Genomic DNA, 54923 nt, shown 5'->3' on the forward strand with positions numbered 1-54923 from the left:
GGGCGCGGCCATCGAGGCGGGCGTCGCGCCGGGCGAGCGGCGCGTCGCGGTGCGCGGGAACGGCGGGCAGGGACATCGGCGGGCTCGGCGGCGTGGCCGGCCTTTGTCGCCGATCGGCGTCTCAGCGGGTGAGACGGCCGTGGCGACCTCCGCGGTCATCGGATCTTGACGCCGCGCGCCCGCCGTTCCACGCGGCAGCGCGACCCGCCTCCACGGTCGTTCATGAGCCGTTCCCGCGTGCGGAGCGCGCGGTTGCGAGGTCGAGCACCCGGCCGGCGGGCGCGCTCACATGCCGGCAACCGCGCACGCACGACGGGTTCACCGCGCCGGGGCAAGCGTGCCGGCCTGTCCGCGCATCCGCGCCCCACCCGGAGCACTGCCATGAACGCATCCAAGCACGATCCCTCCCGCGATTCCGCCGACACCTCCACCCAGGGCCGCGACCTCAACCGCGACCCGATTACCAAGGCGCCAGGCGCACACCCGGTCGGCGTCGGCGTCGGCACCGCGGTCGGCGGCGCGGCGGCGGGCGCCGCGGCCGGCGCCTTCTTCGGCCCGATCGGCTCGCTGATCGGCGTGGTCGCCGGCGGCATCGCCGGCGCGGCCGCCGGCAAGGGCGTCGCCGAACGCATCGACCCGACCGGCGAGATCGACTACTGGCGCGAGGCCCATGCCGAGCGCCCCTACGTCGCCGAGAACCGTGAGGCCGGCTACGACTACGACCGCGACTACGCCGCCGCCTACGGCTTCGGCCTGCAGGCGCGCGAGGCCAACCAGGACCGCCACTGGGACGAGGGCCTGGAAGGCGACCTCGGCCGCGACTGGGACAAGCATCGCGGCGACTCGCGCCTGGACTGGGAGCTCGCGCGTCCGGCCGCCCGCGACGCCTGGGACCGCGCCGACCGCACCCACCGCACCTACCAGGCCGTCGACCGCCACCACGAGCCGCGCCATACCGAAGCCGACTACTACGACGCCAATGCCGGCTACGGTTACGATGACTACCGCGCCGCCTACCGCTACGGCGCCCAGGCGCGCAGCCGCAACGACGACCGGCTGTGGGACGAAGACCTGGAGCGTGAGCTGGCCCGCGACTGGGAGCAGCGCCGCGGCACCTCGCGCCTGGGCTGGGCCGAGGCCAGGCATGCGGTGCGCGACGCCTACGACGCCTCCAGCAGCTACGACTCCTACGACAATCCCAGCTACCGCGACAACGCCTATGACGAGCACCCGGCCGGAAACGCCAGCCGCGATGCGTTGAAGGTCGGCGGCGGCCCGCGCGTGTAACGCACCGAGAAGCCACGCGGAACGGGCGCCGGCGAACGGCGCCCGTGCGTCCGTCAGGCGCCGGGCCCGGTGTCCAGCGTTTCTTCGGGGTCGAGCGACTTCACCAGCACCGCCGCCTGCGTGCGCGACCGGCAGCCGAGCTTGCCGAGGATGGCGGTCACGTGGATCTTCACCGTGTTCTCGGCGAGCCCGAGTTCGGCCGCGATCTGCTTGTTGAGCAGGCCATCGGCGATCAGCATCAGCACCCGGAACTGCTGCGGCGTGAGCTGGGCCAGGCGCGCGGCGAGGTCGGCATCGCGCTCGCTGCGCTCGGCCTGTTCCGCCTCGAACCAGGTGCCGCCGGCGAGTACGGTGCGCACCGCCTCGCGCAGGCGCTCCGCTGGCGCGGCCTTGGAGACGAAGCCCGCCGCGCCGAACTGCTGCGCGCGCCGCACCGTGCGCGGTTGGTCGTTGGACGACACCACCACCAGCGGCAGCTCCGGGCGTTGCGCGCGCAGGGCGACGACCGAGGAGAAGCCCTTGGCGCCCGGCATCATCAGGTCGAGCAGCACCAGGTCGATGTGCGGCGTACCGGCGATCGCGCGCTCCAGCGCCTCGCGCGTGGCCGCCTCGACCGCCCGCCCGCCGACGAGCAGGTCGCCCAGCGCGTGCAGCATCGCCGCGCGGAACATCGGGTGGTCGTCGGCGACGAGGAGGGTCAGCGGCTGCTGCATCCGTCCAGCATGACGGCGCGCCGCGGCGCCGGCAACGCGTTCAGGACCCGCCGGCGTCCTCGCGGGTGACGATGTCGGCGCCCTCGGTCAGGGTGCGGTGAACCGGGCAGCGCTCGGCGATCTCGACCAGCCGTGCGCGCTGCTCCGCGTCCAGAGCACCGGAGAGGACGATGTCGCGCTCGAAGCGCGAGCGTCCCCCCTCGCCACGGTGGTGCGCCACGGCGACGCGGGTCCGGCCCAGCGGCCAGCCCTTGCGCTCGGCGTACATGCGCAGGGTCATCGCGGTGCAGGCCGCCAGCGCCGAGGACAGCAGGCCGAACGGGTTCGGACCCGAGCCCAGGCCGCCGACGCCGGGCGGCTCGTCGGCGAGGAAATGCGCGCCGGCGGTGTCGACCACGAGCTGGAAGCGACCGGCCCCGGTTTCCGCGACCTCGGCGCGCTCGGAGGCCTGCGCGTCGGCGCCGGCCGCCTCCGCCAGTTCCGGCAGGTAGCGGCCGGCCCACGCGGCGACCACGTCGGCGACGTAGCCCGCATCCTCCTGCACGGTCAACAGGTGGTCGGCGGTGTCGAGCGAGACGAAGCTCTTGGGGTGGCGCGCGGCCTGGAAGATCGCCGCGGCGTTGTCGATCCCGACGGTGGCGTCGCGCGGCGAATGCAGCACCAGCAGGGCGCGGTCGAGCGCGGCGATGCGCGCGCCCTGGTCGTGCGTGCGCAGGTCCTCGATGAACTGCCTGCGCACGGTGAACGGCCGTCCGCCGAGATCCACGCGCGCCTCGCCGCGCTCCAGGATCTCCGGCACCTGGGCGCCGAACTGGCCGGTCACGTGCATCACGTCGAAGGGGGCGCCGATGACCGCCACCGCACGCACCGACGGCAGCGATCCGGCCGCGGCCAGCACCGCCGCGCCGCCCAGGCTGTGGCCGACCAGCAGCGCCGGCGCCATGTCGTGCTCGCGCATGTGCGCGACCGCCGCCTGCAGGTCGGCGACGTCGGCGCTGAAGCCGCCCGCTCCGAACTCGCCCTCGCTGCCGCCGAGGCCGGTGAAGTCGAAGCGCAGCACGCCGATGCCGCGCGCGGTCAGCGCCCGCGCCACGCGCGTCGCCGCCAGCGAGTTCTTGCTGCAGGTGAAGCAGTGCGCGAACACCGCCCAGGCGCGCGCCGGCAGGTCGGGGGTGTCGAGGCGGGCGGCGAGGCGCTGGCCGGCGGCGCCGGTGAAATCGAAGCTGCGGGTGGGCATGCGGGTCAGGACATCGGGGTAGGCTCGGCGGCGGGTGCGCCGGGCAGCGGGATGAACTCGTCGTGGTCGAGCGGCGGCAGGCGGATGCGGCCGGCGCTCCAGTCTGCCTTGGCCTGCTCGATCCGCTCCTGCCGCGACGAGACGAAGTTCCACCAGATCCAGCGCGGGCCCAGCGGCTCGCCGCCGAGCAGCATCAGCCGCGCCGGGCCGACCGCGCGCAGCAGCGGCCGCCCGCCGGATGCGAAGACCAGCATCTGCCCCTGCCGGTAGCGCCGGCCGTCGACCTCCACCTCGCCCTTCGCCACGTAGGCCGCGCGCTCGGCATGCCCGTCGGGCAGCGCCAGGCGCGCGCCATCGGCGAGCTCGGCGTGCAGGTAGAACAGCGGCGAATGCGTTCGCGCCGGGCTGCTCAGGCCGAAGGCGCTGCCGGCGATCAGGCGGCCGTCGACGCCGTCCTCGGAAAAACGCGGCAGCGAGCCGGCGGCGTAGTGGTCGAAGGCCGGCGCGTCCTCCTCGTGCGCCTCCGGCAGGGCGACCCAGGCCTGGATGCCGTCCATGAACCCGCCGCCCTCGCGCAGCCCGTCGAAACGCTCGGAATGGCTGATGCCGGCTCCGGCGGTCATCCAGTTCAGCGCGCCGGGCGTGATCACCTGTTCGACGCCGAGGCTGTCGCGATGGGTCATCTCGCCGTCGAACAGGTAGGTCACCGTCGACAGGCCGATGTGCGGATGCGGACGCACGTCGGTCGCCCGCGGGATCCCGGGCGGCATGTCCACCGGCCCCATGCGGTCGAAGAAGATGAAGGGCCCGACCATGCGCCGGCTGCGGAAGGGCAGCACGCGGCCGACCTCGAAGCCGCCCAGGTCGTGGCAGCGGGTGTCGATCACCATCTCGAGCATGGTTGGACTCCTGGGGACGGGTGCGGCCGCAAAGCATGCCGCCCGCACGTGGCCGCCGTCTTGCACGCGGCTGCGCCGGGCCGGTCGCGCGAGGTCAGGACTCAGTAGCCGCCGAAGCTGCCGGCGGCCCCGGGGAACACCACCGGGCTCTCGCTGCCGTCGCGGGCGACCGCCGAGACGCCGAAGAAATAGTTGTCGATGATGACGTTCTCCAGGGTGTGCCCGGTCACGTCGCCGACGAACACGCTGTGCGTCCACTGCGGCTCGGTGGTGAGGCGCCAGTGGACGCGGTAGCCGGCCAGGTCCGGCGCCTGCGCGGCCGGCGCTCGCGTCCAGCGCAGGGTGGTGTCGGCGGTGACCGCGCCCTCGATCGCGACGTCGGCCGGCGGCGGCGGCGCCGCGGCCATGCCCGCCAGGCTCACCGCGTTGAGCGCGGTCAGCTTCGCCGCGTAGGGAAAGTCCATGCCCGCGACGGTGTCGCCGTAGACGACGCCGTGCTCGGTGCGCAGGTCCTGGTGCTGGCGGTCGTAGTGCTCGTTGGTCTCCATCACCCGCACCGCCGGGAAACCGGCCTCGTTGAACGGGCGGTGGTGGCCGCCGCGGCCGAAGCGGTCGAGGCGGTAGACCATCATCACGTCGAGATTGGGCACGTACGCGTCGGCCATGCGGTCGATGTAGCGCGCTAGGTTGCGCGAGGGCGAATCGACCTCGCCGCCGGTGAAGCGCCGCGCGCGTGCCTCGGCCTCGGTCTCGACCACGCGCGTGCCTTCCGAGAACACGCGCGCGGTGGTGTTGTCGACGATGCCGGTGATGCCGGCGCTGTTGCCGATCATGTCGTTGTTGAGCACCGCCTCGACGCGCCAGCCTCCCGCCTTCGCGTGGTCGGCGAGGATGCGGCCGCCGAACAGGCCCTGCTCCTCGCCGGAGAGCGCGGCGTAGACGATGGTGCCGGCGAAGCGGTGCTTCGACAGCAGGCGCGCGGCTTCGAGCGTGCCGGCCACGCCGGAGGCGTCGTCGTTGGCGCCGGGCGCATCGTCGATGGCGTTCATGACGTCGCTGACGCGCGAATCGATGTCGCCGCTCATCAGCACCACGCGGTCGGGATCGCTGCTGCCACGCTGGATGGCGACCACGTTCACCACCTCGACCGGCCTCGGCACGCGCGTCTCGCCGGAGACGGTGTCGCCGACGTCGACCACCTCGAGGCAGCCGCCGCAGGCGGCGGAGATGCGCTCAAACTCGGCGTGGATCCAGCGCCGCGCGGCGCCGATGCCGCGCGTGTCGGATCCGGTCTCCGACAGCGTGTGCCGGGTGCCGAAGCCGACGAGCGTGCGCACGTCGGCCTCGATTCGTGCGGCCGAGGGCGCGGTGCCGAGTTCGGTCAGCAGCGGCTGCCGCGACGGCGGTTCCGCGGGCGGCGCGGCGAGCGCGGTGCAGGGCAGGACGGCGAGGAACAGGAGGAAGGGACGACGATGCATGGAAGCCTCTGGCTGCGGAACGTGACGCGGTCGTCGAGCCTAGCGCGGCCCGCTGGCCGTCGCAGCGTCCGACAGCACGCGCATGCAAGCGTGGCGTACCGGTGCCGGCGAGCATGCGCCCGACCCGAACTGCGTACGAGGACCGCCGCCATGTCCACGCTTGAGATGCTCGCCCCCGACAACTGCGCCATCGCCCTGATCGACTACCAGCCGGCGATGTACCAGGGCGTGCAGTCGCACGACCGCCTCGGCATCTTCAACAACGTGCAGGTGCTGGCCAAGGCGGCGAAGCTGTTCGGCATCCCGACGGTGATCTCCACGGTCGCCGCGGAGAGCTTCTCCGGTCCTTTCATGCCGGAGGTCACCGAGCTGTTTCCCGGCCACGACATCATCGACCGCACCTCGATGAATGCCTGGCTGGATCCGCACTTCCGCGCCGCCGTGCACGCGACCGGACGCAGGAAGATCCTCGTCGCCGGACTCTGGACCGAGGCCTGCGTCCTGTTCCCCACGCTCGACATGCTGTGCGAGGGCTTCGAGATCTACGTGCCGGCCGATGCCTGCGGCGACATCTCGCCGGAGGCGCACGAGCGCGCGATGGACCGCCTGACCCAGGCCGGCGCGGTGCCGATCACCGCGCTGCAGTGGGTGTTCGAGCTGCAGCAGGACTGGGCGCGCAGCGCGACCTACGACGGGGTGATGGAGATCATCAAGGCGCACTCGCCCTACGGCATCCAGATCCGCTTCTCGAAATGGGCGCTGGGCGAGCACGCGTCCGAGGCGGGCGCGGCCGCGGCCTGAGGTCGCGAACGCGCCTTCGCCACGCGGCCGGGAGGTGCGCATGAAGCCCTACCTCACCGCCCTCGCCGTCGGCGCCCTGGTCGGCGTCATCTACGGCCTGCTCAACGTGCGCTCGCCGGCGCCGCCGACGATCGCCCTGGTCGGCCTGCTCGGCATCCTGCTCGGCGAACAGGTGGTGCCGCTGGCCCGGCGCGCGCTGCACGGCGGGCCGGTCGTCGCCTGGCTGCGCGGCGGCTGCGCCCGCCACGTGCTGGGACGGCTGCCGGGCACCGGCGACGGCCTCGACGCCTGCGCCGGTGCCGACGCCCGGCGAGGTGCCGACGCCACCGCGGAGCCGCCGCGCGACGGGTCCTGAGCCATGGTCGGCGCCTGGCTGTTCGCGGCGCTGGCGGGCGCGTCGCTGGAGCCCTCGGCGCCGCCGACGGTCACCACCACGCGCTACGAGGAGGACTGGTCGGCGCTGCGCGATCCCGCCCACCGCAGCGGCCGTTTCACCGACGCCTTCCGCTTCGTGCCGCTCGACGGGCGCGGCGCCGTCTGGCTCAGCACCGGGCTGGAGCTGCGCCTGCGCGAGGAGGCCTTCGCCGACAACCTGTGGGGCGCGACGCCGGCGCCGGACGACGCCTACCTGTGGCTGCGCGCGCTGCCGCACGCGGGCGTCGAGGCCGGACCGCTGCGCGGTTTCGTGCAGCTCGTCGCGGCGGCCTCGGACGGCGTGGCGCCGGCGCCGGGGCCGGTCGACGAGACCGGGCTGGACCTGATGCAGGGCTTCGTCGAGGCGCGGTTCGGGGCGCCCGGACGTCCCGGCCTCGACCTGCGCGCGGGGCGCGCCCTGGTCGCACTCGGCAGCGAGCGCCTGGTCGGCACGCGCTACGGCACCAACGTGCCGCTGGCCTTCGACGGCCTGCGCGCGATCGCGCGCCGCGGCGACGACCGCATCGATGTCTTCCACCTGCGCCCGGTCGAGGCCGGGCGCGGCGGGTTCGACGACCGCGCCTCCGACGCGCGTGCGCTGTGGGGCATCCATGCGACCCGGGCCGACACCGCCGCGCGCGCCAGCGGCATCGATCTCTACTGGCTCGGCTACCGCAACGACCGCGCACGCTACGCGCAGGGCAGCGGGCGCGAACGTCGCGACACCTTCGGCGCGCGCGTGTTCGGCGGCGCCGGCGACTGGCGCTGGAACGTGGAGGCGATGCTGCAGGGCGGCCGCTTCGACGGCGCGCCGATCCGGGCGTGGTCGCTGGCCACCGAGGTCGCGCGTGGGTTCCCCGAGGTGGCGCTGGCGCCGGTGGCGACGCTGCGGGTCAATGCCGCCAGCGGCGACCGCGACGCCGGCGATCCGCGGCTGCAGACCTTCAACGCGCTGTTCCCCAAGGGCAAGTACTTCGGCGAGCTGTCGCCGCTGGGGCCCTACAACATCGTCAACCTGCATCCCGCGCTGGAGCTCCGCCCGCGGCCGGACCTGGGCGTGGGCATCGCCGCGGTCGTGTACTGGCGGCAGAGCCGTGGCGACGGCATCTACGACCTGCCCGGGCAGCCGCTGCGCGCGCCGGGCGACAGTCGCGCCCGCCACGTCGGCAGCCAGCTCGAGGCGAGTCTGGGCTGGCAGGCGACGCCGGAACTGGAACTCTCGGGCTCGCTCTCCGTCTTCCGCGCCGGCGCCTTCCTGCGCGAGACCGGGCCGGCGCGGACGATCCGCATGCTCGCGCTGGAGGCGAACTTCCGTTTCTGAAGCCGTCGGCGCCGGCTATGCGGCCAGGCTGCGGCAGCCGAGCGCGGCGAGCACGCCATGCACCGCCGGCGCGTGCATCAGCCACGGCCCGGCCAGGGTCAGCACGCCGGCGCCGAGCACCACGCCGCCGGCCGCCGTGCGCCAGCCGCTGCGCTGCAGGCGCTGGCCGAGGCGCGCGCCGCTCCAGGTCAGCGGCAGCATCACCGGCAGCGTGCCGAGGCCGAAGGCCGTCATCGTCAGCGCGCCGTGGCCGGCGTCCGCCTGCAGCCAGGCCGCGGCGAGCAGGGTGCTGCTGAGCCCGCAGGGCATCCAGCCCCACAGCAGGCCGAGCACGAGCCGCCTGGCGGCGGTGTCGGCCGGCAGCAGCGGGCGTTGCAGGGGTCGCAGCCAGCGCCACAGGCGCTGGCCGGGCGTCGCCAGCGCGGCCAGCCGACCGCGCCGGTCGAGCAGGCGCAGTGCCGCGACCACCAGCACCAGACCGACCGCCGTGCGCAGCACGAGTCCCAACTGCGGCGAGGCGAGGTCGACCAGGCCGCGCCCGATGCCGCCGACGAGCGCGCCCGCCGCGGCATAGCCCAGCACGCGGCCGAGGTTGGGCTGCAGCGCCTGCAGCCAGCCGCCGCGCTGGCGGATCGAGATCGCCGTGGCGATGCCGCCGCACATGGCGGCGCAGTGCGCGCTGCCGAGGAGCCCGCTCAGGAACGCCGCGCCGACGACGAGCCAGTCGATCATCGGCCGCGGGACCCGCCGCGCTCCTGCGGGTCGTCGGCGAGGATGTCCAGCGCCGGGGTGTCGAGGTCGTCGAACTGGCCGCGCCGGACCGCCCAGACGAAGGCGCCGATCGCCATGCCGAGCAGGGCCAGGCTCAGTGGGATGAGCAGCAGCAGGCTGTTCATGGACGCACTCCCCGCGCCAGGCGCAGCGCGTTCGCGGTCACGGTGAGCGACGACAGCGCCATGCCCAGCGCGGCGAGCCAGGGCGTGACCAGGCCGGCCGCGGCCAGCGGCAGGGCGAGCAGGTTGTAGGCGATCGCCCAGGCGAGGTTCTGGCGCACCACGCGGCGCAGCCGTCGCGCCAGCGCGACGGCCTGCGGGATCCGGTGCAGCGCGCCGGTCAGCACCAGGTCGGCGCTGCGGTGGGCGAGCGCGGCGCCGTCGCCGATGGCGATGGCCACGTCGGCGCCGGCCAGCACCGGCGCGTCGTTGATGCCGTCGCCGACCATCGCCACCACCCGGCCCTCGGCCTGCAGCGCGCGCAGGTAGGCGAGCTTGTCCTCCGGCGTCTGCCGGCTGCGCACCGCGTCGATGCCCAGGGTGGCGGCGAGTGCCGTGACCCGGTCCGCCGCGTCGCCGCTGGCCACGTGCAGGGCCAGGCCCTGCGCGCGCAGGGCGGCGACGGTGGCCTCTGCATCGCCGCGCGCGGTCTCGCCGATCTCGAAGCGGGCGACGGCGCGACGGCCGTCGCCCAGCCACAGCCCGCCGTCGTCGATGCCACCGCTGGCGAAGGGCGCGTGGCCGAGGCGCCAGCAGGCACCATCGACCCGGCCCTCGATGCCGGCGCCGGGCACGGCCACCGCCGCCTCGGCACGCGGCGCCTCCGCCATGCCGGCGAACGCGGCCGCGAGCGGATGCCGGCTGTCGCGCTCCAGCGCCGCCGCGAGCGCCAGCGCGCGGGCCGGATCGAAGCCGTCGAACACCCGCGTCTCGCGCAGCGCCGGCCGGCGCTCGCCCAGCGTGCCGGTCTTGTCGAGCACCACGTCGGTCACCCGCGCGAGGCGGTCGAGCGCGTCGGCGCCCAGCGCCAGCAGGCCCATCCGCGCCAGGGCGCCGTGGGCGCAGGCCAGCGCCGCCGGCACCGCCAGGGACAGCGCGCAGGGACAGCTCACCACCAGCAGCGCCAGGGTCACCTCGAACGCGCGCGCCGGGTCGTGCACGCGCCAGGCCGCGAACACCAGCACCGCGATCACCAGCAGCACGGCGACGAAGCGCGAGGCGACGCGGTCGGCCAGGCGTGCGATCGCGGGCCGGTGCGCCTGCGCCTGCTCGACCAGGCGCGCGAGCTGGGAGACGCGGGTGGCGGCGCCGACCGCGCCCACGCGCAGCCGCAGCGGCCGCTCGCGGCAGACGCTGCCGGCGTAGAGCCGCATGCCGGCGGCCTTGGCCACCGGACGCGACTCGCCGGTCAGCAGCGCCTCCTCCACCGAGGCCGCGGGATCCAGCAGGATGCCGTCGGCCGGCACCGGCTCGCCGGCCGCGACGCAGGCCACGTCGCCGACCGCCAGTGCCGCGACCGGCACGGTCTCGCGCGTGCCGTCGTCGCGCTCGCGCGCGGCGAAGGCGGGCCGCGCGTGCGCCAGCGCGTCGACCTGCGCGCTCGCCAGCCGCCGCGCGCGCTGCTCGAGCTGGCGCGCGGCCAGCAGCAGGAACACGAACATCACCGCCGCGTCGTACCAGACGTGCGCGCCGCCACGCACCGTCTCCGCCACGCTGGCGGCCCAGGCCAGCAGGGTGGAGCCGGCGACCAGCACGTCCATCCCCAGGCGGCGGTGGCGCAGCTGCCGCCATGCGCCGGCGAGGAAGGGCCAGCCGGCGAAGAACACCACCGGCGTCGAGACCAGGAAGGTGATCCAGCGCAGCGCGTCGCGGGTCGGCAGCGGCATGCTGCCGGTGGTGTCCAGATACAGCGCCTCGGCGAACATCATCGCCTGCATCGCGCCGAGCCCGGCGACGCCCAGCCGCAGCAGCGCATGGTTGCGCTCGCGGCGCAGCGCGCGCTCGCGCGCCGCGCCGGTGGCCAGGAACGGCCGGTAACCGAGCGCCACCAGCCGCGCCAGCGGACGCGACAGCGGCGTGCGTGCCGGGTCCCAGGTGAGGTGGATGCGCCCGGTCACCGCGTTGGCGCCGGCCTCGAGCACGCCCGGTTCGCGGCTCAGCACGCGGTCGACCAGCCAGGCGCAGGCGGCGCAGCGCATGCCGTCGGCGAGCAGGGTGATCTCGCGGCCGCCGGGCACCGCGCGCGCGTGCTCGGCGAGGACATCCTCGCGGTCCCAGGCGCCGAGATCGATGGCGTCCTGCGCCACGCGGCTGCCCCAGTCGCTGCGCAGGCGGTAGTAGTCGGCCAGCCCGGCGTCGCCGATCCATTGCGCCGCGGCCGCGCAGCCTTCGCAGCAGAAGGCGTGGCTGGCGCCGTCGACGTGGCGCTCGAGCGCATGCGCGGGCAGGCGCTCGCCGCAGTGATGGCAGGCATCGGCCGGCGCGGCCGCGACGGCGTCGGCCGGGCGAGCGGCGAGCGTGGAGCTGGCGGCGGCCACGGCCTCAGTCCTGGGCCAGGATGGGGCGCAGGTGCGCCGCGTGCCCGTCGCGGCCCAGGCGGCCGCGCAGGCGCCAGCGCGCGTCGGCGGGAGCCAGGCGGATGTTCCAGTGCTGGCCTGGATCGATCTCCGCCTCGGCGGCCCAGCCGAGCGCCGTCGGCGCGAGCGTCAGGGTGCGGTCCATCTCCTGGTGGGAGGGATGTTCGAACACCACCTCCAGCGGCCGTCCGCGCTCGAACTCGCCGGTCACCGGGTAGACCTCGATCGCGCCGTCGGCGCTGCGCAGCAGGGCGCTGAGCTTCAGCGCCCCGGCAGTCGCGTCGGCACCGAGCTCGGCGGTCTGGATCTGGCCGGTGCGGCGCACCGTATCGCCCACCGCGTCGTCGCTGCCGCTGTTGCGCGAGGCGGTGACCACCAGCGCCACCCCGCCGACGATCGAGGCCAGCGGCAGCAGCACGACCAGCCACAGGACCGGGTTGCGCCAGGGGCTTCCGGAGGCGGCCATCACAGCGGCCCGAAGAAGCTGCTGTCGACGACGACCTCGGTGTCGCCGTCGGTGGTGGTGACGGTGAAGCGCGCCGCGTGCCGGCCACGCGTATCGGCCGGGGCCGCGAGCGTGACCGGCAGCGACACCACCTCCTGCGGGCCCAGCCTCGCGCTGGCCGTGCCGCGGACTCCGAGCGCGAGGTCGGGCGAACTGGCGGCGACGCGCACGGTGGTCGCGGCGTCGGTCCTGTTGACCAGCTTGAGCATGTAGTCGTTCTCCGGTCCGGCGGGCGTCGCCCGGTAGAGGCTGTTGCGATCGCGCAGCACATCCACGGTCAGCGCACTGCGATGGGCGACGCCCCAGGCCCAGGCCCCGCACAGCCCCAGCAGGAGCAGGCCGTAGACCAGCACGCGCGGGCGCAGCAGGCGGGTCGGCGCGCCCTCGAGCGCGTTCTGGGTGGTGTGGCGGATCAGGCCGCGCGGATAGCCCATCTTCGCCATGACGCCGTCGCAGGCATCGACGCAGGCGCCGCAGGCGATGCACTCGTACTGGAGGCCGTTGCGGATGTCGATGCCGGTCGGGCAGACCTGCACGCACATGGTGCAGTCGATGCAGTCGCCGAGCTCGGCAGGGGAGAAGGCCGGCAGCGGCTCGGCCTCGCGCGCGTCGAAGGTGATGGTGCCCAGTGCCTGCGCCCGGTTGCTCGCCGCACTCGGGTGCTGCGCGGCGCGGAACACGTAGTCGTAGGCCAGCGCGTTGGCCAGCAGGCCGCGGCCGCGCTCGAGCACGCTGCCGAGGCCGCGCTTGCGCGGGCCGCGCGGCTCGCCGCGCATGGGGTCGTAGGCGACCAGCAGGGTGTTGCGGTCGAACATCGCGCTCTGGAAGCGCGCGTACGGGCACATGTACTTGCACACCTGCTCGCGCAGGAAGCCGGCGTTGCCCCAGGTCGCCAGCGCGTAGAACAGCACCCAGAAGGTCTCCCAGCCGCTCCACGCGAAGGGCAACGCGCGCGCGGCGAGGTCGGTGATCGGGGTGAAGAAGCCGACGAAGGTGAAGCCGGTCCACAGCGCGAACACCGCCCACAGCAGGTGCTTGGCGCCCTTGCGCGCGAGCTTCTCGCGGCTCCACGGCGCCGCGTCGAGCTTCATGCGCCTGGCGCGGTCGCCCTCGGTCCAGCGCTCCATCGCCAGGAACACCTCGGTCCACACCGTCTGCGGGCAGGCATAGCCGCACCACAGCCGGCCGGCGAGCGCGGTGAAGAAGAACAGCGCCAGCGCGGCGATGATCAGCAGCAGGGCGAGGAACAGGAAGTCCTGCGGCCAGAAGGTCAGCCCGAACACGTGGAACTTGCGCGCCGGCAGGTCGAACAGCACCGCCTGGCGGCCCTCGATGCGCAGCCACGGGAACAGGTAGTACATGCCGAGCAGCCACACCGTCGCCGCCCGGCGCAGCGTGTCGTAGCGGCCACGCACCTCGCGCGGGTACACCTTCGCCTCGCTGACGTACAGCGAGGACGGGGTGTCGAGCAAGGCGAGGTCGATCTTCTTGGCCACAACGGACTCAGTCGGGCGGAAGCGCCCGGTTGAAGCGGGTGGGAGGCCGCAGCAGGAGCCAGGTGAACAGGCTCGAGCCGCCGGTGGCCGCCCAGAACATGAAGAAGCCGATGGTGTAGCCGGCCTCGCGGCTGAAATGGAGCTGGGGGAAGGTCAGGTCGCGCAGCGCCAGCGGGTCGACGATCGCGAAGAACACCGTTGTCGCCGCGCCGGCGGCGAAGAAGCTCGGCCACAGGATCGCGCCGAGCCGCTGCAGCAGGGGCCGCGGCGGCGGATCGGACTGCGGCCGCGCGGCCATGTTCAGGGCGCTCCGGCGCGGGTGTCGGCGGCGTCGGCCGGGGCCGGGTTCGACAGCGACCAGACGTAGGCGGCGACGAGCTTCGCGCGGGTCTCGCCGAGCAGGCCGCGGTGCGGCGGCATGCTGCCGTGGCGGCCTTCGGCGATGCTGGTGCGCAGGCTTTCGGTGTCGCCGCCGTAGAGCCAGTAGTCGTCGGTGAGGTCGGGCGCGCCCATGGCGACGTTGCCGGTGCCGTCGATGCCGTGGCAGCCGGCGCAGATGCCGTCGTAGAGCGGCTTGCCGCGAGAGGCGAAGTAGTCGCTGGCCGGCAGCTTGCCGCCGAGCACGCGGAGGTGGGCGATGACCGAGGTCACCGCATGCTCGCCGCCCATGTTGGTGAGCGCGGTGCCCCAGGCGGGCATCACCCCCTCGCGCCCGTCCAGCACCGTCTCCAGCACGCGCTCGGGGCTGCCGCCCCAGTGCCAGATGTCGTCGGTGAGGTTCGGGTAGCCGATCGCGCCCTGCGCCGACGAGCCGTGGCAGCCCGCGCAGGTGCTGCTGAAGATCGACCGGCCCAGGGCGAGCGCCGTCGGATTCCGCGCGATGCGTCCGACCGGCATCGCCCCGTACGGCGCGAAGGCCTCGGCCAGCTGCGCGTCGCGCGCGGCGGCGTCGACGTCGTGCTCGCGCGCCGAGCTCCAGTCGCCGAAGCCGTCGAAGTCGCCGAAGCCCGGGAACCACGCCAGGTAGCCGATCGCGAACACGATCGTCAGGTAGAAGAGGTTGATCCACCACCGCGGCAGCGGCTTGTTGTACTCGGTGATGTCGCCGTCCCAGACGTGGCTGGTGTCGGTCGGCTTCGGATCGCCCGGGCGCTGCCGCCCCGTCCACCACAGCAGCCACACGCATCCGCCGACGTTGAGCACGATCAGCGCGATGACGTACCACGACCAGCCTGCGCTCATCGCGCGTCCTCCCCCTCGTCGGCCAGCGGCAGGCGTGCCGCCGCGTCGAAATCCGCCCTGCGGCGCGGGCTCCAGGCCCACGTCCAGCCCAGCAGGAACAGCGCCAGCAGCACCGTCGTGACGATTCCCGAGACCATTTCAGCCACCCCGCGGTGCGTGCTTGCCCAGCCCCTGCAGGTAGGCGATGACGGCGTCGAGTTCGCTCCTGCCCTGGACCTCGTAGGGCGCCTGCTCGATCTGTTCGTCGGTGTAGGGGTCGCCCAGGCGCTGCAGCGCGCGCATGCGGTCGGCGAGGTCGCCGCCGTCGACGGCGGTCTCGGCCAGCCACGGGAAGCTGGGCATGTTGGATTCGGGCACGACCGCGCGCGGGTCGATCAGGTGCACGCGGTGCCACTCGTCGTTGTAGCGGCCGCCGACCCGGGCCAGGTCCGGCCCGGTGCGCTTGGAGCCCCACTGGAACGGCCGGTCGTAGACCGACTCGCCGGCCAGCGAATAGTGGCCGTAGCGCTCGGTCTCGAAGCGCAGCGTGCGCACCATCTGCGAGTGGCAGTTGTAGCAGCCCTCGCGGATGTAGACGTCGCGTCCGGCCAGCTCCAGCGCCGGGTAGGGTTCGACGCCCTGCAGCGGTTCGATCGCCTCGGCCTGCCGCATCAGCGGCACGATCTCGGCGAGCCCGCCGAAGGACACGGCCACGGCGATGAGCACCGCCATCAGGCCGACGTTCTTCTCGATCTTCTCGTGTGCGTGGTTGCTCATCGTCGTTCTCAGGTGCGGGCCGCGGCGGCATCCGGCGGCAGCACCGGCTGTTCGACCTCGCCGGCGAGGCGCGCGGCGGCGTAGGTCTTCCACACGTTCGCCGCCATCAGGCCCATGCCGCCGAGCACCAGCAGGCCGCCGAGCAGGCGCACGAGGTAGTAGGGATAGGTGGCGGCGAGCGCCTCGACGAAGCTGTAGGTCAGCGTCCCGTCGGCGTTGGTGGCGCGCCACATCAGCCCCTGCATGACGCCGGCGATCCACATCGCCGCGATGTAGAGCACCACGCCGAGGGTGTGCAGCCAGAAGTGCAGGTCGACCCACTTCACCGAGTGCATCGCACGCAGGCCGAGCAGGCGCGGCAGCATCGAGTACAGCGAACCGATGGTGATCATCGCCACCCAGCCGAGCGCGCCGGCGTGCACGTGGCCGATGGTCCAGTCGGTGTAGTGGCTGAGCGAGTTGACCGTCCTGATCGACATCATCGGTCCCTCGAACGTCGCCATCATGTAGAACGACAGCGAGACGATGAGGAACTTCAGGATCGGGTCGGTGCGCAGCTTGTGCCACACGCCCGAGAGCGTCATGACGCCGTTGATCGCGCCGCCCCAGCTCGGCGCCAGCAGGATCAGCGAGAACACCATGCCCACCGACTGGGCCCAGTCCGGCAGCGCGGTGTAGAGCAGGTGGTGCGGGCCGGCCCACATGTAGACCGCGATCAGCGCCCAGAAGTGGACGATCGACAGCCGGTAGGAATAGATCGGGCGCTCGGCCTGCTTCGGCACGAAGTAGTACATCATCCCGAGGAAGCCGGCGGTCAGGAAGAAGCCGACCGCGTTGTGCCCGTACCACCACTGCACCATCGCGTCGACCGCGCCGCTGTAGGCCGAGTACGACTTCAGCGCGCCGGCCGGCATCGAGACGTTGTTGACGATGTGCAGCAGGGCGACGGCGATGATGAAGGCGCCGTAGAACCAGTTCGCCACGTAGATGTGCCTGACCCGGCGCCGGGCGATCGTGCCGAAGAACAGCACCGCGTAGGCCACCCAGACCACGGCGATCAGGATGTCGATCGGCCATTCGAGCTCGGCGTATTCCTTGCCCTGGGTGTAGCCCAGCGGCAGGGTGACGGCGGCGGCCACGATCACCGCCTGCCAACCCCAGAACACGAAGGCCGCGAGCCGGTCGGACAGCAGTCGCGCGTGGCAGGTGCGCTGCACCACGTGCAGGCTGGTGGCGAACAGCGCGCTGCCGCCGAAGGCGAAGATCACCGCGTTGGTATGCAGCGGCCGCAGGCGCCCGTAGCCGAGCCACGGAATGCCCTCCCCCAGCGTCGGCCAGTACAGCTGCGCGGCGATCAGGACGCCGACCGCCATGCCCACGATGCCCCACACCACCGTCGCCACGGTGAACTGGTGCACCACCCTGTCGTTGTAGGTCTCCCCAGCGCTTCGCATCGTCGTTCCTCTTCGATGGCCGCGAGTGTGGGGAGGCGGGGCGGCGGGCTCATTGATCTGGATCAATGCGGGTGGGTGGGTGGGGGCGGGCGCGGGGAACGGGGCGCGGGGAACGGGGAACGGGGAGCCGGGATCGGGATCGGGGTATCGACACGGTCGGTCGCGGGCCGCTCGCGCCGGCACCGGGGCTGGTTCTTGACCTGCCGTTCGCGGGATCATCACGCGGCCGTCGCGACCCTGCGCGGCCCTTCCCGCCCGCCAGGAACCCGCATGGCCCTCCAGCACGCGACCACGACCGCCATCCGCGACCAGCAGGCGACGATCCTGCGCGACTGGGTCGGGCAGCTCGCGAGCGGAGGCTTCAGCAGCGACCGGCGTGCCGCGGCCGACGAGGTCGACGCCCAGGCGCGGGATTTCCTCGGCCTGTTCTGCGATGCCGCGGGCACCGACGACTTCGGCCCGAGCGTGCCGGCATGGGCGGCGGTGCGCGGCTTCCTGGAGAACCTGTCCAGGCGCCGCGCCACCCAGGGCTTCAGCGCGGAGCAGACCGCCAACTTCATCTTCTCGCTGAAGCGCCCGCTGTTCGGCGTGGTCGAGCGCGCCTGGCAGGACGAGCCCAAGGCCTATGCCGGCGAGCTGTGGGCGGTGTCGGAGCTGCTCGACAGCCTCGGCATGCACACGGTCAACACCTTCCAGCACTCGCGCGAGCAGGTCATCGCCCGCCAGCAGGAGGAGCTGCTGGAGCTGTCGACCCCGGTGGTGAAGCTGTGGGAAGGCGTACTGGCCCTGCCGATGATCGGCACGCTCGACAGCGCGCGCACCCAGGTGGTCATGGAGTCGCTGCTGCAGCGGATCGCCGAGACCGGCGCCGGCATCGCCATCATCGACATCACCGGCGTGCCGACCGTCGACACCCTGGTCGCCCAGCACCTGCTCAAGACCGCCACCGCGATCCGGCTGATGGGCGCGGACTGCATCATCAGCGGCATCCGTCCGCAGATCGCGCAGACCATCGTGCACCTCGGCGTCGACCTGCAGGGCATCACCACCAAGGGCAACATGGCCGATGCGCTGGCGCTGGCGCTGCGGCGCAGCGGCCAGAGCATCGTCCGGGCCTGACCATGGACCGCATCCCGATCCTGCGCATGGGCGACGTGCTCCTGGTGACGATCCAGGTGGAGCTCCACGACCAGCTCGCGATGACCCTGCAGGACGACCTCGCCGCGCGCATCAGCGCGACCTCGGCGCGCGGCGTGCTGCTGGACATCTCCGCGCTGGAGATCGTCGACTCCTTCATCGGACGCATGATCGCGACGATCTCCGGCATCGCCTCGGTGATGGACGCGCGCACCGTGGTCGTCGGCATGCAGCCGGCGGTGGCGATCACCCTGGTCGAGCTGGGCCTGTCGCTGCCGGGCGTGCTTACCGCGCTCGACGTCGAACGAGGCATGCATCTGCTCGGCATCACCCGGAGCGGCGATGCAGACCACGCACAGTGAGGTCGTGCCGCTGCGCGCCGAGCAGGACGTCGTGCATGCGCGCCAGGCGGTGCGCCGCCTCGCCCAGGAGCGCGGCTTCCGGCTGATCGACCAGACCAAGCTGGTGACCGCCACCAGCGAGCTGTCGCGCAACACCATCGTCTACGGCCGCGGCGGCGAGCTGCGGATCGAGGTGGTCGAGGACGGCATCCGCACCGGCCTGCGCCTGACCTTCGCCGACGAGGGTCCCGGCATCGCCGACCTGGGCCTGGCACTGACCGATGGCTGGACCTCGGGCAACGGCCTGGGCATGGGCCTCAGCGGCTCGCGCCGGCTGGTGAACGAGTTCGACATCGACACCGCCCCGGGCGCAGGCACGCGCGTCACGGTGGTGCGGTGGCGCTGACCTCCGAAGGCCTCGAGCAGCTCTGCTGCGCGGTCGGCGACGCCAGCCAGGTCGGCGAGGCCCGGCGGGTCGCCGCGCGGCTGGCGCGCGCGGCCGCGCTCGGCGAGACCGACGCCGGCCGCCTCGCCATCGTCGTCGTGGAGCTGGCCAACAACCAGCTCCGCCACGCCGGTGGCGGTTCCATGCTGATGCGGGTGGTCGAGCGCGAGCGCGATGCCGGCGTCGAGATCCTGGCCATCGACCGTGGCCGCGGCTTCGACATCGCCCGCGGCCTGGTCGACGGCTATTCCACAGCGGGAACCTCGGGCACCGGCCTGGGCGCCGTACGCCGGATGTCGAGCGTGTTCGACGCCTGGTCCGACGCGCGCGGCTCGGTGCTGCTCAGCCGCGTGTTCCCCACGGCTTCCGCCGGCGACCCGGGCTGGGGCGTGGTCAACCGCCCGGTCGCGGGCGAGGTCCAGTGCGGGGACGGCTGGGCGGTGCGGCGCAGCGGCGGGCTGCTGCATGCGCTGGTGGTCGACGGGCTCGGCCACGGGCCCAGCGCGGCCGACGCGGCGCGCGCGGGCATCGCGGCGTTCCGGAGCCAGGCCGCCGCCGACCCCGCGCATGCGCTCGAGAACCTGCACCGCGGCATGGGCGGCACCCGCGGCGGCGCGGCGGCGGTGGCGACGGTCGACCCCGGCGCGCGCCGGCTCGCCATGGCCGGCATCGGCAACATCGGCGTCACCCTCTGGTCCGAGGGCCGCGCGCGCGGCCTGCCGTCGCACAGCGGGATCGTGGGCCAGGGCGCGGTGCGGCCGCGGCGCGTGGTGGACGCCGGATGGACCGCGCCGGCGCTGCTGGTGATGGCCTCCGACGGCCTGCAGTCGCGCCTCGCCTTCGGCGACTACCCCGGCCTCGTCAACGTCCATCCGGCGGTGGTGGCGGGGCTGCTGTTCCGCGACTTCGAGCGCGGCAACGATGACGCCACCGTGCTGGTGCTGCCGCTAGCCTGAGCCCATGAGCGAGTCCGCCGACCCCACCTCCGCCGGTGCAGAACTCCAGACCCTGCGCGCGCAGGTCGCCGCGCTGCAGGAGGAACTGGCCGCGACCAACCAGGGCGTGGTGGCGCTGTACGCGGAGATCGAGGACCAGGCCGAGCAGCTGCGCGAGGCGTCGGAACTCAAGAGCCGCTTCCTGTCGCACATGAGCCATGAGTTCCGGGCGCCGCTGAGCTCGATCCGCAGCATGGCGCGGCTGCTGCTCGACGGCGTCGACGGTCCGCTGACCGAGGAGCAGCGCGTGCAGGTCGACTTCGTCGCCGGCGCCGCCACCGAGATGTCGGAGATGGTCGACGACCTCCTCGACCTCGCCCGCGTCGAGGCCGGGCGGGTGGCGATCGCGCCGGGCTGGTTCCAGCTGGTCGACGTGTTCTCCGCCCTGCGCGGCATGTTCCGCCCGATCGTGGCGACCAGCCGGCTGCAGCTGGTGTTCGAGGAGCCGGTGGATGTGCCGCCGATGTTCTCCGACGACCGCAAGCTCTCGCAGATCCTGCGCAACTTCATCTCCAACGCGCTGAAGTTCACCAGCGAGGGCGAGGTGCGGGTGCGCGCGGTGCCGCTGGCCGACGGCCGCGTCTGCTTCGCGGTCTCGGACACCGGCGTGGGCATCCCGCCGGAGCAGATCCCGACCCTGTTCGAGGAGTTCGTGCAGGTCGACACCCCGCTGCAGCGGCGCTTCCGCGGCAGCGGCCTGGGCCTGGCGGTGTGCCGGCGCTTCGCCGAACTGCTGGGCGGCGAGGTGGCCTGCGAGAGCACGCCCGGCCGCGGCTCGACCTTCAGCGTGACCGTGCCGGCGCGGCTCGAGGCGGTCGCCGAGTGAACGCGGCGCCGACGGTGCGGATCCTGGTCGTCGACGACAACCCGGCCAGCCGCTACGCCACCCGCCGCATCCTCAATGCCGGCGGCTACGCCACCGACGAGGCCGCATCGGGCCGGGACGCGCTGGCGCAGGCCGCGGCGGCGGACCTGGTGATCCTCGACATCAACCTGCCCGACCTGTCGGGCTTCGAGGTCTGCCGGCGGCTGCGCGCCGATCCCGCGACCGGCTCGACGCCGGTCATCCACATCTCCGCGGCCGCGGTCACCACCCGCGACGTGGTCAGCGGCCTCGACGGCGGCGCCGACGCCTACTTCGTGCACCCGGTCGAGCCCGCGGTGCTGCTGGCCACGGTCGGCACCCTGCTGCGCGCGCGCAGCGCCGAGCGCCGGCTGCGGCGCAGCGAGCGCCGCTTCCGCGCGGTGGTCGAGCGCGCCGACACCGGCATCGTCCTGCTCGACGACGACTGGGCGCTGGTGGAGGTCAACCCGCATTTCGCGCGGCTGCTCGGCCAGCCGCAGGCCGTGCTGCAGGGGCAGCCGCTCGGTGCGCTGCTGGCCGATGACGGCGGCGCGCGGCTGGCGGAGATCGACGCGGCGCGCGCGCGCGACGAGCCCTGGGCCGGGGTGCTGTCGCTGCGCGGGTCCGGCGGGCGCGCGATCGAGACCGAATGGCGCTTCAGCTCCGGCTGGGAGAGCGGCACTCGCCTGGCCACCGTCACCGACGTCAGCGAGCGCCACGCCATGGAGCGCGTGCGCGAACTGCTGCTCGAGCGCGAGCGTTCCGCGCTTGCCGACAGCGAGCGCGCGCGCAGCGAGGCCGAGCGCGCCAACGAGGGTCTCGAGCTGCGGGTGTGGGAGCGCACCGCCGACCTGATCGAGGCCAATACCCGGCTGGAGGCCGAGATCCGCGAGCGCGAGCGCGCCGAGGCGCAGCTGCGCCAGTCGCAGAAGATGGAGGCGGTCGGCCGCCTCACCGGCGGTATCGCCCACGACTTCAACAACCTGCTGACCGCGATGACCGGCAACCTGGAGCTGTTGCGCCGGCGCCTGGGCACCGATGCCGATCCGCGCAGCGGACGCTATCTGGAGGCCGCGCTCGACGCCACCGGCCGCGCGGCCTCGCTGACCCACCGCCTGCTGGCCTTCTCGCGGCAGCAGGTGCTGGCGCCGAAGGCGGTCGATCCGCTGGCTCTCGCCATCTCGATGCAGGACATGCTCGAGCGCACGCTCGGCGAGTCGGTCCGCTTGGTGATCGATCCCGCAGTCGTCCCCCACAGCGTGCTGTGCGACGCCAACCAGCTCGAGAACGTCCTGCTCAACCTGGTCATCAACGCGCGCGACGCCATGCCCGAGGGCGGCACCATCCGCATAAGCTGCAGCGACGCGCCCACCCCCGGCGGCGCCGGCGGCCAGGTGCGGCTGGATGTCGCCGACACCGGCACCGGCATCGCGCCCGAGGTCGTCGACAAGATCTTCGAGCCGTTCTTCACCACCAAGCCCAGCGGCCAGGGCACCGGCCTGGGCCTGTCGATGGTCTACGGCTTCGCGGCGCAGTCCGGCGGGCACGTCGCGGTGCAGTCGGAGCTGGGCCGGGGCAGCACCTTCTCGCTGTGGCTGCCGCGTGCCGACGAGGCCGGGCCGCTTCCGGCGCGGGCCACGGCGGTGGTGCCGCCGTCGGCGCGCGGAGAGCGGCTGCTCCTGCTCGAGGACAACGGCAGCGTGCGTCCGGTGCTCGCCGAGGCCCTGCGCCAGCTCGGCTACGCGGTGGTGGAGGCCGCCGATGGCGAGGAGGCGCTGCGCCTGCTGGACGAGAGCGCCGACATCGACCTGGTCGTCTCCGACATCGGCCTGCCCGGCGCCGACGGGCGCGAGATCGTCGCGCGTGCGCGGGAGCGGCGCCCGGACCTGCCGGTCCTGTTCGTCACCGGCTATGCGCAGCCGACCGCGGGAGCGGCCCCCGACACGCCGCCCAACGCCAGCATCCTGAGCAAGCCGGTGCGTCTGGAGACGCTGGCCGTCGCTGTGCGCGACATGCTCGACCGGCAGCCGGACTGACGATCCGCCGGTTCATGCCGGCCGGCCGCCGGGTCAGGAGAACCTGCCGCAGGCGATCGGGTCGCTCGCCGGGAACGTCTCGTCCAGCGCCTCGTCGAGCCGCGCCTTGGCACGCGCCTCGGCCTGCGCCGGCGACGGATCCTGCGCCGGATCGTCGGGATCCTCGGGGTCGGGATGCATGGGCGGGCTCGCTCCCCACGCGCATCGGCACGCGCGATGGGAGCCACGCTACGGCCTGCACAGGCGCCGCATCCTGCACCTGCGTGCGCCATCGCAGCGCAGCGAAGCGCCGATGCAGGCGGGAAGGGGGATGGCGCGCCTGGAGGGATTCGAACCCCCGACCAACGGCTTCGGAAGCCGCTACTCTATCCGGCTGAGCTACAGGCGCGAGCCGTGCATTCTTGCATGATGCGGCGTGCAAGGCGAGCCGGGGTCGCTACCATGGCCGCCTCGCCCTCCGCGGAATCGCCATGCAGCGGCAGTACCTCAGGAACCGGGGCAGGATCCTGGTCGTCGACACCAGCCGCCAGCGCGCCGAGCGCGTCGCGGCGCTGTGTGGTGGCGAGGCCGAGGAGGCCCTGGGCACGTCGGCGACGAGCGTCGACCACGGCGCCAGCTACCGCTCCGGGCTGGTCCGCCTGGCGGCGGGCGAGGCGGGCCACTACGCCGCCTGCCTGGTCCATGCCGGCATCGATTCCGGCGGTGCCGTGGCCTGGATCCGCGAGGTGCGCACGCGCGGGTACGCGATGCCGATCGTGATCTATGGCGAGTCCGCCGGTGCGCTCGGGCACGAGGGCGGACAGGGCGTGGAGGCTGTGCTGCTCGACGATGACGACGCGCTCGCCGCGGCCGCACTCGACGCGGTGTTCGCCGGCATCGGCGCCACGCCGCCGGCCGCGCCCGCCGCGCCTGCGGCGGATCCGGCCCTGCTGCACGCCTCGCTCGACCGGCATCCGGTGCCGACGGCGGTGGTCGGCGAGGACCCGCTGCGCCCGCTGCTCTACGCCAACGCGGCCTTCCAGCGCCTGCTCGGCATCGGTGCGGCCGATGCGGATGCGGATGCGGCCGCGTTCGCCCGCGCGACCGCGCTGCCGACTTCGCGCCGCCCGCTGCTGCGCCTGCTGCGCGCGCGCCTGCGCGGACGCCGCGCCAGCGAGACCGCCACCCTGCTCGACTGCGACGGCGGCCGGCGACGGGTGGAGATCGACTACGTGCCGCTCGGCGCCGGCCGCCGCGGCCTGGTGTCGCTGCGCGCGACCGGCGGCGGCGACCTGCCGCCGGTGCGCGTGCTGGAGATCGATCCGGTCTGCGGCATTCCCCGCTTCGGTGCCGGCAACGACTATCTCAATGCCGCGCTGGAAGCCGCCGGCGCCAGCGGCGGCCGCGTGGCCGTCTACCACGTCGACCTCGACGGCTTCCGCGCGGTCAACGACAACATGGACGAGACCGTCGGCAACCAGGCGCTGGCCCAGGTCGCCGAGCGCCTGCGCACCCTGCTCGCCGAGCGCGGGCGCGTGTGGCGGCTGGTCAGCGACGAGTTCGTGGCGGTGGTGCCGCTGCGTGCGGCCGAGCTCGAGCCGATGGCGCTGGGCGAAGCGCTGCGCGCGCGCCTGGAGGCGCCGATCACGATCCTGCCCTACAACGTGTTCCTCACCGCCACGGTGGGCGTGGCGCTGTTCCCCGACCACGCCCAGGACGCCGCCGGCGTGCTCGCGTGCGCGGCGGCGGCGATGATGCAGAGCAAGCGCACCGACGTGAACGCGGTGCGCATGTACAGCGACAGCGAGCGCGAACGCCGCGAGCGCCACACCCTGGGCTACCGCATCAGCCAGGCGCTGGCCAACGGCGAGATGACGCTCGAGTACCAGCCGCAGGTGCGCGCGCAGGACGCGCGCATCATCGCCTTCGAGGCGCTGCTGCGCTGGCAGTCGCCGCAGCACGGCCTGCTGACCGCCTCGCGGTTCATGCACATCGCCGACCGCCAGGGCCTGCTGGTGGCGCTGGGCGACTGGGCGCTGGACACCGCCTGCAGCCAGCTGTCGGGCTGGATCCGGCGCGGTTTCGACGATGTCGGGGTGACGGTCAACATCGCCGGGCGGCAGCTGCTGCGGCCGCGCTTCGCGGAGGAGGTCGAGGCGGCGCTGACCCGTCACGGGGTGCCGGCGGCGCGGCTGGACCTGGAGATCGCCGAGAACGCGCTGGCCACCAATTTCCCGCGCGTGCGGCGCACGCTGGCGGCGCTGAAGGAGATCGGCGTCGGCCTCACCCTCGACGACTTCGGCGTCGACCGCTCCGGCCTCGGCTACCTCGCCCAGATCCCGGTCGACAAGCTCAAGATCGACCGCAGCTTCGTCGGCGGCATCTCCACCGACGCCGGCGAGGCGGTGATCGCGCGCGCGATCATCGCCATGGGCCACGAACTCGGGCTCCGGGTGATGGCCGAGGGCGTCGAGACCGAGGCCCAGCTCGGCTACCTGCGCCGCAACCACTGCGACGAGCTGCAGGGACACCTGTTCGCCGCGGCGATGCCGGGCGCCGAGGCCGAGGCGCTGCTGCACCGCCGCGTGCTGCGGCCGGAGGCCTTCGCCGCCACCCGTCCCGACCGCACCCTGCTGCTGCTCGACGACGAGGAGAACGTGCTGCGCTCGCTGGTGCGCCTGTTCCGCGCCGACGGCTACCGGATCCTGACCGCGGCCAACGTGCGCGATGCCTTCCAGCTCCTGGCCACCCACCACGTGCAGGTGATCCTCTCCGACCAGCGCATGTCGGACATGAGCGGCACCGAGTTCCTCGGCAAGGTCAAGGAGCTCTACCCCGACACGGTGCGCCTGATCCTGTCCGGCTACACCGACCTCGCCACCGTCACCGACGCGATCAACCGCGGCGCGATCTACCGCTTCCTGACCAAGCCGTGGAACGACGACGAGCTGCGTGCCCACATCGGCGAGGCGTTCCGGACCTGGAGCGCGCAGTCGCAGCGCACGCGCGAGCGCGCCCGCTGACCGCCCGCGTCAGCCGCGCAGGCGCGGCAGGCCGTGCTCGTCGCGGTCCTCGGCGACGGCCTCGTCGCCGATCCGCTCGCGCAGGCCGCGGCCGGGCAGGGCGAGCGTCGCCTCGCCGCGCGCGCTGCGCAGCGCGTTGAGGTAGCACAGCCGCGCCGTCTCGCCGTCGCCGCGCTCGCTGTAGAGATGGCCCAGCTCCTCCCAGGCCTCGCCGTCCGCACCCTGCGCCAGCGCGCGGTGCAGGTGGTCGAGCGCGGGACCGCTGCGCCCGTGCTCGCGCTCCAGGCGGGCGACGGTGACCAGCAGGGCGGGGCTGTTCGGGTGCCGGTGCAGCCAGGTCGCGGCCGCGCCGAGCCGCAGGTCGTCGTGCGGCGCCGCCGGCAGGCGCCCGTAGCTCGCCGCCAGCGCTTCGTCCCAGCGTGCGTCCAGCGCGTTGCCGAGGGCGACCGCGGCGGCGACCTGCATGCCGAGTCCGCCGGCGCGCTCGGCGTAGGCGCCGACCACCTCGGGCTCGTTGCGCAGCGCCTTGGGGATGCGGTCCCAGGCCGCGGCGAGGGCGTCGGCGTCCGGAGCCTCCCGGAGTGCCTGCGCGGCCACCTGGCGTTCGAGGGCGGCGCGGCCCTCCTCGTCCAGAACCTGCGCCTGGCGCAGGCCGCCGAGCAGGTTCCAGGCCTCGCCAGCGCGGCCGGCCGCGAGCAGCGCGCGGATCCGCAGCAGCTGGCCCCGTGGCGGCAGCGCCCCGCGGACGGCGAGGGGCTCCAGCCCCGCGGCGGCGTCGGCCGGACGGCCCTCGGCCAGCGCGGCGTCGGCCTGGGCCAGCGCGGCGGCGTGCGCGTCGATCCGCGCCAGCTCGCCGAGATGGGCATCGCAGCGGTCGCGGTCGCCACGCGCCCATGCGGCGCGGGCCGCGTTGAGCAGGGCGACCGCGCGCAGGCCGGCGTCCTCGGCGGCCTGCAGCAGCGTCGCCTCGGCCCGCTGCCAGCGGCCCTCGTGCAGCGCGCCGAGGCCGCTGGCCAGACGCACCCGCGAACGCCGGCGCCGATGCCCGCGCCAGGCGTCCACCGGCAGCATCAGCAGGCGCAGCACCAGGCCGCCGAGCAGGATCGCGACCAGCAGCGCGAGAACGGCGAAGGCGACCGAGGTTTCGACCGTCCAGCCGCGGATCTCGATCAGCAGCAGGCCCGGATCGGCCAGCAGCAGGGTCGCCCCCAGCGCGCCGAGCACCGCCAGGAACAGCCAGAACAGCAGGCTGCGGAACGGGCTCATGGCTGCGCCGCTCCCGCGTCCTCGCGCGCCGGCTCGGTCTGCGGACCGGTGTCGACGTCGATATCGGTGTCGTCGGCCGGGCCGGGCGACGCCGGCGCCCAGGCCGGCTCGACCAGGCGCAGGCCGCGCAGCTGTTCGAGCGTCGAGCCGAGCAGCGGCACCTCGAAGTCGAGCGGGCGCCCGGCGAGCGCGCGCAGCCGCTCGCGGCGTTCGCGCACCTCCGGGGTGTCGGCGAACAGGTGGCCGAGGCGCGTTTCGATCCGGCCGATGGCATCGTCGAACGCCATCGCGTCGCGACGCTCCGCGGCTACCCGCGCGAGGGTCAGTTCGACCCGCAGCGCCTGCAGCGCGGCGGCGCGCTCGGCAGGCGCCACCCGTTCGACGTCGTCGGCGTCGCTGCGGCGCACGCGGACCAGGCGCGAGAGCAGGCGTTCGGCGGTGCCGGGCGTGGCCGCCGTCGCGTCGTCGTCCTGCGCCATCAGCGTCGGCGCGGGCAGCTGCGGCAGCGCCGACTCCAGCGCGGCGAGTTCGCCCACCGCGCGGTCGCGCGGATCCTCGCCCACCGCGCGCAGCGCCGCGAGTTCCTGCTCGAGGCTCTGGCGCAGGTTGGTGTAGGCGGGATCCTCGGCGTTGCGCAGCACGTCGCGCGCGGCGGCGTAGGCGCGGCGCGCGGCATCGATGTCGCCGGCCAGTTCCAGCCGCTGGCGGCCGAGCGACAGCAGCAGCTCGACCTCGTCCAGGCGCAGCCCCGCGTCGCCGCGCGCGCGGCGCTCGCTGAGCTGGTTGACGCTCTCCTCGAGCAGCTCGGCGCGGCGCGAGAACGCCAGCGCTTCCTCGCGCACCAGGCGCAGGCCGTTGCTGGCGTCGCCCAGGCGTCGCTCCAGGCGGCGCTGCTCGTCCTCGAGGAGGCGGGCGGTCTGCTCCATCGCCTCCAGGCGGCGCTCGGTCGGATCGGGATCCATCTCCTCCGCTGCGGCGCCAGCGGACGCCCGGCGCGGCCCCGTGTCCGCCGGCAGCTCGATCCAGCCGCTGCGCCAGGCGTACCAGGCCCCGACGGCGAGGCAGCCGAGCAGGATCAACAGGAGCAGGAGCCAGGCGAGGCCACGGCCGGAGCGGCGGGATTCGCGGGCGGGCGGGGGCGGGACCGGGGTCTCCGGCGTCGACGCGGATTCGTTCACGACGCGGTGCGCGCTCAGGGGGTCAGGGATGCGCGCATGCTACCGGATGGCGTCGGATCGGGCGTCGAGCACCCATGCGCCGAGCGCGTCGACCAGTGCCCGCGGCCGGGCGCTGCCGGCGACGGCGATGTGCCGGCCGCCGACGTTCCGCGTCGCGTCGGCCAGGCGGGCGCTGGCGACGACGAAGAGCGCCTGGCGCAGGCGGACACGCAGCGGGTCCGGCAACTGCGTCCACGCCGCGTCCAGCGCCTCGCCGCTGCTGATCGCCAGCGCGGTGCGGGCGATGTCGGCACGGGCGAGGCGGTCGATGCGGGCGGCGGGGATCGCCGCCGGTTCGCGGCGGTAGACCTCGGCGCGCACCAGGCGCGCGCCGCGCGCGGCGAGCGTCGCGGCGATCAGCCCGCGCCCGCCCGGCGCGGTGACCAGTCCCACCGCGTGGCCGGCCACGCCGGCGAGCGCCGGCAGCGCCAGCAGGCCCTCGCTGTCCATGCGCGACGGCGCGAGTACCTCGGTCACGCCGGCGCGCCGCAGGGCGGCTGCGGTGCCGGCGCCGACCGCCAGCGCCCGGGCGAGGTCCTGCAGAGGATGCTGGCGCGCGGCGAAACGCACCGCCGCCGGGCTGCTGAAGATCACCGCCGCACACGCGAGGGCCGCCTGCAGCGCAGGTCGCGCATCGAGCGCGACCAGGCGCAGCGGCGACAGCGCCAGCGACTCGGCACCGGCGCGCCGCGCCGCGTTGCGCAGCCCCGCGTGCGCACCCGCCGGCCGCAGCGAGACCAGCGTCCAGCCGCGCAACGGCGCGGATTCCTCCGTACTTGCGCGTATTCGCGGCATGCTGGCAGCTTGTCACGCCATGTCCGCCGACGTCACGTTCCCGGCCGCGCCGATCGAAGCGCTGCACGCGCTCTTCCTCGGGATGCCGCCGGTGCTGGCGATGGGCGCGCGTGCGGTGGCCTACGACGGCGACACGCTGATCCTCGGGGCGCCGCTCGCGGCCAACCTCAACGACAAGGGCAATGCGTTCGGCGGCAGCCTGTCGTCGCTGATGACGCTGTCGGCCTGGGGCCTGGTGATGCTGCGCCTGCGCGACGAGGGCCTCGACGGCGAGGTCTACGTGGCCGACAGCAGCGTCCGCTACAGCGCGCCGCTCTACGGCGACCTGCACGCCGAGGCGCGCCTGGAGGAGCCGGCCGACTGGGCGGGCTTCGTCTCGCTCTACCGCCGCCGCGGACGCGCCAGGCTGTCGCTGCGCGCCTGCATCCGTACCGCCGACGGCGACGTGGCCAGTTCGCTGCACGGCCGCTTCGTCGCGCTGTCGTCGAAGTAGCGGTCCGGTGCTTGGCGGCGGCGGAGCGCGCAGGCAGGCTATGCGCATGCCACGCCTCCTCCCGATCCTGCTCGCCGCCTGCCTGGTGCTCCCGCTCGGCGGCTGTCCCGCCACCTCGACCCGGCAGCAGACCGTGGACCAGGCGCTCTACACCTACGCGGGGATGATCCGCTGGGGCGAGTTCGAGGGCGCCTGGGAGTACGTCGATCCGGAGGTGCGCGAGGCGCAGCCGCTGAGCGACATCGACATCGAGCGCTACAAGCAGCTGCAGGTCACCGGCTACCACCCCAAGACCTCCGCGCCGACCGCCGACGGTGGGCTGGTGCGCACCGTCGAGATCGCCCTGGTCAACCGCCACACCCAGGTCGAACGCACGGTGCAGGTCGTGGAGACCTGGCGCTGGGACGAGGACGCGCAGCGCTTCTGGCTCACCAGCGGCCTGCCGACGTTCGAGCGCTGAGCCGCATCGGTTTTGCGCCGTCGCGGCGATCGGCGACAATCGCCGCCCTTCCGTTGCGCATGTTCCCGCCGTGACCCTTGATCAACTGGTCGATTTCGCTGGCCGCCATCCCTACCTCTCCCTCGGTTTCGTCGGCCTGACCATCGCCATCGTCGTCAACGAGGTCATGCAGCTGTTCCGAGGTTTCCACGGCGCGAGCCCGCAGCAGGTCACCGACCTGATGAACCGGCAGAGCGCGCTGGTGATCGACGTCAGCCCGCTCACCGATTTCGAGAAGGCCCACATCCCGGGCTCCAGGCACGTCGCGATGAACCAGTTCGACCCCGAGAGCAAGCTGCTCGCGGGGGTCAGGGAGCTGCCGGTGGTCGTGGTCTGCCGCGCCGGGCAGACCTCGGGCGACGCCGCCAGGCGCCTGGTCAAGGCCGGCTTCAGGCACGTCCACGTGCTCGAGGGCGGCATCGCCGCCTGGCGCGCGGCCAACTATCCGGTGGCCAAGGGCCGCGCCTGAGCGTGGATCCCGCGTCCCGCGTTTGGGGCGCCACCCGCGGGCGTGGGATACTCCCGGGTCCGATCGCTTCCATATCGTCCGTCGCTCGACGGCATTACTTTCTACGGAGATCCCGATGGCCGAGGACATCAGCAACGGCGCCGCCGCACCGCAGGACCAGCAGGCGCAGGGCGCGCAGTTCAACGTGCAGAAGATCTACCTGAAGGACGTCTCCTTCGAGGCGCCGAACGCGCCGCAGATCTTCAGCGAACAGGCGCAGCCGCAGCTCCAGCTCAACCTGGCGCAGAAGGTCAACAACCTCGGTGGCGACGCCTACGAGGTCATGCTCACCCTGACCCTGACCTGCACCGCCGGCGACAAGAACGCCTACCTGGTGGAAGTCACCCAGGCCGGCATCTTCACCCTTGCCGGCTTCGACGCACGCATGCTCGACGCCATGCTCGGCACGCAGTGCCCGAACGTGCTGTTCCCGTACGCGCGCCAGGCGATCAGTGACCTGGTGCAGGGCGGCGGCTTCCCGCCGTTCTTCCTGCAGCCGATCAACTTCGACATGCTCTACGCCGAGAACCTGCGCCGCCGCGCGGGCCAGCAGCAGGTCGACGAGAGCCAGCAGCCGCCCGCCGGCAACGCCTGAGCGGATGGATCCTCGCCACACGCACGAACGACACGGGGTGACGCCATGAGTGCAGCCGGACACGTCGCCGTCGTCGGTGCCGGATCCTGGGGCACGGCGCTCGCCGCGCAGATCGCGCGCAACGGCTTCGACACGGTGATCTGGGGGCGCAACGCCGCCCAGATCGCGACCATCGCCACCCGCCACGAGAACGAGCGCTATCTGCCGGGCATCGCGCTGCCGGAGTCGCTGCGCGCCACCGCCGACCTCGGCGAGGCCGTGCGGGGCGCGCGCCTGGTGCTGGTCGTCGTGCCCAGCCACGCCTTCACCGAGACCCTGCGGGCGGTGGTGCCGCTGCGCGCGGCCGGCACCGGCGTGGCATGGGCGACCAAGGGCTTCGAGCCCGGCTCCGGGCGTTTCCTGCACGAGGTCGCCGGCGAGCTGCTCGGGCCGGGGGTGCCGATCGCGGTGGTCACCGGCCCGTCCTTCGCCAAGGAGGTCGCGCAGGGCCTGCCGACGGCGGTGACCGTGCACGGCGACGACGCGGCCTTCGTGCAGGACGTCGCCGACACCCTGCACGGCCCCGAATTCCGCGCCTACAACGGCGACGACATGCTCGGCGCCGAGCTCGGCGGCGCGATGAAGAACGTGCTCGCGGTCACCACCGGCATCGCCGACGGCATGGAACGCGGCGCCAACGCGCGTGCCGGCCTCATCACCCGCGGCCTCGCCGAGATGCTCCGGCTCAACGCGGCGCTGGGCGGACGCCCGGAGACGCTGATGGGTCTCGCCGGCCTCGGCGACCTGGTCCTGACCTGCACCGGCGACCTGTCGCGCAACCGGCGCCTGGGCCTTGCGCTCGGTCGCGGGCAATCGATCGGCGAAGCGGTGGCGGCGATCGGGCAGGTGGTCGAATCGGTGCAGACCGTGGACGAGGTGATGCGCCAGGCCGAGCGCCTCGGCGTGGAGCTTCCGATCTCGGCGCTGGTGCAGCGCGTGCTGCACGAGGAGATCACCCCGGTGGAAGCAGCGGGCCTGCTGCTGGCCCGCGAGCAGAAGCCGGAGTTCACCGAGCCGCTGGTCGGCGAGGGCTGAACAGGACGCGGCTGCACCGCGGATGAAGCGCGGGGTGCGGCGTTCGGGATGGCGACAGGTGCTTGAACCGGCCCTGTCGCCCCGCATCGCGCACCGCGTTTAGCGCGTTCTTAACCCGGTAGGGTCCCTGCGCCCGGCTTCCGCACGGGCCGCATGCCCGGCATGCGCAGTCGTGTCCCGCTTCCGGAGATCGCAGCATGAGCCCCATCAGGATCCTCGTCCCCGCACTGGCCCTCGCCCTCGCGCTGCCGGTCGCCGCCCAGGCCGCCGAGCGCGGCTTCTACGCCGGCGGCAAGGTCGGTGCCGCCTCCTACGACGACGACTTCCTCGACGAGGACGACACCAGCTTCGGCGTCTACGGCGGCTTCCAGTTCAATCCCTACTTCGCGCTGGAAGGCTCCTATACCAACTTCGGCGACATCGAGGGCAGCCTCACCCCGCCGGATCTCGGCACCGGCAGCGTGGAGCCGCGTTCGTTCGGCGTCGCCGCGATCGGCATGTTGCCGATCGGCAACCAGTTCTCGCTGCTGGCCAGCGCCGGCCTGCAGTCGTGGGAGGCGAACCCGGACGACGATCTTGAGGACGTGGTCGGCGACCGCGACAGCACCGACCCGTTCTACGGCGTCGGCGCGCAGTTCGACTTCACCAGCAACGTCAGCCTGCGCGCGCAGTACCAGCGCTACGAATTCGGCGATGCCGACAATGACGAGGTCAGCCTCGGCCTGCACTACACCTTCCGCTGACCGCAGCGGCGCCGCCTACGGGAAGGGCCGGCATCGCTGCCGGCCCTTCTCGCGTCTTGCGGACCCTCGGGCTCAGAAGCTGTAGCGCAGGCCGACCAGGTACTCGGTCACGTTGTCGCCGACTTCCACCTCGCCGGTGATGCCCCAGTCCGGATGGACGCGGACGTGCGCGCCGACGGTGGCGGAGAAGTTGCCGTCGCCGTCGTAGTCGGAATAGAGGTCGCCGTCGGTGTAGTTGACCTTGGCGATCGCCTCGAACCACTCGCTGAGCGTGCCGCGCAGGCCGATCGAGCCGCGGGTGTCGTCGAGGTGGCCGCTGACCTTGTAGATGCCGGCGGAGGCGTCGAGCTCCGTACGCAGACGGCTGACCTCGGCGATCAGGTCGGTACGCTCGGACAGGTACACGCGGTAGCCGAGGCCGAGCTGGAACTGGTCGAGGTCGGCGTCGATGCCGTAGTCGTCGTAGCTGGCGCGGCGGGCGCTGCCGAAGAGATAGAAGCCGGGGCCGAAGGCCAGCGAGCCGCGGATGCCGCCGCCGTCGACGTTGTCGAGATCGTCGATGTCGACGTTGTGATAGTCGGCTTCCAGATAGGTGTAGCTGCGCGCGAGGTCATCGGCCTGGGCGAGGGAAGTCGCTGCGAGGAGCGCGAGCGACAGGACTGCGTACTTCATTCATACCCCTGTTGTGTGTCATTCCATTGCCCCCGGCCTTCGCCGAGGGCGCGCATCCTAACGGAGTGCACACAAAAATGAACGCGGCTCAGCCGCTGCCGGCGAAGCCGTGCTGGCGCCAGGCCTCGAACACCGTCACCGCGACCGCGTTCGACAGGTTGAGGCTGCGGTTTCCCGGCCGCATCGGCAGGCGGATGCGCTGGTCTTCGGGCACCGCATCGAGCACTGCATCCGGCAGGCCGCGGGTCTCGCATCCGAACAGGAAGCTGTCGCCGCACGCGTAGGCCGGCGCGTCGTGGCGCACGCGGCCGCGGGTGGACAGGGCGAACAGGCGGGTCGGGCCGATCGCGGCGAGGCAGGCGGCGAGGCCCGCGTGCACCTGCAGGCGAGCGAACTCGTGGTAGTCCAGGCCGGCGCGACGCATGCGCTTGTCGTCGAGCGCGAAGCCGAGCGGCTCGATCAGGTGGAGCGTGGCGCCGGTGTTGGCGCAGAGCCGGATCGCGTTGCCGGTGTTGGGCGGGATCTCGGGCGAGAACAGCAGGACGTTGAACATCGCGCCAGTGTAGGCAAAGCCCGCACGGCAGCGCCCTGGTACCGGGGGATACTCAGGGCGCCTGGGTGGAAACGGCGGACCCGGCGCGCATCGGCCGGACTCAGCGCGAAGCGAACTGTTGGGCGGTGGCGATCGCGCCTTCCATCGCCAGCGCGGCGAGCTGCGCCTGGCTCGGGGTGACGGTGACGGTCGGCATGATCTGGATGCCGTCGCGCTGCGCGGCCCGGATCCAGGCGATCTCGGAGGCATCGACGGTGACGGTGACGGTCGGCAGCGTGCGCACGTGCTCGATCTGCACCGGCGCCGGCACGGCGGCGACGGTCTCGGCTTCGGAGTGGCCGACGCCGGCGGCGATCAACGAGCCGAGAGCAAGGCTGGCGAGGACGATGAGGGGCTTGGTGTGCATGGTGTTACTCCGCTCTGGTGAGGTGGTCAGGAGGTGTTGTAGTGAAGTATTACACCGCATGCGGGGCAGGCCAATACCGTAATGGGCTTCCCGCTCAGGTTGCATTCATCTTCAAGCGCCGTTGGCCCGCCGCCACGAAGACGTAAGCAGGAACCGAGCCAGGTCTCAAGTCCCTGTTATCGCTTATGTTTCCATCGTCACGCGCACGTGCCGCGTGCGGACGGCGGACATCCGCGGACAGCTCCGAATGTTCTGGACAGCAGCGCGCCGCTGTGGCTGTCGGTCGGGGGGGGGCGATCCGGGGGCGGCCGGAGGCCATGGCCATCGGCCCATGGCTGGCGCAGCGCCTGCGGCTAGCATGGCCGGCCCGGCAGGCGGCTTCGCCTGCCCATTTCCTCGAGGAGACCTCCGCATGACGCATTTCCTGCGCCGGACGCGCACCGCCGCCCTGCTTGCCCTGGCCCTCGCCGCGCCGCTGGCCGTCCGGGCGGCGGACGTCGACATCCCCTACGAGACCTTCACCCTGCCGAACGGGCTGCGGGTCGTGGTGCACACCGACCGCAAGGCGCCGATCGTCGCGGTCAACGTCTGGTACCACGTGGGCGCCAAGAACGAGTACGCCGGCAAGACCGGCTTCGCCCACCTGTTCGAGCACCTGATGTTCCAGGGCACCGAGAACTACCAGGGCGAATACTTCGCGCCGTTCGAGCAGGTCGGCGCGACCAACATGAACGGCACCACCAACTCCGACCGCACCAACTACTTCGAGAACGTGCCGACCACGGCGCTCGACCTCGCGCTGTGGATGGAGTCGGACCGCATGGGCCACTTCATCGAGTCCATCGACCAGGCCGACCTCGACGAGCAGCGCGGCGTGGTCCAGAACGAGAAGCGGCAGGGCGAGAACCAGCCCTACGGCCGGGTGTGGGAGCGCCTGGCGGAGTCGAGCTATCCGGCCGGGCATCCGTATTCCTGGACGACGATCGGTTCGATGGCCGACCTCGACGCCGCCTCGCTCGGCGACGTCAAGAACTGGTTCCGCGCCTGGTACGGCCCGAACAACGCGGTGCTGGTGCTGGCCGGCGACATCGACGTGGAGACTGCCAGGAAGAAGGTCGCGCGCTACTTCGGCGACATCCCCGCCGGTCCGACCCTGGCGCAGCCGGAGGTCGATCCGGCGCCGCGCACCGGCTCCACCCGCGAGACCATGACCGACCGCGTCGCCCAGGCGCGCATCTACCGGGTGTGGAACGTGCCGGAGTTCGGCGACGGCGACTTCGACCGCCTGCGCCTGTTCGCCAACGTCCTCGGCGGCAGCAAGGCCTCCCGCCTCGACGGCCGCCTGGTGCACGACGAACGCATCGCCGACAGCGTGTCGGCGATGGCCTACGACGGCGAACTCGGCAGCACCTTCATGATGACCGCCGACGTCAAGGACGGCGTGGATCCGGCGGTGGTCGAGAAGGCGCTCGACGAGGAGCTTCAGCGCCTGCTGCGCGAGGGCCCGACCCAGGCCGAGCTCGACCGCGCCAAGGCGATCTTCCAGTCCGGCTTCGTCCACGGCGTCGAACGCATCGGCGGCTTCGGCGGCAAGGCCGACGTGCTGGCCGAGTGCGCGGTGTTCACCGGCGACCCCGGCTGCTTCCGCACGCGCCAGCAGACCATCGCCGAGGCCGATCTCGCCGCGGTCGGCGCAAGCGCGCGACGCTGGCTGGGGCAGGGCGACCACACCCTGGTGGTGGTGCCCGGCGCACAGCCGCCGGCGCCGGTGGACGGCAGCACCGCCGACGATCCGGCGATGCCGCAGGGCGTGGAGGTCATCCCGCAGCCGGACGTGCGCTTCACCACGCTCGAGTCCGACGTCGACCGCAGCAAGGGCCCGCCGCTCACCGCCGAGTTCCCGGACCTGAAGTTCCCGGAGCTGCAGCGCACCACGCTGTCGAACGGCATCCCGGTGATCCTGGCCGAGCGCCACGAGGTGCCGGTGGTGCGGGTGAGCGTGGAATTCCCCGGCGGCTACGCGGCCGATGTCGGTCGCGCGACCGGCACCGCCAGCTTCACCATGGGCATGCTCGAGGAGGGGGCGGGCGAGCTCGACGCGCTGGCGTTCGCCAGCCGCACCGAGGAGCTGGGCGCCAGCATCGGCGCCGGCGCCGCGCTCGACGGCTCCAGCGCCTACCTCTCGGCGCTGACCGACCGCCTGGACCCCTCGCTGGCGCTGCTGGCCGACGTCGTCCAGCGCCCGCGCTTCGAGGCCGACGACATCGCCCGGGTCAAGGCGACCTGGATCGCCGGCATCGCCCAGGAGAAGACCCGCCCGAACAGCATCGCCATGCGCCTGCTGCCGCCGCTCCTCTACGGCCAGGGCCATCCGTACGCGATCCCGTTCACCGGCAGCGGCGATGCCGCCTCGATCGGCAGCCTGGAGCGCGAGGACCTCGTCGACTTCCAGCGCGACGTGCTGCGCCCGGACAACGCCACCGTCGTCGTCGCCGGCGACACCACGCTGGAGCGGATCGTGCCGCTGCTGGAGAAGCATTTCGCCGACTGGACCGTGCCCGGCGAGAAGCAGGTCGTGCGCGAGATCCCGAAGGTGGGCCAACCCGCGTCGCAGCGGGTGTTCCTGGTCGACCAGCCGGGCGCGATCCAGGCCACGATCATGGCCGGCGAGCTGGTGCCGTCGACCATGGACGACAGCGACCTGCCCTTCAGCATCGCCAACGGCGTGCTCGGCGGCGAGTTCAGCTCGCGGCTCAACATGAACCTGCGCGAGGACAAGAGCTGGGCCTACGGCGCCTACAGCTTCGCCTCCAGCGCACGCGGGCAGCGGCCGTGGATCGCGTTCGCGCCGGTGCAGATCGACAAGACCGCCGAGGCGCTGGCGGAAATGCGGCGCGAGGTCGCGGCCTATGCCACCGGCCAGGCACCGGCGACCGAGGCCGAGATCGCCAAGATCCGCGCGACCAACGTGCGCGGCCTGCCCGGTTCCTACGAGACGCTCGACGCAGTGATGTCGGCGATCGGCGGCATCGTCCGCTTCGAGCGGCCCGACGACTACGTGGTCACGCTCAAGGACCGCATCGAGGAACTCTCCGACGCCGAGGTGCGCGAGACGGCGGGCCTGATCGATCCGGCGGCGCTGACCTGGGTCGTGGTCGGCGACCTCGAGACGATCGAGGCACCGGTGCGCGCGCTGGGCCTGGGCGAGGTCGTGGTGCTGGACGCCGACGGCAACCGCGTGCGCTGAGCATGCGTTGCCGGGGCGGGACGGGCGGGGGACAATCCCCCGCCGCGTCCGCGCCGACGCCGTCCTTCCTCCACGGAGCCACCGCATGCGTCCTCGCCTCCTCGCCGTCCTGGCGCTCGCCCTCGTCGCCGGCGGCTGCAGCTGGGTGAAGATGGATCCCCAGGCCGACGCCATCCGCGTAGTGCGTCCGGAGCAGGACCTGGGCTACTGCACCAAGCGCGGCGAGATCGCGGTGTCGGTGAAGGACCAGGTCGGTTTCTACGACCGCAACGCGCTCAAGGTCCGCGACGAACTCGAGATCCTCGCCCGCAACGAGGCGGTCGGCCTCGGCGCCGACACGATCCAGGCCATGGGCGAGCCGGTGAACGGCGAACAGCGCTTCGCCGCCTTCACCTGCGGCGGGCGCTGAGCCGCGGGTTGCGCTCCGCAGCATCCGGCGCAGGGCGGAATCCAGTAGAATTCCCGCTCTTTTGTCTGCCCGTGGTGCCCAGCCCATGCTGTTCCAGCACGTCGCCATCGCCGGTCTCGCCCATGTGGACGCGCCGCACCGGCTGTCCTCGGACGAGATCAACGCACGACTGAAGCCGACGCTGGAGCGTCTCGGCATCAAGACCGACGTCCTCCAGGACGTCGCCGGCATCCACGCCCGCCGCCTCTGGGACGACGATGTGCTGGCTTCCGACGCCGCCACCCTGGCCGCGGTCAAGGCGCTGGCCGACGCCGGCATCGATCCGGACCGCGTCGGCCTGCTGGTCAACACCTCGGTCAGCCGCGACTACCTCGAGCCGTCCACCGCCAGCATCGTGGCCGGCAACCTCAAGCTGTCCGAGACCTGCCAGAACTTCGACCTGGCCAACGCCTGCCTGGCCTTCATCAACGGCATGGACGTGGCCAGCCGCATGATCGACCGCGGCGAGATCGACTACGCCCTGATCGTCGACGGCGAGACCGCCAACCTCGCCTACGAGAAGACGCTCGAGCGCCTGGCCAGCGAGAACGCCACCGCCGAGCAGTTCCGCAACGAGCTCGCGACCCTGACGCTGGGCTGCGGTGCCGCGGCGATGGTGCTCGCGCGTGCCGAGCTCGCGCCCGGCGCGCCGCGCTACAAGGGCGGCGTGACCCGCTCGGCGACCGAGTGGAACGGCCTGTGCCGCGGCAACCTCGACAGGATGGTGACCGACACCCGGCTGCTGCTGATCGAGGGCCTGAAGCTCGCGCAGAAGACCTTCGTCGCCGCCAAGTCGGCGCTGGGCTGGGCGGTGGACGAGCTCGACGAGTTCGTCATCCACCAGGTCAGCCGCGCCCACACCAAGGCCTTCGTCGACGCCTTCGGCATCGACCCGAAGAAGGTCATGACCATCTTCGGCGAGCACGGCAACATCGGCCCGGCCTCGGTGCCGATCGTGCTGAGCAAGCTGCGCGAGATGGGCCGCCTGAAGAAGGGCAACCGGGTCGCCCTGCTGGGCATCGGCTCCGGCCTCAACTGCACCATGGCCGAGGTGGAGTGGTAAGCGCCCCGACCTGATCCCGCGCGAGGGCCGGTTCGTCCGGCCCTCGTCGTTTCTGCCGCCACCTGGTGATCCCGATGCGCCTGGACCCCGCCACCCTTCCGGACTATCCCTTCACCCCGCAGCGCCTCGAGGTGCGGCCGGGCATCGCGATGTCCTACCTCGACGAGGGCCCGCGCGACGGCGTGGTGGTGCTGATGGTCCACGGCAATCCGTCGTGGAGCTATCTGTGGCGCAAGGCGGTGCTGGGGCTGCGCGACCGCTACCGGGTGATCGCGCCCGACCACGTCGGCATGGGCCTGTCGGACAAGCCCGGCGACGACCGCTACGACTACACCCTGGGCGAGCGCGTGGCCGATCTCGCCACGCTGGTCGATGCGCTCGCGCTCGGAGACCGCATCACCCTCGCGGTGCACGACTGGGGCGGGATGATCGGCTTCGGCTGGGCGCTGCGCGATCCGGCGCGAGTGCGCCGGCTGATCGTCACCAACACCGCGGCGTTCCCGCTGCCGGCGGCCAAGCCGATGCCGTGGCAGCTCAGCCTGGGCCGCGACCTCAGGCTCGGCGGCCTGCTGGTGCGCGGGCTCAACGCCTTCGCCATCGGCGCGGCGAACTTCGGTTCGGTCGGGCGTATCCCGGACGCGGTGCGGCAGGCCTTCGTCGCGCCCTACGACAGCTGGGCCAACCGCATCGCCACGCTGCGCTTCATGCAGGACATCCCGCTGTCGCCGGCCGACCGCGCGTACGCGCTGGTCGAGGAGGCGGGGCGGCGCCTGCCGGAGTTCGCCGACCGCCCGGCGTTCATCGGCTGGGGACTGAAGGACTTCGTGTTCGACCGCCACTTCCTCGACGGCTTCACCCGCGCCCTGCCGAGGGCCGAGGTCCGCGCCTACGCCGACGCCGGGCACTACGTGCTCGAGGACAAGGCCGCGGAACTGGTGCCGGCGATGCGCGCATTCCTGGATGCCAGCCCGCTGCGCTGACGCCCTGCCCTTCAGCCGCCACCGGGTGCACGGGCTGTGGGAGGGGCTTCAGCTCCGACAGCCGCATCGTCCGGGACCAGTCGCGGCTGAAGCCGCTCCCGCCCCGGGAGGCTGCGCGGCGACGTGAAGCGGCCTTGCACCCACGGCGCTATCCTTGCCGGCCCGTGTCGCCGGACCTCGCCGCCGTCATGTCCCACTCCCTCGCCTCGATGCTCAAGATGAAGAACCAGCTCGAACAGCTCCGCTCGATGACCACCGTGGTCGCCGACACCGGCGACATCGACGCCATCGCGCGCGTGCGGCCGGTCGACGCCACCACCAATCCCTCGCTGCTGCTCAAGGCGGCGGCGCTGCCGGCCTACGACGGCCTGGTGCGGACCGCGCTCGAGAAGGCGCAGGGCGCCACCCGGGAGGCGCGCGTGGCCGACGCCGGCGACCGCCTCGCGGTGGCCATCGGCTGCCGCATCCTCGAACTCGTCCCCGGCCGCGTCTCCACCGAGGTCGATGCGCGGCTGTCGTTCGACACCGACGCCACCCTGCGCAAGGCCGAGCACATCGTCGCGCTCTACGCCGATGCCGGCGTCACCCCGGACCGCATCCTGATCAAGATCGCCTCGACCTGGGAAGGCATCCAGGCGGCGAAGCGGCTGGAGCGCGACGGCATCCAGACCAACCTGACCCTGCTGTTCGCCTTCGAGCAGGCGGTCGCCGCGGCCGAGGCCGGCGCGTTCCTGATCTCGCCCTTCGTCGGCCGCATCTACGACTGGTACAAGGCCCGCGGCGAGACCCCGGCCACGCCGGACGACGACCGCGGCGTGCAGTCGGTGCGCCGCATCCACGCCTGGTACAAGCGGCACGGCTACGAGACCGTCGTCATGGGCGCGAGCTTCCGCAACATCGACCAGATCCGCGCGCTCGCCGGCTGCGATCGCCTGACCATCAGCCCCGAGCTGATCGAGGCCCTGGGCGCCGAATCCGGCGACCTGCCGCGCGCGCTCGCCACCAGCGCCGGCAGCGATCCGCGCCCCGCGCCGCTCGACGAGCCCGCGTTCCGCTGGGGCCTCAACGAGGATGCGATGGCGACCGAGAAACTCGCCGAGGGCATCCGCACCTTCGCCGCGGATCAGGTCCGACTGGAGGCGGCACTGGCCGCACGCCTGTGAGCATGGCGGCGTCGTCCGCGGCGGCGTCCGCTGCTCCGACGGACGCCGGCGCCGGCGCCTGCAACATCGCGGCGGTGCTGCCGCGGATGGCGGCGGCGGCGCCGGAGCGCATCGCCCTGCGCTGCCCGGGACGGCACCGCAACCTGCACGGCTTCGCCCGCTACGACCTCGCGCTGACCTACGCCGAGCTCGACCGCCGCTCCGACGCCATCGCCGCCGGACTCGCCCGCTGCGGCATCGTGCGCGGCATGCGCACGGTGGTGATGGTGCGTCCGGGGCCGGAGTTCTTCCTGGTCATGTTCGCGCTGTTCAAGGCGGGCGTGGTGCCGGTGCTGGTCGACCCCGGCATCGACAAGCGCGCGCTGCGGCAGTGCCTGGCCGAGGCCGAACCCCATGCCTTCATCGGCATCCCGCTGGCGCAGACCGCGCGCGTGCTGCTGCGCTGGGCGACCAGCGCCACGATCCAGATCACCGTCGGCGCGAGGCTGCCCTGGGGCGGGCCGACGCTGGCGCAGGTGGAGGCGGCCGGCGTCGGCGCCGCGTCGCAGCTGGTGGCGACGATGCCCGACGAGGTCGCCGCCATCCTGTTCACCTCGGGCTCGACCGGCGTGCCCAAGGGCGTGGTCTACCGGCACCGCCACTTCGTCGCCCAGGTCGACATGCTGCGCGACGCCTTCGGCATGGCCGCAGGCGGCGTCGACCTGCCGACCTTCCCGCCGTTCGCGCTGTTCGACCCGGCGCTGGGCCTGACCGGTGTGATCCCGGACATGGATCCGACCCGGCCGGCCAAGGCCGACCCGCGCCGCCTGCACGACGCGATCGCGCGCTTCGGCGCCACCCAGCTGTTCGGTTCGCCGGCCCTGCTCAAGGTGCTCGCCGCGCACGGTGCGCCGCTGCCCACGATCCGCACCGTCACTTCGGCGGGTGCGCCGGTTCCCGCCGCCACGGTGGCGCGCATGCGCGAGCTGCTGCCGGCCGATGCGCAGGTGTGGACGCCCTACGGTGCCACCGAATGCCTGCCCGTCGCCGCGATCGAGAGCCGGGAGCTGGCCGCCACGCGCGCCATGACCGAGCGCGGCTTCGGTACCTGCATCGGCCGCCCGGTGGCCGGCAACAGCGTGCGCCTGATCCAGGTCACCGACGCGGCGATCGCGGGCTGGGACGAGGCGGTCGAGGTCGCCGATGGCGAGGTCGGCGAGATCACCGTCGCCGGCCCGACCGCCACCGACGCCTACTTCAACCGGCCCGAGGCCACCGCGCTGGCCAAGATCGCCGAGCGCACCGCCGCCGGCACGCGCATCGTGCACCGCATGGGCGACCTGGCCTGGCGCGACGGCGAGGGCCGGCTGTGGTTCTGCGGGCGCAAGGCGCACCGGGTCGAGAGCGGGACCGGACCGCTCTACACCGACCAGGTCGAGCCGATCTTCGACCTGCACCCCGAGGTCAGGCGCACCGCCCTGGTCGGCGTCGGCCGGCGCGGTGCGCAGCGCCCGGTGCTGTGCGTGGAGCTGGAAGCCGGCGTCGACGCCGCGCGGCACTGGCGGCGCATCGAGGCGGAACTGCTCGAACTCGGCGGCAGCCACCTGCGCAGCGCGCCGGTGCGCACCCTGCTGCGGCATCCGCGGTTCCCGGTCGACATCCGCCACAACGCCAAGATCGGGCGGGAGGCGCTGGCGGCCTGGGCGGCGAAGCGGCTGCCGCGCCCGGCATGAAGGTGCTGGTCACCGGCGGCGGCGGCTTCCTCGGCCAGGCCCTGTGCCGGGGGCTGGTCGAGCGCGGGCATGCGGTCACCAGCTTCAACCGCGGGCAGTACCCGGCGCTGGACGCGCTCGGCGTGCGCCAGGTGCAGGGCGATCTCGCCGACGCCGATGCGGTCCGTGCGGCCTGCGCGGGGCAGGCCGCGGTCTTCCACAACGCGGCCAAGGCCGGCGCGTCCGGCAGCCATGCGAGCTACCACCGCGCCAACGTCGTCGGCACCGACAACGTCATCGCCGCCTGCCGGGCGCAGGGCGTGCAGCGCCTGGTCTACACCTCGACCCCCAGCGTCACCCATCGCGCCACCCATCCGGTCGAGGGCGGCACCGCCGCCGAGGTGCCCTACGGCGAGCACCTGAAAGCGCCCTACGCGGCGAGCAAGAAGACCGCCGAGCAGCACGTGCTGGCCGCGAACGGAGCCGGGCTCGCCACCGTCGCCCTGCGTCCGCGCCTGATCTGGGGCCCGGGCGACAACCAGCTGCTGCCGCGCCTGGTCGAGCGCGCGCGCGCCGGACGGCTGCGCTTCGTCGGCGGCGGCGACAACCTGATCGATACGACCTACATCGACAACGCGGCGCAGGCGCACTTCGACGCGTTCGAACACCTCGCTCCCGGCGCCGCCTGCGCCGGCCGCGCCTACTTCATCTCCAACGGCGAGCCGCGCCCGGTGCGCGAGATCGTCAACGCGCTCCTGCGCGCCGCCGGCGCGCCGCCGGCCGAGGGCAGCATCCCGTTCGGCGTCGCCTACGCCGCGGGCGCGCTGCTCGAAGCCGCCTGGGCGCTGCTGCCGCTCGCGGGCGAGCCCCCGATGACGCGCTTCCTCGCCGAGCAGCTCGCCACCACGCACTGGTACGACATGGCGCCGGCCACGCGCGATTTCGGCTACCGCCCGCACGTCCGCCTCGACGAGGGCCTGGCCCGCCTCGCCGCCGCCTGGCGCGGCTGAGGACGACATCGGCGCGCAACGCGCCCGGAGCCTTCACCGTCGCACATTAGAATGCCGGGCATGACGTCACGCCTGCCGTTCCTCCCCAACTGGAAGCCGCTCGCCGGCCGCGCCCTCGAGGCCGCCCTGGACCGCGTGATCGCGCTGGATCCCGACACGCGCGCCGCGCTGGCGCGGCTCGACGGCCGCCGCATCACCCTGCACCTGGCCTCGCCGCCGCTGGCGCTCGCGCTGACCGTGCGCGGCGGACGGCTGGTGGTCGGGCCGGTGCGCGAGGACGAGGCCGAGCCCGACCTCTCGGTGCGCGCCACCCTGGCCGGCATGGTCGCCCGCCTCGGCGGCCGCGCGGGCGACGCCGGCGACGCGCGCCATCGCGTGCGCATCTCCGGCGATGCCGACCTCGCGCGCCGCCTGCAGCGGCTGGCCGAGCAGTTCGATCCGGACTGGGAGCGGCCGCTGACGGCGGCGTTCGGCGAGGTCCTCGGCCACCAGCTCGCGCGCGGCATCGCGATGGCCTTGCGCGGCGGCCTGCGCACGGCGAAGACGCTGGCCCGCGACGGCGCCGAGTTCCTCACCGAGGAGTCGCGCGACGTGGTCGCCAAGGCCGAGGTCGGCGCCTTCAACGACGACGTCGACGCGCTGCGCGAACGCGTCGACCGGCTCGAGGCACGGCTTGCACGCCTGCGCGCACGTGCGCCGGGAGGCATGCAGTGAGGCGCCTGCAACCCTGGCTGCGGGTGCTGCGCATCCTGCGCGTGGTCGCCCGCTACCGCCTCGACGCGCTGCTCGACGGCACGCCGCTGGAGCGCTGGATCGCCCTGGTGCGGCCGTTCGTGCCCAAGGCCTCGCCCGAGGTGCAGGCACTCTCGCGCGGCGCGCGCCTGCGCATGGTGCTGCAGGAGCTGGGGCCGATCTTCGTCAAGTTCGGGCAGATCCTCTCGACCCGCCGCGACATCGTGCCGCCCGACATCGCCGACGAGCTCTCGCACCTGCAGGACCGGGTGGCGCCGTTCCCGGGCGAGGTCGCGCGCAGCCTGGTCGAGCGGGCGCTGGGCCAGCCGGTCGAGGTGCTGTACGAGCGCTTCGACACCGAGCCGCTGGCTTCGGCCTCGATCGCCCAGGTCCACGCCGCCTGCCTGCCCGGGCGCGACGGACTGCCGGGCAGGGAGGTCGTGGTCAAGGTCGTGCGCCCGGGCATCGCGCGCCAGATCGATGCCGACATCGCGCTGCTGCGCGGCCTGGCGACGGTCGCCCAGCGCCACCACCCGAACGCCGACAAGATCCGGCCGCTGGAGGTGGTGGCCGAGATCGAGGCCACGCTCGCCGCCGAACTCGACCTGCAGCGCGAGGGCGCCAACGCGAGCGTGCTGCGGCGCAAGTGGCTGGGTTCGGACGACCTCTACGTGCCGGAGGTGTTCTGGAGCCACACCGCCGAGCGCGTGCTGACGCTCGAACGCGTGTACGGCATCCCCTCCGACGACGTCGCGAGGCTGGACGCCGCCGGCATCGACCGCAAGCGCCTCGCCGCGAAGGGCGTGCGGGTGTTCTACACGCAGGTGTTCCGCGACAACTTCTTCCACGCCGATGCGCATGCCGGCAACATCTGGGTCGACACCGATCCCGCGCGCCGCGACAACCCGCGTTTCATCGCGCTGGACTTCGGGATCATGGGCCAGCTCTCGCAGGAGGATCAGTATTACCTCGCCGAGAACTTCTCCGCGATCTTCCACCAGGACTACCGCCGCATCGCCGAGCTGCACGTCGAGGCCGGCTGGATGCCGGGCCACATCCGCATCGACGAACTCGAGGCCGCGACGCGCGCGGTGTGCGAGCCCTACTTCACCCGGCCGCTGTCGGAGATCTCGCTGGGCGAGGTGCTGATGAAGCTGTTCCGCACCGCGCGCCGCTACGAGCTCACCATCCAGCCGCAGCTGATCCTGCTGCAGAAGACGCTGCTCAACATCGAGGGCGTCGGCCGCCTGCTCGATCCGCAGCTCGACATCTGGGCCGAGGCGCGGCCGGTGCTCGACCGCATCCTGCGCGAGCGCTACAGCCCAAAGCAGATCCTGAAGGAACTGCGCCGGCGCATGCCCGAGCTGGTCACCCGCGGCCCTGAGATCCCGCACCTGCTCAACCAGTGGCTGACCCAGCAGGTCGAGGGCCGCCACGAGCTGCGCATGCGCTCGGTCGACCTGCAGCGCATCGCGGCGATGGCCGAGGTCGCGCAGCGCCACGTGGTGTATTCGATCGCCGGCGCCGGCCTGCTCATCACCGGCGCGGTGCTGCTGGCGTTCGAGAGCGGCGGCCCGGCATGGTGGGGCGTGCCGGTGGCGAGCTGGGTGTGCGGCGCCGGCGCGTTCGGCGCTTTCTTCGCCGCCTGGCCGCGCCGGCGCTGAGCATGGCGGTGCGCGTGGCCGAGGCCGATGCGCCATGGGCGCTGCCGGTGCTGTACCGGGACGCGGTCCTGGCCGTGGTCGACAAGCCGAACGGACTGATGGCGCATGCCAGTCCGATGGCGCGCGGCGAGAGCGACTTCGCGCTCGACCGGCTGCGGCGCCAGTTCGGTGCCGATGTCTTCCTCGCGCACCGGCTCGACCGCGCCACCAGCGGCTGCCTGCTGGTCGCCTTCGACCGCGGGATCGCCGCCGAGCTCGGCCGCGCGTTCATGGCGCGCGGGGTCGACAAGACCTACCTCGCGCTGTGCCGCGGCTGGCCGGAGGCGCGCTTCAGCGTCGACCACCCGCTCGACGGCGGGCCCGGCAAGCCCGAGAAGAAGCCGGCGCTGACCCACTTCGAGCGCCTGGCGACCGCCGAGCTGCCGGTGCCGTCCGGCGGCTTCGAGACCACGCGCTTCTCGCTCCTGCGCTGCCGGCCCGAGACCGGGCGCTGGCGGCAGATCCGCCGCCATCTCAAGCACGCCATGCACCACCTGGTCGGCGACAGCAGCCACGGCGACGGCCGCCGCAACCGCATCGCGCGGATGCAGCTCGGCGTGCACCGCATGCTGCTGCACGCCTGGCAGCTGGGCTTCGCGCATCCGGTCTCCGGCGCGCGGCTCGTGGTGACCGCGCCGCCGGACGCGGAATGGCGGCGCCTGTGCGAGCGCCTGGGGCTCGATCCGGCCCTGCTGGACGCGGCGCCGATGGATGGCGCGGCCGCGCCGTGAAGCCTCTTCATTCCGCGCAGCGGACACGGCTGCCATCGTGGCCGCACACTATCCGGTTCAAGGACCACCGCGCCCACCCGATGCTCGAGATCTGTCCCGGTCTGCACATTCCCGACGAGGAGCTCGCCGAACGCTTCGTGCGCGCCAGCGGCCCCGGCGGGCAGAACGTCAACAAGGTGGCGACCGCCGTGGAGCTGCGTTTCGACGTCGCGAACTCGCCGTCGCTGCCGGATGGCCTGCGCGCGCGCCTGCTCGCGCGGCGCGACCGGCGCCTCACCGACGAGGGCGTGCTGGTGATCAGTGCGCAGCGCTTCCGCACCCAGGAGCGCAACCGCGAGGACGCGCGCGAACGCCTCGCCGCCATCCTCGCCGCCGGCCTGCACGTGCCGAAGGCGCGCATCGCCACGCGCCCGACCCGCGCCTCGAAGGAACGGCGCATCACCGAGAAGAAGGGGCGCGCGCAGATCAAGCGCGGGCGCGGCCGTGGCTGGAGCAGCGACGCATGAGTGCACCGCACATGATCCCGACGCCGTCGCAGGTCCCGCAGTCGCATTCGCGGTTCTGGCGCTGGGTGGGCCGGCGTGGCCTCGCGCTCGCCGGCTGGCGCTTCGCCGGCGCGATCCCGGACGTGCCCAGGGCGGTGGTGATCGTGGCCCCGCATTCGTCCAACTGGGACGGCCTGTTCGGCTTCCTCGCCAAGCTCGCGCTCGGCCTGCAGGTGACCTTCGTCGCCAAGCGCGAGCTGTTCTTCTGGCCGGTCGGCGGCCTGCTCCGGCGCATGGGCTTCATGGCGGTCGACCGGCGCAGCGCCGGCGCGCTGGTGCGCCAGGTCGCCGAGCGCATGCGCGCCGCGCCGCAGATGTGGTTCGGCCTCACCCCCGAAGGCACGCGCAGCCAGGTCGAGCACTGGAAGTCCGGCTTCTGGCACATCGCGCGCGCCGCCGGCGTACCCATCGTCTGCGCCTACTTCCACTATCCCGAACGCACCATCGGCTTCGGCCCGCTGTTCGAACCGAGCGACGACCCCGTCGCCGACATGGCCCGGATCCGCGCCTTCTACGCGCCCTGGGTCGGCAAGCGCCGCGGGACGGTCTGAGGCCCGAGCGAACCAGCCAGCGCGTCCGTGCGGTCGCCGGGGCGTTGCCATGGCATCCTGTGCGTCGACGGTGCAGGGAGGATGCCGGATGGCGAGGACGCGATGGCTCTACGGGCTTGCACTCGCCCTGACGCTCGGCGCGGTCGCCGCGCGTGGAGCGGACGTGCCCGCGCCTGCCATCGCATCCGACGCCGATCTCGCGCGTCATCTCGACGGCGGCGACTCGCCGCTGCGACGGCTCTCGCCGCTCGCCTACCGGCGTTTCCTCGATTCCCTAGCCTGCAACGAACGCGGCCTGATTTCGATCTCGGCACGGGACATCGAGTGGGAGCTCGCGCCGAAGGAGGCCGCGGCGGTATGGGCCCTGTTCGGCGTCGACCGCCCGGTGGAGAGTCTCACCTGGCGCGCACGGCCACCGGAGTGGCCTGCGTCGGGAGCGCGGCGCGCCCTGGGCGTCCCTACCGAGATCGAGATGCGCTATGACCGCTTCGTGGCTGCGCAGACGGAGGCGGCGGCAGCGGGCGCGGTCGCGATGGATGCGTCAAGCTTCGATGCGCTGTTCGGGCGCTGGTTCGCATCGGCGCGCTACGCGGAGGTCTCGGACCGCGACCTGACGGTGCTCCTGCATGCGGCGCTCGATCGTGCGGATGTCATCCGCGATGGGCGCAACGGCACCTTGCTGGGGGGTGTGCTGGCGGAGATGGACGGTCGGGGCCTCGCCGGCGATCGCGACTGGTTCGAGGCCGCCGATGCACTGTTCGTGGCCGGGGAGATGCCCGCCGCCGTCTAGCTGCGTGGGCATGCCGTGCGCGAGGCCGGGCCACCGGTACCGCGTCTGGTGGGCGCCGGGGCGATGGCCGCAGCCATCGATCCGGCTGCGCCCCGGATCTGGTGGCCGGAGTCCGGCGATGCGCTGCGGGCCGATGTCGTGGAGGCCGGGCACCTGGAGGTGCTGGTCCTGGCGAGTCCCTTCTGCCGCTATTCCATCGCGGCCGCCGAGGACATCGCCGCGGATCCGACGCTTGCGCTTCTCCGCAGCGGCGAGCGCACGGTGTGGCTGGTGCAGCCGACCGGGCTCGACGAGGTCGCGAGCGTGCGCGAGTGGAACCGCAGCCACCCGCAGATGCCGATGGCGCTGATTTCCGATGCGCGTGTCCTACCTGGCGTGTCCCGGGTGGAGACGCCGACCTTCGTCATCCTGCGTGAGGGGACGGTGCTCGAAAGGGTTCAGGGCTGGCCGCTCGAGACGGGCAACGCGCCGGCGCTGCGCGCGGCGCTGGCACGGGCCGCGTCGGGCGATGACGGGATCTAACGCTCCGACGGGCCGCCCTCGCTGCTGTCGCGGGCGAGCAGGCCGGGTCGGAGCAGTTCGATGAAGTCGCGCGCCTGCTGGCTCAGGTAGCGCCCCTTGCGCACGACCACGCCGTAGCTGCGCTGCGGAAAGTGCTCGGCGAGGCTGCGCGCCTCGAGCCGGTCGCGGTCGGCCTCGCCCAGGCAGATCCCGCTGACGATGCTGATCCCCAGGCCCATGGCGACGTACTGCTTGATCACCTCCCAGCCGCCGCTGGCCTCCATCGCCACCGTGTAGGGCACCCGCGCGCGCTGGAAGGTGTAGTCGACCTGGCGGTAGGTGGTCAGGTGCTGCGGCGGCATCACCAGCCCATGGCCGGAGAGATCCTCCAGGCGCGGGTGCGGGATCGAGGCCAGCGGATGCCCCTTCGGCGTGATCAGCATCGGGTCGTAGACGTGCACCGGCGCATAGATCACGTCGCCCGGCACGTCGGGCACGGCGCCGACCGCGAAGTCGACCTCGTCGGCGCGCAGCATCGCCAGGCCTTCCGGGCCGGTGACCGTGTGCAGGCGCAGCGCGACGTCCGCATGGGCCGCCCGGTAGGCAGCGACCAGGGGCGGCATCAGGTAGAGCAGGGTGGAGTTGCCGCAGGCGATGTCGAGGCGGCCGGCGGACATGGTCTGCAGCCGGTCGCGGAATGCCGATTCGAGGCCGTCGATGCCGTCCACCAGCGGACGTGCCATGTCGTAGAGCGTCTCCCCGGCCGCGGTCAGGTTGAGGCGGCGGCCGATGCGTTCGAACAGCGGCACGCCGTAGTCGCGCTCCAGTGCCTGGAGCTGCAGACTCACCGCGGGCTGGCTGAGGAACAGCGCGTCAGCGGCCCGGCTGACCGAGCCGAGCCGGGCCACCTGGCAGAACGCGCGCAGCGGCTTCAGGCGATCGGATTTGTAGTAGTAGCGGGCGCTGCGCGCTGTCCGGGGCGACATAACTCTTTGTCCGCGCGAGAATATTTGATGAGCAAATAGGTTCCATTCAAATATTTGCTTTGTCAAAGCTGGCGCTCGAGGCCTAGCTTCGCCTCATCGACCAGTGCCGCCGCCGCGGCTTCGAGGAGACGACCATGGGCACCCCGCACGACGCCAACGAACTGCAGCAGAGCTGGTCCAGCGATCCGCGCTGGTCCGGCATCCAGCGCGACTACAGCGCCGACGACGTGGTGCGCCTGCGCGGCACGGTGCACGTGGAGCATTCGCTCGCCCGCCTCGGCGCCGAGAAGCTCTGGAGCCACCTGCACACGGAGGACTTCGTCAACGCGCTGGGCGCGCTGACCGGCAACCAGGCCATGCAGCAGGTCAAGGCGGGCCTGAAGGCGATCTACCTGTCCGGCTGGCAGGTGGCCGCGGACGCCAACCTCGCCGGGCAGATGTACCCCGACCAGTCGCTGTACCCGGCCGATTCGGTGCCGGCGGTGGTCAGGCGAATCAACAACACCCTGCTGCGCGCCGACCAGCTGCAGCACGCGGAAGGGCGCGACGACATCGATTTCCTGCAGCCGATCGTGGCCGACGCCGAGGCCGGCTTCGGCGGCGTGCTGAACGCCTTCGAGCTGATGAAGGCGATGATCGAGGCCGGCGCCGCCGGCGTGCACTTCGAGGACCAGCTGGCTTCGGTCAAGAAGTGCGGGCACATGGGCGGCAAGGTGCTGGTGCCGACCCGCGAGGCGGTCGAGAAGCTCAACGCTGCGCGCCTGGCGGCGGACGTCTGCGGCGTGCCGACCCTGCTGGTGGCGCGTACCGATGCCGAGGCCGCCGACCTCCTGACCTCCGACATCGACGACAACGACAAGCCCTTCTGCACCGGCGAGCGCACGGTCGAGGGCTTCTACAAGACCCGCAAGGGGCTCGATCAGGCGATCAGCCGCGGCCTGGCCTACGCGCCCTATGCCGACCTGGTGTGGTGCGAGACCGGCAAGCCGGACCTGGAGTTCGCACGCAGGTTCGCCGAGGCGATCCACGCGAAGTTCCCCGGCAAGATGCTCGCCTACAACTGTTCGCCCAGCTTCAACTGGAAGAAGAACCTCGACGACGCCACGATCGCCAGGTTCCAGCGCGAGATCGCGTCCTACGGCTACCGGTTCCAGTTCATCACCCTGGCCGGCTTCCACGCGCTGAACTACTCGATGTTCCACCTCGCCCACGGCTATGCGCGCGAGCAGATGAAGGCCTTCGTCGAGCTGCAGGAAGCGGAGTTCGCCGCCGCCGCGCAGGGTTTCACCGCGGTCAAGCACCAGCGCGAGGTGGGCACCGGCTACTTCGACGCGGTGACCCAGGCAATCCAGAAGGGCGCGTCCTCGACCACGGCGCTGACCGGCTCCACCGAGGAGGAGCAGTTCCACGGCGACTCCCCGGCGAAGAAGGATGGACGCGCCGCGGCCTGAGCGGCGCGCGAATCGGGGACGGGCGACGCTCGCGCCGCCCGTCCCGCCGCGCCTCCGGGTGCGGGGGAAACCGCCCGATTTCCGGAGTAGACTCGCCCGACCCCGGGGGAGATGCGCGTGCAGGACGAGGCGGACGATGTCGCAGCGGAAGCGGCGTTCCAGCCGGGCGAGCGCCTGGCCGGGCCGCGCCGCCTGCCCGAGAGCGAGCGGGCGCTGTTCGCCGGTGCCGGCGCGGTGCTGCACGTGCTCGCCGGCGACACCCTGTTCCGCCGCGGCGAGCACGGCCGCAGCATGTTCCTGCTCGAGGCCGGCGAGGTACGCCTGTGCTTCGGCGACGACATGGCCGACAAGCTGCTCGAGCCCGGCCGGTACTTCGGCGAGCTGGCGGTGTTCCTGGGCGAGCACCTGCGCACCGCGGACGCGATCGCCGAGAGCGACTGCAGCCTGCGCGAGATCGACGTGGCCGCCTTCGACGACCTGCTCGAGCAGGCGCCGCGCGGCATGGCGCGCTTCATGCGCGCCGGCTTCTCCTACCTCGTGGCCGGCGAGAACCAGCTCCTGCATGGCCTGCGCCGTCGCAACGAGGACCTGATGCGCGCGCTCGACGCCCTGCGCCAGACCCGCAGCGAGCTGAGCCTGGCGCAGCAGCTGGTGCGCAGCGACGACCTCACCGGCCTGGCCAACCGACGCGGCCTGTACTCGTACCTGGAGGATGCCGCGCGCTATGCGTCACCGGACATGCAGCGCGCGCTGCTGCTCATCGACATCGACCATTTCAAGCGGCTCAACCGCACCCACGGCCATCTCGCCGGCGACAGCGCGCTGCGCGCCGTCGCCGAGGCGGTGCGCGGCCAGGCGGGGCCGTTCGACCTGCCGTGCCGGCTCGGCGGCGACGAATTCGCGCTGATCCTGTCGGTGGTGGACGAGGGCGACCTCGCGAACCGGGCGATCAGCCTCAGCACCGCCGTGCGCGCGCTGAGCCTGCCCGCGCTCGCAGGCGAGCGGCTGGGCGTGAGCATCGGCGGGGTGTTCTGCGATCCGGCCGAGGACTGGTCGCACTGGTACAGCCACGCCGACGCGGTCCTGCTCCGCGCGCGCGGCACCGACGGCGGGAACTGGCGCATCGAGTAGCCGCGCACGGGCGCGGCGGGGAGAGGGACATGGAAGCGGTCATGGGCTTGGATGGGCAGGTGCGGCCGGCGTCGCCCGGCGCGGATGCGGTCGCACAGCTGCGTACCGTGCTGTTGTGCGATCTGGCGGATTCCACCGCGCTCATCGAGCGCGTGGGCGACCGCCGCGCGGTGGAGCTGATGCGCGCCCACGACCGCCTCCTGCTCGGCCTGCTCGAGGCCCATGCCGGCCGCCTCATCGACAAGTCCGACGGCTGCCTGGCGCTGTTCGACCGGCCGATCCGGGCCGTCGCCTTCGCCCTGGCCTACCAGCGCGGGCTACGCGAGCTGTCGGCCGAGGAGGGCGTCGAACTCGCCGCGCGCGTCGGCATCCATGTCGGCGACGTGCTGGTCTGGGACAACGCGCCGGAGGCGGTGGCGGTCGGCGCCAAGCCGGTCGAGGTCGAGGGCCTGGCCAAGCCGGTGGCCGCGCGCCTGATGCAGCTGGCCCTGCCCGGGCAGATCCTGCTGTCGGGCATGGCGCAGAACCTGGCCCAGCGCGCAGCGCCCGAGCTCGGCGCGGACGCCGAGCAGGTCCGCTGGCGCACGCACGGCCGCTATCGCTTCAAGGGCACCACGACGCCGACCCTGGTGCACGAGGTCGGCGCCCCCGGCCTGTCGCCGCTGCGCGCGCCGCCGTCGCAGCCGAAGGCGCGGCGCGAGGTGCCGCTGTGGCGCCGCCCGCAGACCATGATCCTGGAGGCGATCGCCGCCTCCGTGCTGGTGGGCGTGATGTTCTTCGCGCTGCGCAGCACGCCCGCGATCGCCTTCCAGGAGCGCGACTGGATCGTGCTCGCCGACCTGCAGAACCTCACCGGCGATCCCCGCTTCGACGATTCCCTCGAGACCGCCCTGCGCATCAGCCTCGAACAGTCGAACTTCGTCAACGTCCTGCCCGACCTGCGCGTGCGCGACACGCTCAAGCGCATGCAGCGCGACCCCGGTGCCCCGATCGATCGCAGCGTCGCCGCCGAAATCGCGCAGCGCGAGGGGGCGAAGGCGGTGGTGTTGCCGGTGGTGGCCGAGGTGGGGGGGAGGCTGCAGGTCGGACTGCAGTTGCTGGATCCGGCCAGTCAAGCCGTCGTCCACACGGAGCTGGCCACCGCGTCGGCCCCCTCGACCATCGTCGCATCGCTCGGTGGGGCGGTGGACCGAATGCGCGAACACCTCGGGGATGCGCCGAAGACGACGCCGGCCTTGGCCACTCGCCTCGAGTCGGCCACCACTGACGATATCGACGCGCTGCGTGCCTATACGCTGGGCCAGCGCGCCTTCGCCCGCGGTGACCTCGATCGGGCTGAGCAGCACTATCTTCAGGCGACGACCCTCGACGACAGCTTCGCAATGGCCTGGATCGGCCTGGGGCGCATCCATCAGGCCCGGCACGAAGTCACGGCGGCAACGGCGCTGGTACGCAAAGCGCTCGAACTGGAGGACCGGCTGACCGCGCGCGAACGCCTCTACGCGCTGGCTCATCTTGCGGTGCTGGAGGCGCAGCCCGACGCGGTGATGCGATGGAAGGCGCTGGCGGACCTGTATCCGGACTTCGCTGCTGCGAGCCTGAACGTCGCGCTGTTCGCCGACACAGA

General features: G+C 72.9%; 57 protein-coding genes and 1 tRNA gene (2 of these 58 cut by a window edge). 34 read left to right on the forward strand and 24 right to left on the reverse strand.

Translation table 11 applies throughout. From position 1 onward, the window contains the following. On the reverse strand, positions 1 to 76 hold the beginning of the coding sequence (locus tag KB893_RS09725; RefSeq protein ID WP_213173639.1) for a DEAD/DEAH box helicase. The gene continues 2345 nt to the left of window position 1, outside the view; only the first 76 of its 2421 coding nucleotides appear in the window; it begins with the start codon at positions 74 to 76; its stop codon lies off the left edge, out of view. 305 nt (positions 77 to 381) lie between these two features. Between KB893_RS09725 and KB893_RS09730 the strand changes: the two genes are divergently transcribed. Then, a complete protein-coding gene (locus KB893_RS09730; RefSeq protein ID WP_377730117.1) occupies positions 382 to 1287 on the forward strand; it encodes a hypothetical protein in 906 nt (301 codons plus the stop codon). A 53-nt stretch (positions 1288 to 1340) separates the two neighbouring features. Here KB893_RS09730 and KB893_RS09735 read toward each other — a convergent pair whose 3' ends face one another. The 4 genes from KB893_RS09735 to KB893_RS09750 form a co-directional block, all read right to left on the reverse strand. After that, the gene (locus KB893_RS09735) at positions 1341 to 2000 is read right to left on the reverse strand and encodes a response regulator (protein WP_211926663.1); all 660 of its coding nucleotides are present in this window, start codon (positions 1998 to 2000) and stop codon (positions 1341 to 1343) included. A 40-nt stretch (positions 2001 to 2040) separates the two neighbouring features. Then, complete coding sequence (locus tag KB893_RS09740; RefSeq protein ID WP_211926664.1) at positions 2041 to 3237, reverse strand: bifunctional alpha/beta hydrolase/OsmC family protein; 1197 nt, start codon at positions 3235 to 3237, stop codon at positions 2041 to 2043. A gap of 5 nt (positions 3238 to 3242) precedes the next feature. Continuing rightward, on the reverse strand, positions 3243 to 4136 hold the full coding sequence (locus KB893_RS09745) for a pirin family protein (RefSeq protein ID WP_211926665.1): 894 nt from the start codon (positions 4134 to 4136) through the stop codon (positions 3243 to 3245). Between the two features lie 101 nt (positions 4137 to 4237). Further along, positions 4238 to 5614, reverse strand: coding sequence for a M28 family metallopeptidase (locus KB893_RS09750; RefSeq protein WP_211926666.1), 1377 nt, complete (start codon positions 5612 to 5614; stop codon positions 4238 to 4240). A 150-nt stretch (positions 5615 to 5764) separates the two neighbouring features. On the opposite strand from KB893_RS09750, the gene KB893_RS09755 reads away from it, so the two are divergent. From KB893_RS09755 to KB893_RS09765, 3 genes are read left to right on the forward strand one after another with little or no spacing between them, the layout of a single operon-like run. After that, complete coding sequence (locus KB893_RS09755) at positions 5765 to 6415, forward strand: hydrolase (protein ID WP_211926667.1); 651 nt, start codon at positions 5765 to 5767, stop codon at positions 6413 to 6415. 40 nt (positions 6416 to 6455) lie between these two features. Beyond that, positions 6456 to 6770, forward strand: coding sequence for a DUF1427 family protein (locus KB893_RS09760; protein WP_211926668.1), 315 nt, complete (start codon positions 6456 to 6458; stop codon positions 6768 to 6770). 3 nt (positions 6771 to 6773) lie between these two features. After that, positions 6774 to 8150, forward strand: coding sequence for an alginate export family protein (locus tag KB893_RS09765; RefSeq protein WP_211926669.1), 1377 nt, complete (start codon positions 6774 to 6776; stop codon positions 8148 to 8150). Positions 8151 to 8165: 15 nt separating this feature from the next. Here KB893_RS09765 and KB893_RS09770 read toward each other — a convergent pair whose 3' ends face one another. From KB893_RS09770 to ccoN, 10 genes are read right to left on the reverse strand one after another with little or no spacing between them, the layout of a single operon-like run. Beyond that, a complete protein-coding gene (locus tag KB893_RS09770; RefSeq protein ID WP_211926670.1) occupies positions 8166 to 8882 on the reverse strand; it encodes a sulfite exporter TauE/SafE family protein in 717 nt (238 codons plus the stop codon). After that, on the reverse strand, positions 8879 to 9046 hold the full coding sequence (ccoS, locus tag KB893_RS09775) for a cbb3-type cytochrome oxidase assembly protein CcoS (RefSeq protein WP_211926671.1): 168 nt from the start codon (positions 9044 to 9046) through the stop codon (positions 8879 to 8881). The genes KB893_RS09770 and ccoS overlap by 4 nt, the downstream gene beginning before the upstream one ends. Continuing rightward, entirely contained in the window at positions 9043 to 11460 is a 2418-nt protein-coding gene (locus tag KB893_RS09780; protein WP_211926672.1) for a heavy metal translocating P-type ATPase, read from the reverse strand. The genes ccoS and KB893_RS09780 overlap by 4 nt, the downstream gene beginning before the upstream one ends. Before the next feature lie 4 nt (positions 11461 to 11464). Further along, positions 11465 to 11965, reverse strand: coding sequence for a FixH family protein (locus KB893_RS09785; protein WP_211926673.1), 501 nt, complete (start codon positions 11963 to 11965; stop codon positions 11465 to 11467). Further along, on the reverse strand, positions 11965 to 13500 hold the full coding sequence (locus KB893_RS09790; protein WP_211926674.1) for a 4Fe-4S dicluster domain-containing protein: 1536 nt from the start codon (positions 13498 to 13500) through the stop codon (positions 11965 to 11967). Before KB893_RS09790 ends, KB893_RS09785 begins: the two co-directional genes overlap by 1 nt. Positions 13501 to 13507: 7 nt before the next feature. Beyond that, entirely contained in the window at positions 13508 to 13798 is a 291-nt protein-coding gene (locus KB893_RS09795) for a hypothetical protein (RefSeq protein ID WP_211926675.1), read from the reverse strand. 2 nt (positions 13799 to 13800) lie between these two features. Further along, positions 13801 to 14742 (reverse strand): cytochrome-c oxidase, cbb3-type subunit III, encoded by a 942-nt coding sequence (gene ccoP, locus KB893_RS09800; RefSeq protein WP_211926676.1) that lies wholly within the window; start codon positions 14740 to 14742, stop codon positions 13801 to 13803. Beyond that, positions 14739 to 14879 carry a cbb3-type cytochrome oxidase subunit 3 gene (locus KB893_RS09805; protein ID WP_213173640.1) on the reverse strand — a complete coding sequence of 47 codons (141 nt, stop codon included), beginning with the start codon at positions 14877 to 14879 and terminating at the stop codon, positions 14739 to 14741. The genes ccoP and KB893_RS09805 overlap by 4 nt, the downstream gene beginning before the upstream one ends. Before the next feature lies 1 nt (position 14880). Further along, positions 14881 to 15498 carry a cytochrome-c oxidase, cbb3-type subunit II gene (gene ccoO / locus KB893_RS09810; RefSeq protein ID WP_211928207.1) on the reverse strand — a complete coding sequence of 206 codons (618 nt, stop codon included), beginning with the start codon at positions 15496 to 15498 and terminating at the stop codon, positions 14881 to 14883. Between the two features lie 8 nt (positions 15499 to 15506). Beyond that, positions 15507 to 16952 (reverse strand): cytochrome-c oxidase, cbb3-type subunit I, encoded by a 1446-nt coding sequence (gene ccoN / locus KB893_RS09815; protein ID WP_213173641.1) that lies wholly within the window; start codon positions 16950 to 16952, stop codon positions 15507 to 15509. A 270-nt stretch (positions 16953 to 17222) separates the two neighbouring features. Here ccoN and KB893_RS09820 point away from each other — a divergent pair, with 270 nt between their 5' ends. From KB893_RS09820 to KB893_RS09845, 6 genes are read left to right on the forward strand one after another with little or no spacing between them, the layout of a single operon-like run. Further along, on the forward strand, positions 17223 to 18071 hold the full coding sequence (locus tag KB893_RS09820) for an STAS domain-containing protein (RefSeq protein WP_213173642.1): 849 nt from the start codon (positions 17223 to 17225) through the stop codon (positions 18069 to 18071). Positions 18072 to 18073: 2 nt separating this feature from the next. Beyond that, complete coding sequence (locus KB893_RS09825; protein WP_211925473.1) at positions 18074 to 18451, forward strand: STAS domain-containing protein; 378 nt, start codon at positions 18074 to 18076, stop codon at positions 18449 to 18451. Then, positions 18432 to 18836 carry an anti-sigma regulatory factor gene (locus tag KB893_RS09830; protein WP_211925472.1) on the forward strand — a complete coding sequence of 135 codons (405 nt, stop codon included), beginning with the start codon at positions 18432 to 18434 and terminating at the stop codon, positions 18834 to 18836. Before KB893_RS09825 ends, KB893_RS09830 begins: the two co-directional genes overlap by 20 nt. Further along, positions 18827 to 19831: an ATP-binding protein gene (locus tag KB893_RS09835; RefSeq protein ID WP_211925471.1), complete on the forward strand. Its 1005-nt coding sequence runs from the start codon at positions 18827 to 18829 to the stop codon at positions 19829 to 19831. Before KB893_RS09830 ends, KB893_RS09835 begins: the two co-directional genes overlap by 10 nt. A gap of 4 nt (positions 19832 to 19835) precedes the next feature. Next, on the forward strand, positions 19836 to 20696 hold the full coding sequence (locus KB893_RS09840) for a sensor histidine kinase (protein ID WP_211925470.1): 861 nt from the start codon (positions 19836 to 19838) through the stop codon (positions 20694 to 20696). Further along, positions 20693 to 22750 (forward strand): response regulator, encoded by a 2058-nt coding sequence (locus KB893_RS09845; RefSeq protein ID WP_211925469.1) that lies wholly within the window; start codon positions 20693 to 20695, stop codon positions 22748 to 22750. Before KB893_RS09840 ends, KB893_RS09845 begins: the two co-directional genes overlap by 4 nt. A gap of 33 nt (positions 22751 to 22783) precedes the next feature. On the opposite strand, the gene KB893_RS09850 is transcribed toward KB893_RS09845, so the two are convergent. Further along, positions 22784 to 22930, reverse strand: coding sequence for a hypothetical protein (locus KB893_RS09850; protein ID WP_211925468.1), 147 nt, complete (start codon positions 22928 to 22930; stop codon positions 22784 to 22786). A 131-nt stretch (positions 22931 to 23061) separates the two neighbouring features. Beyond that, positions 23062 to 23138: transfer RNA gene (locus KB893_RS09855), tRNA-Arg, on the reverse strand. A gap of 358 nt (positions 23139 to 23496) precedes the next feature. Here KB893_RS09855 and KB893_RS09860 point away from each other — a divergent pair. Beyond that, complete coding sequence (locus KB893_RS09860) at positions 23497 to 25752, forward strand: EAL domain-containing protein (RefSeq protein WP_338026923.1); 2256 nt, start codon at positions 23497 to 23499, stop codon at positions 25750 to 25752. A 9-nt stretch (positions 25753 to 25761) separates the two neighbouring features. On the opposite strand, the gene KB893_RS09865 is transcribed toward KB893_RS09860, so the two are convergent. From KB893_RS09865 to KB893_RS09875, 3 genes are read right to left on the reverse strand one after another with little or no spacing between them, the layout of a single operon-like run. Then, positions 25762 to 27018, reverse strand: a complete 1257-nt coding sequence (locus KB893_RS09865; protein WP_211925466.1) for a heme biosynthesis protein HemY — start codon at positions 27016 to 27018, stop codon at positions 25762 to 25764. Then, positions 27015 to 28196, reverse strand: coding sequence for a uroporphyrinogen-III C-methyltransferase (locus KB893_RS09870; protein ID WP_211925465.1), 1182 nt, complete (start codon positions 28194 to 28196; stop codon positions 27015 to 27017). The genes KB893_RS09865 and KB893_RS09870 overlap by 4 nt, the downstream gene beginning before the upstream one ends. A gap of 39 nt (positions 28197 to 28235) precedes the next feature. Continuing rightward, complete coding sequence (locus KB893_RS09875; protein ID WP_213173643.1) at positions 28236 to 29030, reverse strand: uroporphyrinogen-III synthase; 795 nt, start codon at positions 29028 to 29030, stop codon at positions 28236 to 28238. A gap of 19 nt (positions 29031 to 29049) precedes the next feature. On the opposite strand from KB893_RS09875, the gene KB893_RS09880 reads away from it, so the two are divergent. The 6 genes from KB893_RS09880 to KB893_RS09905 all read left to right on the forward strand — a co-directional run bounded on the left by KB893_RS09880 (position 29050) and on the right by KB893_RS09905 (position 32942). Continuing rightward, entirely contained in the window at positions 29050 to 29523 is a 474-nt protein-coding gene (locus KB893_RS09880; RefSeq protein ID WP_211925463.1) for a YiiD C-terminal domain-containing protein, read from the forward strand. Between the two features lie 46 nt (positions 29524 to 29569). Further along, complete coding sequence (locus KB893_RS09885) at positions 29570 to 29983, forward strand: hypothetical protein (RefSeq protein WP_211925462.1); 414 nt, start codon at positions 29570 to 29572, stop codon at positions 29981 to 29983. A gap of 70 nt (positions 29984 to 30053) precedes the next feature. Then, entirely contained in the window at positions 30054 to 30491 is a 438-nt protein-coding gene (locus KB893_RS09890) for a rhodanese-like domain-containing protein (RefSeq protein ID WP_211925461.1), read from the forward strand. Positions 30492 to 30606: 115 nt separating this feature from the next. Beyond that, a complete protein-coding gene (gene secB / locus KB893_RS09895) occupies positions 30607 to 31125 on the forward strand; it encodes a protein-export chaperone SecB (protein WP_211925460.1) in 519 nt (172 codons plus the stop codon). 45 nt (positions 31126 to 31170) lie between these two features. Beyond that, entirely contained in the window at positions 31171 to 32199 is a 1029-nt protein-coding gene (locus tag KB893_RS09900; protein ID WP_211925459.1) for an NAD(P)H-dependent glycerol-3-phosphate dehydrogenase, read from the forward strand. A gap of 197 nt (positions 32200 to 32396) precedes the next feature. Beyond that, positions 32397 to 32942 (forward strand): porin family protein, encoded by a 546-nt coding sequence (locus KB893_RS09905; protein ID WP_211925458.1) that lies wholly within the window; start codon positions 32397 to 32399, stop codon positions 32940 to 32942. A gap of 72 nt (positions 32943 to 33014) precedes the next feature. On the opposite strand, the gene KB893_RS09910 is transcribed toward KB893_RS09905, so the two are convergent. The 3 genes from KB893_RS09910 to KB893_RS09920 all read right to left on the reverse strand — a co-directional run bounded on the left by KB893_RS09910 (position 33015) and on the right by KB893_RS09920 (position 34573). Further along, a complete protein-coding gene (locus KB893_RS09910; protein WP_211925457.1) occupies positions 33015 to 33614 on the reverse strand; it encodes an outer membrane beta-barrel protein in 600 nt (199 codons plus the stop codon). A gap of 88 nt (positions 33615 to 33702) precedes the next feature. Then, positions 33703 to 34167, reverse strand: coding sequence for a tRNA (cytidine(34)-2'-O)-methyltransferase (locus tag KB893_RS09915; protein ID WP_211925456.1), 465 nt, complete (start codon positions 34165 to 34167; stop codon positions 33703 to 33705). Positions 34168 to 34267: 100 nt separating this feature from the next. Continuing rightward, positions 34268 to 34573 carry a hypothetical protein gene (locus KB893_RS09920; protein ID WP_211925455.1) on the reverse strand — a complete coding sequence of 102 codons (306 nt, stop codon included), beginning with the start codon at positions 34571 to 34573 and terminating at the stop codon, positions 34268 to 34270. A 412-nt stretch (positions 34574 to 34985) separates the two neighbouring features. Between KB893_RS09920 and KB893_RS09925 the strand changes: the two genes are divergently transcribed. From KB893_RS09925 to KB893_RS09990, 14 genes are all read left to right on the forward strand, one after another. Continuing rightward, entirely contained in the window at positions 34986 to 37820 is a 2835-nt protein-coding gene (locus tag KB893_RS09925; RefSeq protein ID WP_211925454.1) for a M16 family metallopeptidase, read from the forward strand. Between the two features lie 85 nt (positions 37821 to 37905). Next, positions 37906 to 38229, forward strand: a complete 324-nt coding sequence (locus KB893_RS09930; protein WP_211925453.1) for a DUF4156 domain-containing protein — start codon at positions 37906 to 37908, stop codon at positions 38227 to 38229. A gap of 85 nt (positions 38230 to 38314) precedes the next feature. Further along, a complete protein-coding gene (locus tag KB893_RS09935; protein ID WP_211925452.1) occupies positions 38315 to 39331 on the forward strand; it encodes a 3-oxoacyl-ACP synthase III in 1017 nt (338 codons plus the stop codon). 74 nt (positions 39332 to 39405) lie between these two features. Further along, positions 39406 to 40311, forward strand: coding sequence for an alpha/beta fold hydrolase (locus tag KB893_RS09940; protein WP_211925451.1), 906 nt, complete (start codon positions 39406 to 39408; stop codon positions 40309 to 40311). Between the two features lie 209 nt (positions 40312 to 40520). Further along, a complete protein-coding gene (gene tal / locus KB893_RS09945; protein ID WP_377730148.1) occupies positions 40521 to 41474 on the forward strand; it encodes a transaldolase in 954 nt (317 codons plus the stop codon). 2 nt (positions 41475 to 41476) lie between these two features. Beyond that, the gene (gene oleC / locus KB893_RS09950) at positions 41477 to 43186 is read left to right on the forward strand and encodes an olefin beta-lactone synthetase (RefSeq protein ID WP_211925450.1); all 1710 of its coding nucleotides are present in this window, start codon (positions 41477 to 41479) and stop codon (positions 43184 to 43186) included. Then, positions 43183 to 44175, forward strand: coding sequence for a 2-alkyl-3-oxoalkanoate reductase (gene oleD, locus KB893_RS09955; protein WP_211925449.1), 993 nt, complete (start codon positions 43183 to 43185; stop codon positions 44173 to 44175). Before oleC ends, oleD begins: the two co-directional genes overlap by 4 nt. A 60-nt stretch (positions 44176 to 44235) precedes the next feature. After that, entirely contained in the window at positions 44236 to 44889 is a 654-nt protein-coding gene (locus KB893_RS09960) for a ubiquinone biosynthesis accessory factor UbiJ (protein ID WP_211925448.1), read from the forward strand. 5 nt (positions 44890 to 44894) lie between these two features. After that, entirely contained in the window at positions 44895 to 46571 is a 1677-nt protein-coding gene (gene ubiB, locus KB893_RS09965) for a ubiquinone biosynthesis regulatory protein kinase UbiB (RefSeq protein ID WP_211925477.1), read from the forward strand. Positions 46572 to 46573: 2 nt separating this feature from the next. Further along, entirely contained in the window at positions 46574 to 47341 is a 768-nt protein-coding gene (locus KB893_RS09970) for a pseudouridine synthase (protein WP_213173644.1), read from the forward strand. Positions 47342 to 47421: 80 nt separating this feature from the next. Then, positions 47422 to 47847, forward strand: coding sequence for an alternative ribosome rescue aminoacyl-tRNA hydrolase ArfB (gene arfB / locus KB893_RS09975; RefSeq protein WP_211925446.1), 426 nt, complete (start codon positions 47422 to 47424; stop codon positions 47845 to 47847). Beyond that, positions 47844 to 48437, forward strand: a complete 594-nt coding sequence (locus tag KB893_RS09980) for a lysophospholipid acyltransferase family protein (RefSeq protein ID WP_211925445.1) — start codon at positions 47844 to 47846, stop codon at positions 48435 to 48437. Before arfB ends, KB893_RS09980 begins: the two co-directional genes overlap by 4 nt. Before the next feature lie 163 nt (positions 48438 to 48600). Then, positions 48601 to 49227: a hypothetical protein gene (locus KB893_RS09985; protein ID WP_211925444.1), complete on the forward strand. Its 627-nt coding sequence runs from the start codon at positions 48601 to 48603 to the stop codon at positions 49225 to 49227. Positions 49228 to 49242: 15 nt separating this feature from the next. After that, on the forward strand, positions 49243 to 49749 hold the full coding sequence (locus KB893_RS09990) for a hypothetical protein (protein WP_211925443.1): 507 nt from the start codon (positions 49243 to 49245) through the stop codon (positions 49747 to 49749). Here KB893_RS09990 and KB893_RS09995 read toward each other — a convergent pair. Beyond that, positions 49746 to 50714: a LysR family transcriptional regulator gene (locus KB893_RS09995; protein ID WP_211925442.1), complete on the reverse strand. Its 969-nt coding sequence runs from the start codon at positions 50712 to 50714 to the stop codon at positions 49746 to 49748. The two genes, KB893_RS09990 and KB893_RS09995, sit on opposite strands and share 4 nt — an antisense overlap. A gap of 134 nt (positions 50715 to 50848) precedes the next feature. Between KB893_RS09995 and aceA the strand changes: the two genes are divergently transcribed. The 3 genes from aceA to KB893_RS10010 form a co-directional block, all read left to right on the forward strand. Further along, positions 50849 to 52165 carry an isocitrate lyase gene (gene aceA, locus KB893_RS10000; protein ID WP_211925441.1) on the forward strand — a complete coding sequence of 439 codons (1317 nt, stop codon included), beginning with the start codon at positions 50849 to 50851 and terminating at the stop codon, positions 52163 to 52165. Positions 52166 to 52282: 117 nt separating this feature from the next. Continuing rightward, entirely contained in the window at positions 52283 to 53296 is a 1014-nt protein-coding gene (locus KB893_RS10005) for a GGDEF domain-containing protein (RefSeq protein ID WP_211925440.1), read from the forward strand. 29 nt (positions 53297 to 53325) lie between these two features. Continuing rightward, on the forward strand, positions 53326 to 54923 hold the 5' portion of the coding sequence (locus KB893_RS10010) for a putative peptide modification system cyclase (RefSeq protein ID WP_211925439.1). 952 nt of this gene lie beyond the right edge of the window; the window shows 1598 of its 2550 coding nt (coding positions 1-1598); it begins with the start codon at positions 53326 to 53328; its stop codon lies beyond the right edge, outside the window.

It is taken from the genome of Coralloluteibacterium stylophorae (genome assembly GCF_018122625.2).
Lineage (GTDB): Bacteria > Pseudomonadota > Gammaproteobacteria > Xanthomonadales > Xanthomonadaceae > Coralloluteibacterium > Coralloluteibacterium stylophorae.

Excerpts from the sequence above, each read along its gene's own strand:
- KB893_RS09730 (WP_377730117.1), top strand. The coding sequence starts at position 382 with ATGAACGCATCCAAGCACGATCCCTCCCGCGATTCCGCCGACACCTCC.
- KB893_RS09735 (WP_211926663.1), bottom strand. The coding sequence starts at position 2,000 with ATGCAGCAGCCGCTGACCCTCCTCGTCGCCGACGACCACCCGATGTTC.
- KB893_RS09740 (WP_211926664.1), bottom strand. The coding sequence starts at position 3,237 with ATGCCCACCCGCAGCTTCGATTTCACCGGCGCCGCCGGCCAGCGCCTC.
- KB893_RS09745 (WP_211926665.1), bottom strand. The coding sequence starts at position 4,136 with ATGCTCGAGATGGTGATCGACACCCGCTGCCACGACCTGGGCGGCTTC.
- KB893_RS09750 (WP_211926666.1), bottom strand. The coding sequence starts at position 5,614 with ATGCATCGTCGTCCCTTCCTCCTGTTCCTCGCCGTCCTGCCCTGCACC.
- KB893_RS09755 (WP_211926667.1), top strand. The coding sequence starts at position 5,765 with ATGTCCACGCTTGAGATGCTCGCCCCCGACAACTGCGCCATCGCCCTG.
- KB893_RS09760 (WP_211926668.1), top strand. The coding sequence starts at position 6,456 with ATGAAGCCCTACCTCACCGCCCTCGCCGTCGGCGCCCTGGTCGGCGTC.
- KB893_RS09765 (WP_211926669.1), top strand. The coding sequence starts at position 6,774 with ATGGTCGGCGCCTGGCTGTTCGCGGCGCTGGCGGGCGCGTCGCTGGAG.
- KB893_RS09770 (WP_211926670.1), bottom strand. The coding sequence starts at position 8,882 with ATGATCGACTGGCTCGTCGTCGGCGCGGCGTTCCTGAGCGGGCTCCTC.
- ccoS (WP_211926671.1), bottom strand. The coding sequence starts at position 9,046 with ATGAACAGCCTGCTGCTGCTCATCCCACTGAGCCTGGCCCTGCTCGGC.
- KB893_RS09785 (WP_211926673.1), bottom strand. The coding sequence starts at position 11,965 with ATGGCCGCCTCCGGAAGCCCCTGGCGCAACCCGGTCCTGTGGCTGGTC.
- KB893_RS09795 (WP_211926675.1), bottom strand. The coding sequence starts at position 13,798 with ATGGCCGCGCGGCCGCAGTCCGATCCGCCGCCGCGGCCCCTGCTGCAG.
- ccoP (WP_211926676.1), bottom strand. The coding sequence starts at position 14,742 with ATGAGCGCAGGCTGGTCGTGGTACGTCATCGCGCTGATCGTGCTCAAC.
- KB893_RS09805 (WP_213173640.1), bottom strand. The coding sequence starts at position 14,879 with ATGGTCTCGGGAATCGTCACGACGGTGCTGCTGGCGCTGTTCCTGCTG.
- ccoO (WP_211928207.1), bottom strand. The coding sequence starts at position 15,498 with ATGAGCAACCACGCACACGAGAAGATCGAGAAGAACGTCGGCCTGATG.
- ccoN (WP_213173641.1), bottom strand. The coding sequence starts at position 16,952 with ATGCGAAGCGCTGGGGAGACCTACAACGACAGGGTGGTGCACCAGTTC.
- KB893_RS09820 (WP_213173642.1), top strand. The coding sequence starts at position 17,223 with ATGGCCCTCCAGCACGCGACCACGACCGCCATCCGCGACCAGCAGGCG.
- KB893_RS09825 (WP_211925473.1), top strand. The coding sequence starts at position 18,074 with ATGGACCGCATCCCGATCCTGCGCATGGGCGACGTGCTCCTGGTGACG.
- KB893_RS09830 (WP_211925472.1), top strand. The coding sequence starts at position 18,432 with ATGCAGACCACGCACAGTGAGGTCGTGCCGCTGCGCGCCGAGCAGGAC.
- KB893_RS09840 (WP_211925470.1), top strand. The coding sequence starts at position 19,836 with ATGAGCGAGTCCGCCGACCCCACCTCCGCCGGTGCAGAACTCCAGACC.
- KB893_RS09850 (WP_211925468.1), bottom strand. The coding sequence starts at position 22,930 with ATGCATCCCGACCCCGAGGATCCCGACGATCCGGCGCAGGATCCGTCG.
- KB893_RS09860 (WP_338026923.1), top strand. The coding sequence starts at position 23,497 with ATGCCGATCGTGATCTATGGCGAGTCCGCCGGTGCGCTCGGGCACGAG.
- KB893_RS09865 (WP_211925466.1), bottom strand. The coding sequence starts at position 27,018 with ATGAGCCCGTTCCGCAGCCTGCTGTTCTGGCTGTTCCTGGCGGTGCTC.
- KB893_RS09875 (WP_213173643.1), bottom strand. The coding sequence starts at position 29,030 with ATGCCGCGAATACGCGCAAGTACGGAGGAATCCGCGCCGTTGCGCGGC.
- KB893_RS09880 (WP_211925463.1), top strand. The coding sequence starts at position 29,050 with ATGTCCGCCGACGTCACGTTCCCGGCCGCGCCGATCGAAGCGCTGCAC.
- KB893_RS09885 (WP_211925462.1), top strand. The coding sequence starts at position 29,570 with ATGCCACGCCTCCTCCCGATCCTGCTCGCCGCCTGCCTGGTGCTCCCG.
- secB (WP_211925460.1), top strand. The coding sequence starts at position 30,607 with ATGGCCGAGGACATCAGCAACGGCGCCGCCGCACCGCAGGACCAGCAG.
- KB893_RS09900 (WP_211925459.1), top strand. The coding sequence starts at position 31,171 with ATGAGTGCAGCCGGACACGTCGCCGTCGTCGGTGCCGGATCCTGGGGC.
- KB893_RS09905 (WP_211925458.1), top strand. The coding sequence starts at position 32,397 with ATGAGCCCCATCAGGATCCTCGTCCCCGCACTGGCCCTCGCCCTCGCG.
- KB893_RS09910 (WP_211925457.1), bottom strand. The coding sequence starts at position 33,614 with ATGAAGTACGCAGTCCTGTCGCTCGCGCTCCTCGCAGCGACTTCCCTC.
- KB893_RS09915 (WP_211925456.1), bottom strand. The coding sequence starts at position 34,167 with ATGTTCAACGTCCTGCTGTTCTCGCCCGAGATCCCGCCCAACACCGGC.
- KB893_RS09920 (WP_211925455.1), bottom strand. The coding sequence starts at position 34,573 with ATGCACACCAAGCCCCTCATCGTCCTCGCCAGCCTTGCTCTCGGCTCG.
- KB893_RS09925 (WP_211925454.1), top strand. The coding sequence starts at position 34,986 with ATGACGCATTTCCTGCGCCGGACGCGCACCGCCGCCCTGCTTGCCCTG.
- KB893_RS09930 (WP_211925453.1), top strand. The coding sequence starts at position 37,906 with ATGCGTCCTCGCCTCCTCGCCGTCCTGGCGCTCGCCCTCGTCGCCGGC.
- KB893_RS09935 (WP_211925452.1), top strand. The coding sequence starts at position 38,315 with ATGCTGTTCCAGCACGTCGCCATCGCCGGTCTCGCCCATGTGGACGCG.
- KB893_RS09940 (WP_211925451.1), top strand. The coding sequence starts at position 39,406 with ATGCGCCTGGACCCCGCCACCCTTCCGGACTATCCCTTCACCCCGCAG.
- tal (WP_377730148.1), top strand. The coding sequence starts at position 40,521 with ATGCTCAAGATGAAGAACCAGCTCGAACAGCTCCGCTCGATGACCACC.
- oleC (WP_211925450.1), top strand. The coding sequence starts at position 41,477 with ATGGCGGCGTCGTCCGCGGCGGCGTCCGCTGCTCCGACGGACGCCGGC.
- oleD (WP_211925449.1), top strand. The coding sequence starts at position 43,183 with ATGAAGGTGCTGGTCACCGGCGGCGGCGGCTTCCTCGGCCAGGCCCTG.
- KB893_RS09960 (WP_211925448.1), top strand. The coding sequence starts at position 44,236 with ATGACGTCACGCCTGCCGTTCCTCCCCAACTGGAAGCCGCTCGCCGGC.
- KB893_RS09970 (WP_213173644.1), top strand. The coding sequence starts at position 46,574 with ATGGCGGTGCGCGTGGCCGAGGCCGATGCGCCATGGGCGCTGCCGGTG.
- arfB (WP_211925446.1), top strand. The coding sequence starts at position 47,422 with ATGCTCGAGATCTGTCCCGGTCTGCACATTCCCGACGAGGAGCTCGCC.
- KB893_RS09980 (WP_211925445.1), top strand. The coding sequence starts at position 47,844 with ATGAGTGCACCGCACATGATCCCGACGCCGTCGCAGGTCCCGCAGTCG.
- KB893_RS09995 (WP_211925442.1), bottom strand. The coding sequence starts at position 50,714 with ATGTCGCCCCGGACAGCGCGCAGCGCCCGCTACTACTACAAATCCGAT.
- aceA (WP_211925441.1), top strand. The coding sequence starts at position 50,849 with ATGGGCACCCCGCACGACGCCAACGAACTGCAGCAGAGCTGGTCCAGC.